Origin of the sequence: Anoxybacillus suryakundensis (assembly GCF_001418025.1) — a bacterium.
GTDB lineage: Bacteria > Bacillota > Bacilli > Bacillales > Anoxybacillaceae > Anoxybacillus > Anoxybacillus tengchongensis.
The window spans coordinates 134,651-182,877 of record NZ_LIOK01000005.1 but is presented as its reverse complement, the minus strand read 5'-3'; the positions used below and the strand labels follow the sequence as shown (position 1 = coordinate 182,877).

Sequence of the window (48,227 nt, the reverse complement as noted above, 5' to 3'; positions counted from 1 at the left end):
CCGCTAACCAAATAGAAGCAAGCTTCTATTTGATCCGCTCGACTTGCATGTATTAGGCACGCCGCCAGCGTTCGTCCTGAGCCAGGATCAAACTCTCCATAGAAAAGTTATCCTTAGCTTTTACGCTGCTGTTTCGTTCAGTTTTCAAAGAACATCAAGCACAAGATATATCATACAAGAGCACTTCATTATTGTCAACACTTTTTTATAAAAAAATGAAATGACATGGACAATCGCCATTGTCATTTCATTTTATAATCTCTTCAATGCACAAATCTTTTTCGTTTTTTAGTGAAATGATTTGGTTTGTATTCATTATCTTAATCATTGGACAGGACGGTGAATCTTGTTCAAAAAAGATAATTTCCCCAACTTGTTCATTCGATAATTTTACTTTTGCTCCTAAAGAAAGGTTCATCAAAAGAGAAGCCAGCGCTTGAACAACAGAAAGATCGAATTTTCCGAAACAATCTTTATGAATTTGTTCAAACACTTTAAAAGGTGATTGCTTATTGCGATAAGGACGCTCAGAAATCATCGCATGATAAACATCTGCGACCGCAACAATTTTACTATAAGGGTGAATTTTTTCTTCTTGAACACTAAGTAAATATCCGCTGCCATCATTTCGCTCATGATGTTGCAAAACAGCGAGCTTTACTCCTTCTTGTAATGCAGTAATTTTTTGAACCATTTTATAACCGTAAACGGTATGTTGGCGCATATCTTTATATTCCATTGGAGTAAGAGCCGTACTTTTGTTAAGTATTTTCGGGTCAACTTTTGACATACCACAATCGCTTAATAGCCCAGCGATGGCGACTTGCATGTAATCCCCTTTTGCATATTGTAATTTTTTCGCTAATACACCTGAAAGAAGGCCGACTGTTACTGCATGATGAAATAAGTACTCTGATTTGGTAGAGTAATGATGAAAGAAGAGTAGCTCCTTTTCCGATTCCAATACTTTTTCAAACAAAGGCATAAACATTTTACGCACTTTGCCAATATCCACAGGTAACCCAGCCTGCCATCCTTGAAACATTTGTTTATATTGTTGGACAACTTCTAAATATAAGGTCAATATATCTTTGTTTTCCGTTATTTTTGGCTTCGGTACATCTTCTTGAATGACTTCACTCGGTCGAAATGTACTACCGTCAACAAGAACTGACTGTACACGTACTTGATCAACAAGAAACTTTTGCAATACAGTTAATAGTTTCGCATTTAATACCGTATTTTTTGGAACAATAACGCGATGCGATTTTCCGATAATATCTTCAGCTAAAATGCAACCTTCTTGTAATTGAGCTGTTTTTACTAACAACATGTCTTCTCCCCCCTTTGTAAAGCATAGAGGGGAAAAACTCCCCTCTATGCTTCTTGCAGTTGTTCTTTTTCTTCTTCTTTTGGTACCTTCGCTACTGTCGCGACATACTCCTGTTCGTTTTCTTCATCTAGACGAATGAGCTTAACACCTTGTGTGTTTCGTCCCATAACGGAAATATCGTTCACTGCCATACGAATCATTACACCGCTTGCGGTCATTAACATTAAGTCTTCTTCACCTGTAACTGTTTTAACAGCAACAACATCGCCGTTTTTTTCAGTAATATTACATGTCTTAATTCCTTTTCCACCACGGCTTTGAATACGATACTCTGAAGCTGGTGTTCGTTTTCCATAACCATTTCGCGTTACAATTAAAATTTCCTCATCACCATCCAAGCTTTCCATACCGACCACTTCGTCGCCTGGACATAATGTAATTGCTTTTACACCTGCAGCTGTGCGTCCCATTGAGCGAACATCTGTCTCAGGAAAACGAATTAACATTCCTTTTTTCGTCCCCACAATCATATGTTTATGACCATCTGTCAGTTTTACGGATATTAATTCATCGCCTTCATGTAAATGAATAGCAATTAAACCATGGTTACGAATGTTAGCAAACGATGATAAAGGGGATCTTTTAGCAATTCCTTGCTTTGTTGTAAAAAATAAAAATGCGTCTTCATGGAATTGTTCAATTGCAATAACAGTGTTAATTACTTCATCTTTTTCAATGTTTAATAAGTTAACTATTGGAATACCTTTTGCTGTGCGACTAAACTCTGGAATTTCGTATCCTTTTGCTTTGTATACTTTTCCTTTGTTTGTAAAAAACAAAACAATATCATGTGTCGATGTAATGACTAAATGCTCAACAAAATCGTCCTCATGCGTATTCATCCCTTGAATACCACGACCTCCACGTCGTTGGCTTCGGTACGTTGAAACAGGAAGACGTTTTATATATCCTCTATGTGTTAATGTAACAACGATATTTTCACGAGTAATTAAATCTTCATCATCGATTGTTTCTAAACCACCATTTACAATTTCTGTACGACGATAGTCATTGAACTTCTCTTTAATCTCAAGCAATTCGTCACGAATGATTTGTAAAACTTTTTGCTCATCAGCTAAAATGGCCTTTAAATGCGCGATGAGCTTGACTAGCTCCTCATACTCCTGTTCAATCTTTTCACGCTCTAGTCCCGTTAAACGTTGTAGACGCATATCTAAAATGGCTTGCGCTTGCTTTTCACTTAACTGAAACTTTGTCATCAATCCTTCTTTCGCTATGTCTACGGTCGCAGATTCACGAATAAGCTCAATTACCTCGTCTAAATGGTCAAGGGCAATGCGTAAACCTTCTAAAATATGTGCGCGAGCTTCTGCTTTGTTTAGCTCAAATTGAGTGCGACGACGAATAACAATTTTTTGATGGTCTAAATAATGTTGTAAACATTGTTTTAAATTTAATACTTTCGGTTGTCCATCAACAAGCGCAAGCATATTGATCCCAAAACTCGTTTGTAAAGCTGTTTGTTTGTACAAATTGTTGAGCACTACATGTGCACTTACATCTCTTCTTACTTCAATGACAATGCGCATACCGCTCCGATCAGATTCATCACGTAAATCTGTAATGCCATCGATTTTCTTTTCACGGACAAGTTCAGCAATTTTTTCAATTAACTTTGCTTTATTGACTTGGTAAGGTAATTCACGGACGATAATCATTTCTTTTCCGTTCTCTTTTTGCTCAATCTCCGCCTTGGCACGTAATGTGATCGAACCACGTCCTGTTTCATACGCCTTTCTTATGCCGCCTCTTCCAATAATTTGCGCACCTGTCGGAAAATCAGGGCCTGGCAAATATTCCATCAATTCAGCAACGGTCATGTCGGGATCTTTCATCAGTTCCAATAAAGCGTCGATGACTTCTCCAAGTTGATGCGGTGGAATATTCGTTGCCATCCCAACCGCAATCCCTGAAGATCCGTTTACAAGTAAATTAGGAAAACGAGCTGGCAAAACAATGGGCTCACGTTCTGAACCATCATAATTATCTTGGTAGTCGATCGTGTCCTTGTTAATATCTCGCAACAGCTCCATTGAAATTTTCGACATTCTTGCTTCTGTATAACGCATTGCTGCTGCGGCATCACCATCAATTGATCCAAAGTTTCCATGTCCATCCACAAGCATATATCGATAGTTAAAATCTTGTGCCATCCGCACCATTGTATCGTATACCGCTGCATCACCATGCGGATGGTACTTACCGATCACTTCACCGACAATACGTGCCGACTTTTTGTAAGGCTTGTCCGCCGTCATCCCTAAATCGTGCATTGCATATAAAATACGACGATGTACTGGCTTTAGTCCGTCACGCACATCAGGGAGCGCACGGGATACAATGACGCTCATCGCATAGTCGAGAAACGATGCACGCATTTCTTGACTAATACTCACTTCCTTTACTCTTTCAGACATACAGCAACGAACCTCCCTTACTTAACAAAATAATAAAACAAGGGGAGGGTGAACAAACACTCTCCGACATGTTTAAATATCTAGATTTTTTACATATTTCGCGTTTTCCTCGATAAACTGCCTACGCGGTTCGACTTTGTCCCCCATTAAAATTTCGAATGTTTCGTCCGCCTCCATGGCATCTTGCAAACTCACTTTTAACAATGTTCGCGTCTCTGGGTTCATCGTCGTCTCCCAAAGTTGCTCTGGATTCATCTCTCCAAGACCTTTATAACGTTGAATAATTGGTTTTGACTGTTCAGGTAACCTAGCTAATATTTCTTCAAGTTGTCGATCACTATACGCGTATTCAATTCGTTTTCCTTGCTGAATTTTATATAAAGGAGGCTGAGCGATGTAAACATAACCTTGTTCGATTACCTCGCGCATATAGCGATAGAAAAATGTTAATAACAATGTGCGAATGTGAGCACCATCGACATCCGCGTCGGTCATAATAATGATCTTATGATAACGAGCTTTTGTAATATCAAAATCTTCTCCGATTCCCGTACCAAGAGCTGTAATAATTGCACGTACTTCATTGTTGGATAAAATTTTATCTAATCTTGATTTCTCAACGTTAATAATTTTTCCACGCAACGGTAAAATCGCTTGGAAATGACGATCGCGTCCTTGTTTTGCAGAACCGCCTGCTGAATCCCCCTCAACGACATATAGTTCACATATCGCTGGATCTTTCGATGAACAATCAGCTAATTTCCCAGGCAAACTCGATACTTCGAGGGCATTTTTTCTTCTCGTTAATTCCCGCGCTCGCTTCGCTGCTAGACGTGCCCTAGAAGCTAAAATTCCTTTTTCAACAATTTTTTTGGCAACTGCTGGGTTTTCGAGTAAAAACTTTTCAAATTGTTCAGCAAAAATAGACTCTGTCGCCGTACGAGCATCACTATTGCCAAGTTTCGTTTTCGTCTGTCCTTCAAACTGCGGTGCCGGGTGTTTTACTGATATGATGGCCGTTAATCCTTCCCGTACATCTTCACCCGTTAAATTGGCATCTTGTTCTTTAAACATATTGTTTTTACGACCATAATCATTAATAATTCGCGTCAGAGCTGTTTTAAACCCTAGCTCATGCGTACCACCTTCATGCGTATGAATGTTATTAGCGAATGAGTATATATTACTTGTATAACCATCGTTATATTGTAAGGCGATTTCGACTTGAATTCCTTCTTTTTCCCCTTCAATGTAAATGGGTTCCTCGTGAAGCGTTTCTTTTGTCCGATTTAAATGTTTAACGTATGAAGAAATTCCACCTTCATAGTAGTATTCGTTACGTCGCTTTTCATCACGTCGATCTTCTAAGGTAATACGAATGCCTTTGTTTAAAAAAGCAAGCTCTCGCAAGCGATGCGCAAGTGTGTCGTAATCATACTCCGTCGTTTCTGTGAAAATTTCTGGATCTGGTTTAAAATGAATGGTTGTACCTGTCCGATCTGTCTCACCTACAACCTGCAAATCTGTACAAGGTACGCCACGCTTATATTTTTGATAGTGAATTTTCCCATCGCGATGCACATATACTTCTAGCTCTTCGGACAACGCGTTAACAACGGATGCACCGACTCCATGCAATCCCCCAGACACTTTATATCCGCCGCCACCAAATTTTCCGCCGGCGTGCAACACAGTCATAATTACTTCAACAGCTGGTCTCCCCATTTTTTCGTGAATACCAACAGGAATCCCTCGACCGTTATCTATTACTGTAATGCTGTTGTCTTCTTCAACAATGACGTTAATTTCCGTACAAAATCCAGCTAACGCTTCATCAATGCTGTTATCAACAATTTCCCAAACGAGATGATGCAATCCTTTCGGTCCGGTTGATCCGATATACATCCCCGGTCTTTTTCGTACTGCTTCTAACCCTTCGAGAACTTGGATTTGACTTTCATCATAAACAATTTGATCTCTTTGTTCCATCGCCACTATTGATCACCTACGCTTTCCTTTTCGAACAATATGTTCGAGGTTTATGAACAACTATCGTCTCATCATTTGTCCCGAGACAACTTCATACACATCTGCGTCTCGAACGACGCGATGTTCAATCCCATCTATACTTGTTGTTGTTACAAATGTTTGCACTTTGCCTTGTATAGCATTTAACAAATGCGTTTGACGAAAATCATCTAGTTCTGACAGAACATCATCGAGTAAAAGGATAGGATACTCGCCGATTTCTGAAAAAATTAAATCAATTTCAGCTAGTTTCAATGAAAGGGCTGTCGTTCGTTGTTGACCTTGGGAACCGAACGTCTGTACATCTTTTCCGTTAATCGTAAACGATAAATCATCCCGATGTGGACCGATGAGCGTTGTGCCTCGTTCGATTTCTTTTGTTTTTATTTGTGTAAACTTATCGTTATACACTTCTACTATTCTCGACCATTGTTGTTTGTCTAATACATCAACCGAAGGACAATAATGAATGGCCAATTGTTCATGGCCTCGACTAATTTCGGCATGAATCGGTTTCGCCCATGTTTGTAATAATTCGATAAACTCATATCTTTTGAGCGTGATTTTTACTGCGAGCTCCACAAGCTGTTCTGTGAGCACATCAAGAAACGTTTCGTCCGTCTGTTTTTTTGACTGAAGTAGTTTCAAATATTGATTTCTTTGTTGCAACACTTTTTGATATTGACCAAGTTCATGCATATAAACTGGAGATACTTGGCCGATTTCCATATCGATAAAACGTCTTCGAATTTGCGGGCTCCCTTTTACAAGGTTTAAATCTTCTGGGGCAAACATAACGACGTTCATGTGCCCGACATAACTGCTTAATTTTGCCTGCTCGATATAATTTAGTTTTGCTTTTTTCCCTTTTTTCGACACGGTTAACTGTAAAAAAATTGGGCCGTTTTTCTTTCCTACTTTACCTTCTATTTTAGCATAATCTTTGTCCCAACGAATTAAATCTTTATCATTTGTCGTTCGATGGGATTTTGCCATCGACAAGACATAAATCGATTCCATGATGTTCGTCTTGCCTTGGGCGTTTTCCCCTAAAATGACATTTACTTTGTTTTGAAATTGCCAACAACCTTGTTCATAATTGCGGTAATTTTTTAAAGTTAACTGTTCTAAAAACAAAGGTGCCTCCCACCTTTACGAACAAATCGTAAATGTACCGATTGTTTGAATGTCGACAACGTCTCCTGCTCTTAGTTTGCGACCACGACGTTGTTCCCGCTCACCGTTAACAAATACATCGTTTGTTTGTAAAAACCACTTCGCCATTCCTCCCGTTGAAATGACGTTTACTAGTTTTAAAAATTGTCCAAGTGTAATGGTTTCTGTTGAAATTTTTATTTCTTTCATCTCTCATTCGCTCACTTTCTATAAAAAGTGTCCATTTTTTCATTGTACTAAAAAAGAAGAGTGAAGAAAAGGAAAGCTGCTAGGTGATCTAGCAGCTTTTAGTATGTGCGCACAGGTAAAATTAATTGGAGCATGGAATCGTCATGAAGTGGTCGAATTAAAAATGGGCGCATTGCACCAGTAAAACTAATTTTAATTTCTGCTCCTTCTAACGCCTTTAATGCATCCATCATATATTTTGCACTGAAAGAAATTTTTAATTCTTCTCCGTCTACTTGTTCACACTGTACTTCCTCTACAACTTTTCCGATCTCAGGTGAGTTTGAAGAAATCTCAACGACTTTGTCAGACAGCGTGGATAAACGAACAACGTTATTTCTTCCTTCACGTGCTAGTAATGACGCACGGTCGATGGCTTGTAGAAACTCCTTCGTTTTTACGATCATATCTGTTTGGCTATCTGTTGGAATAAGCCGAGATGTATCTGGATAGTTCCCATCTAACAAACGTGAGAAAAACAACAAATGTTTTGTCTTAAATAATACTTGATTTTCTGTTACAACGATGTGAACAGGCTCATTGGATTCTTCGAGAATTTTATTTAGCTCGTTTAAGCTCTTTCCTGGAATGACGATATTGTAGTATGCTTCTGATTCTGTTTCTACTTTTGCTTTTCTCATAGCCAGTCGGTGGCTATCTGTTGCAATGCACGTAAGCTCATTATTTTCAATTCGCCAGTTTACACCTGTCAAGATTGGACGTGTTTCTGAGGTGGACACTGCAAATACTGTTTGGCGAATCACATGTTTTAACAAATCCGCTGGTATTTGAAACATATTTTCCTCTTGAATTTGTGGTAAACGCGGATATTCTTCCGGATCCAATCCGTTTAAGTGAAATTCCGTTTTTCCAGAGCGAATTGTTGTGACAAATTGATCCTTTACTTCGATTTCCACGGTTTCTCTTGGTAACTTACGAACAATTTCACTAAAAAATCGTGCTTGTAGAACCACACTTCCTTGTTTAATGACGTCAACAATAACGCGATCCTTTTCCTCTGCTGGAATAAACGATTCAATCGAGATATCTGAATCACTTCCTGTCAATGTAACACCTTGCTCAGAAGCAACGATTTTAATTCCAGTCAAAATAGGAATTGTGGTGCGAGATGATACAGCCTTCATTACATCTTGTACACTTCTCACTAAGTGATCGCGATCGATAATAACTTTCACAAAGAAAACCTCCCTAATTTATTTATTATATTTTTTAAAAAACTATTAATCATAGTACTAGGCGCTGTGATTATGTGGATAAGTGAATAAAATAAAGGAAGCACAGACTATCCACATGTGGACAGTCTGTGCACAAACACCAAACAGTTATTCACATTATTTCAGCTTCTCCATAATTTCTTTCAATTGTTTCTGTAGTTGAACGTCGGTTTGAATGAGAGCTGAAATTTTTTCGTGAGCATGGATGACTGTTGTATGGTCACGTCCTCCAAATTCCTCCCCAATTTTAGGGAGCGAACAGTCGGTTAACTCTCGTGAAAGATACATAGCAATTTGACGCGGAAAAGCAACGGATTTCGTTCGTTTTTTTGCTTTAAAATCTTCAAGTTTCACGTTAAAATGCTCCCCGACAACACGTTGAATGTCTTGAATCGTAATTACTTTTGGTTTGGAACTTGGAATAATATCTTTTAGTGCCTCTGCTGCCAAATCTGCGTTAATTTCTTTGTTAATTAAAGAAGAGTAAGCAACGACACGAATGAGCGCCCCTTCTAATTCTCGAATATTCGAATCAATTTGATTAGCAATATACAACATCACTTCGTTTGGTATATCGAACCCTTCGGCTTTTGCTTTTTTACGCAAAATGGCAATTCTCGTTTCTAAGTCAGGAGGAGTGATGTCTGTAATTAAGCCCCATTCAAAGCGAGAACGCAGGCGGTCTTCTAACGTCGGGATTTCTTTTGGAGGTCGGTCACTCGATATGACAATTTGCTTACTTTCTTCGTGTAGTGTATTAAACGTATGGAAAAACTCTTCTTGTGTTTGTTCTTTTCCAGCTAAAAATTGAATATCATCTATTAACAGCACGTCCACATTGCGATATTTGTTACGAAAATCATCTGGACGGTTATCGCGAATGGCATTAATAAATTCATTTGTAAACTTTTCCGAAGATAAATAGACGACTTTTGCTGATGGGTTATGTTCAAGAACGTAATGACCGATTGCATGCATGAGGTGCGTCTTGCCTAGGCCTACACCACCGTAAATGAAGAGGGGGTTGTATGCTTTGGCCGGTGCTTCTGCCACCGCTAAAGATGCAGCATGAGCGAAGCGATTTCCAGATCCGATGACAAAAGTGTCAAACGTGTATTTTGGATTCAGCATATTTTGTGGAAATTCTGCTTGTTCGTCATCATGCTTCCGCGGTTTACTTGTTGGTTTTAGATCGAATTCTTCCAATGTTTGATGATTAGGAATTGTGCATTTAATTTTTAACTCTTCTCCGGTAATGTCGTAAAGTGTCTGTTCAATCAGCCGGGTGTAGCGTGATTCGAGCCAGTCTTTTGTAAATTCATTTGGGACGGTAATAATGAGTATGTCGCCTTTTAATGAATGCGCAGTCGTTGATTTTAACCATGTTTCAAAGCTCGGTTTGCTGATTTTTTTCTCAATTTCGGCTAATGCTTTATTCCATAAGTCCGAAATATTTTCCACGCCGCTCTCCCTCCTTCTCCGCGCGGGTGTTTAACTTTTGTATAACCTTGTTTGTCTATAAAAAAATTTTTTTCGACCGTTTTCAACGATTGTGGACAAATATTTACACACTATGTGGACGAAACTGTCCACACGTTATCCACATTTTGTGGATAATACAAAAAACTTATATAATTATCCAGAGTAAAAACAACAATATAATAGCAGATAAATACTTATGTTGCAATGGTTTTAAAATATTATCCACAAAACGAAAAAGCTGTGAAAAAATTTTATCCACAAGGTTATAAGATGTGAAAAACTTGTCGATAAATGTTGTGGATACAGAAAAAGCGACAAAAAATTTATCCACATTCATAATCACAATATATTCAAAAAAAGATACTCCCGGAGTAGTTGACATTTCTCTAAATTTCTCACTATAATTAGAAAGACTGTCTTTTAACAGTTATTCCTCAGGGAGGTGTCATATATGAAAAGAACGTATCAACCAAACAAACGGAAGCGCAGCAAAGTACACGGTTTCCGTGCGCGCATGAGCACAAAAAACGGAAGAAAAGTTCTTGCTCGTCGCCGTCGTAAAGGAAGAAAAGTATTATCTGCATAGGCCACTGAACGATCAGTGGTCTTTTTTCTAACGGGAGTTACGATCGAGGTGTGATGAGAGCACATGAAAAAAAAATATCGCATAAAAAAAAATGATGAATTTCAAGAAGTATTCAAGCGAGGAACATCGGTGGCGAATCGGCAGTTTGTCTTATATGTTCTCGATAAACCAGAGCAACCGTATTTTCGGATCGGGTTATCCGTTAGCAAGAAAATAGGGAAAGCGGTTGTCCGCAATCGTGTAAAACGATATATTCGCCAAGTGTTTCACGAGGAGCTGGGTCGGATTGACGCAGGGAAAGATTATGTTATTATTGCGCGAGTGCCGGTAGCTACGATGGAATATGAAGAGGCGAAAAAAAGTTTATTGCACGTGTTAAGACGAGCAAACGTTTTTCATTAAATGTTTGATCGACCGATATGTTAAAATATTTCATGGAATGTATAAAGTAAGGGGGAAAAACGAGTGAAAAAAAGGCAGATTGCATGGCTGTTTTTACTTCTTGCTGTTTTGTTAGCAGGATGTTCAGAAATTAACCAACCAATTACTGCAGAAAGTAAAGGTTTTTGGAACGAGTATATTGTCTACCCACTATCTTGGTTAATTACATACACGTCTGAGTTATTTGGTTCCAATTACGGTTTAGGGATTATCATTGTAACCATTTTAATTCGTTTAGCCATTTTGCCGCTCATGGTTCAACAAACAAGAAATTCGAAAGCGATGCAAGCGCTACAACCAGAACTACAAAAACTTCGTGAAAAATATAGTTCAAAAGATGCACAAACGCAACAAAAACTTCAACAAGAAACGATGTTGCTTTTTCAAAAACACGGTGTCAATCCGTTAGCTGGGTGTTTGCCACTACTTATTCAAATGCCAATTTTAATTGGATTTTATCATGCTATTATGCGTACAGAAGAAATTGCGCGCCATAATTTTTTATGGTTTGACTTAGGTGAAAAAGATCCGTTTTTTATCTTGCCACTTGTGGCCGGAGTCACAACATTTATTCAACAAAAGATGATGATGGCCGGCACCGAGCAACAAAATCCACAAATGGCGATGATGCTTTGGTTAATGCCAATTATGGTCGTCGTCTTTGCGATCAACTTCCCAGCAGCGCTTTCGCTTTATTGGGTTGTTGGAAACTTATTTATGATTGTACAAACGTATTTCATTAAAGGGCCAGACTTAAAAGCGACGAAAGAGGCTGGGGGAACAGGAAAGTGAAACGAATCACGATGAGGGGCCAAACGGTAGAAGAGGCAGTGGAAAAAGCGTTAGCGCGATTACATGTGTCGAAAGAAGCGGTCGATATTGTTGTTGTGCAACAAGAAAAAAAGCCGTTTCTTGGCTTGTTCGGTGGACAAGAAGCAATCGTTGAAGTGACGGTAAGGGATCCATTTCATTTTGTCGAATCGTTTTTAAAACATGTTATTGAACAAATGAATGTCCATGTCCAACTCGCGTGCCAAGTGGAAGGAGAGCGTTTAGTCGTTTTCCTTTCAGGTCCAGATGTTGCGCGAGTAATTGGAAAACATGGACAAACATTGAATGCGTTACAATCGTTGGCGCAGGGAGTGTTAAATCGTTATACGGATCGCCCGCTTCGCGTTGTTATTGATGCGGAAGGATATCGAAAACGAAGAGAAGAAACACTTGTTCGCTTGGCGAAAAATATGGCGAAAAAAGCGATACAAATGGGAAAAGATATTTCGTTAGAACCGATGAGTGCATGGGAGCGGAAAGTCATTCATACGGCGTTAAGCGATGACGACAGAATACAAACGTTTTCAGCTGGAACGGAACCGCATCGCCATGTCGTCATTTCACTAAAAAGGTAAACATTCTCTAGGGGAAGTCGTTCCTAGAGAATTTTTTTTGTAAATTCAAACGTAGTGTGTATGTTGTTATTCACATGTGGATAAGTTAAAATTTATTTGATTAGCATTGTGAATAAAACATGCATGATATAGATGTGGATAATTTCGTTTATGAAAGAAGGTGAATCGCGTGGAGTTCGATACAATTGCAGCGATCTCAACTCCGATGGGTGAAGGAGCGATTGCGATCGTCCGTTTAAGCGGGGATGAAGCGATAAAGATTGTCGATCAACTATTTGTTGGTGTCGGAGGGAAACAGCTAAAAGACGTACCTTCTCACACCATTCATTATGGACACATAGTGCATCCGGAGACGAAAGAAACGATTGAAGAAGTGATGGTTACGGTGATGAAGGCCCCAAAGACGTTCACGCGTGAAGATGTTGTTGAAATTAATTGTCATGGAGGGCTCGTTTCCGTCAACCGCGTTCTTCAGCTTGTGCTTGCATCCGGAGCTCGTCTAGCAGAGCCTGGGGAATTTACAAAGAGAGCTTTTTTAAACGGTCGTATTGATTTATCTCAAGCGGAAGCAGTAATGGATCTCATTCGTGCCAAAACAGATCGTGCGATGGCTATCGCGTTAAACCAAATGGAAGGGCGTTTATCAAAGCTTATTCGTCGCTTGCGCCAAACGATTTTAGAAACATTAGCACATGTTGAAGTAAACATTGACTATCCAGAATATGATGACGTCGAAGAAATGACGCATCGCCTTTTGCTTGAGAGGGCAACGGAAGTAAAAAATGAAATTGAACGGTTATTGCAAACCGCACAACAGGGAAAGGTGTTACGGGACGGGTTAGCGACAGTCATTGTCGGTCGTCCGAACGTTGGAAAATCATCGCTATTAAACAGTCTAGCCCATGAAAATCGCGCCATTGTCACCGATATTCCGGGTACAACGCGCGATGTCATTGAGGAATATGTCAATGTTCGCGGTATACCGCTCCGTTTGCTCGATACAGCGGGCATTCGTGAAACAGAAGACATTGTGGAACGTATTGGAGTCGAACGATCACGGAAAGTGTTAAAAGAGGCTGATTTAATTTTACTCGTACTTAATTACAATGAGCCGTTAACATCAGAAGATGAACAGCTATTTGAAGCTGTCAAAGGAATGGATGTCATCGTTATTGTTAATAAAACAGACTTACCTAAGCGAATCGATATGGATCGAGTGAAGCAACTATCGCAAGGCTCACCAGTGATTACGATATCGCTTTTAGAAGAAAGAGGAATCGACCAACTCGAAGAGGCGATCGCCTCATTGTTTTTCAGTGGAGATGTGGAGGCGCGCGATTTAACATATGTATCAAACTCACGCCATATTGCATTGTTAACGCAAGCAAAAAAAGCAATAGAAGAAGCAATTCACGGCATCGAAGCAGGTATGCCGATCGACGTTGTGCAAATTGATTTAACGAGGGCGTGGGAATTGTTAGGTGAAATTGTTGGAGATACGGTACACGAAAGTTTGATTGATCAATTGTTCGCACAATTTTGTTTAGGGAAATAAGGAGGGTATTTATGCATTACGAGGCAGGATCTTATGATGTCATCGTTGTCGGTGCTGGTCATGCGGGATGTGAGGCGGCGCTTGCTGCTGCGCGCATGGGGGCAAGTACGCTAGTCATTACACTGAATCTCGATATGATTGCTTTTATGCCATGTAATCCATCTATTGGCGGACCTGCAAAAGGGATTGTCGTTCGGGAAATTGACGCGTTAGGCGGAGAAATGGGGAAAAACATCGACAAAACGCACATTCAAATGCGCATGTTGAACACAGGAAAAGGACCTGCGGTGCGAGCGTTACGTGCACAAGCAGATAAATTTTTGTATCAGCAAGAAATGAAAAAAACGTTAGAAAACCAAGAGAATTTAACATTATTACAAGGAAAAGTAGAAAAATTGATCGTAGAAGACGGTGTATGTAAAGGTGTCATTACGCATACGGGTGCCCGTTATTATGCGAAAGCGGTCGTTATTACAACAGGAACATTTTTACGCGGTGAAATTATTATTGGAGACATTAAATATTCAAGTGGTCCAAACAATCAACAGCCATCGATTAAGCTTTCAGAGCATCTAGAGGAGCTTGGGTTTGAACTTGTTCGTTTTAAAACAGGAACGCCACCGCGCGTGAATAGTCATACGATTGATTACAGCAAAACAGAAATTCAGCCGGGAGATGACGTGCCACGAGCGTTCTCGTATGAAACGAAGGAATACATTACCGACCAGCTTCCTTGTTGGCTGACTTATACGACAGAGGAAACGCACCGAATCATCGATGAAAACTTACATTTATCGCCGATGTATTCAGGCATGATCAAAGGGACAGGTCCGCGTTATTGTCCATCAATTGAAGATAAAATCGTTCGCTTCCACGATAAACCACGTCATCAAATTTTCCTTGAACCAGAAGGAAGACATACGCAAGAAGTGTATGTACAAGGTTTATCGACAAGCTTGCCGGAGCATATTCAACGTCAAATGTTAGCGACAATACCAGGATTAGAAAAAGCACAGCTCATGCGTGCTGGTTATGCGATTGAGTATGATGCCATTGTTCCAACACAACTATGGCCAACGTTAGAAACAAAAGTCGTTCAACGTTTATACACAGCAGGACAAATTAATGGAACGTCTGGATATGAAGAGGCAGCGGGCCAAGGGCTCATTGCCGGCATTAATGCAGCATGTAAAGCGCTCGGAAAAGAGGAGTTAATTTTAAGTCGTTCTGAAGCATATATTGGCGTTTTAATTGACGACCTTGTGACAAAAGGGACGAATGAGCCATACCGCTTGTTAACATCGCGTGCAGAATATCGTCTTTTATTACGTCACGACAATGCTGATTTACGATTGACGGAAATTGGATATAAAATCGGCTTAATTTCACAAGAGCGATATGAAAAGTTTGTGGCAAAAAAAGAAGCGATCGAAGCGGAAAAGAAACGTTTAAAGTCTTACATCATTAAGCCGACACCACAAGTACAACAACTGATTCGAAATGTTGGAGGAAGTGAATTAAAAGACGGCATTCGAGCAGCTGACTTGTTAAAGCGTCCGGAAATGACATATGAACATATTCAAATGATTGCACCAGCGGAACAACTGGTTGATCCTGAAGTGGCAGAACAAGTAGAAATTCAAATTAAATACGAAGGATACATTGAAAAATCGCTACAACAAGTTGAAAAATTAAAGAAAATGGAAAATAAAAAAATTCCAGAAGACATTGATTACGATGCGATTACAGGATTGGCGACAGAGGCGCGACAAAAGCTAAAGCAAGTTCGTCCGCTTTCAATTGCACAAGCCTCACGCATTTCGGGAGTCAATCCGGCCGATATTTCGATTTTATTAGTTTATTTAGAGCAGGGAAAAATTGCACGTGTGTCAAATGAATAAAGAGGGATGAATGATGGATGTAAACGTATTTCAACAAATGTTAGAGGAGAAAGGAATTTCACTTTCTCCTCAACAACTCACTCAATTCGAAACATATTATCACTTGCTTGTTGAATGGAACGAGAAAATGAATTTAACAGCGATTACTGACAAAGAAGGCGTATACTTGAAGCATTTTTTTGATTCCATTACACCTGCTTTTTATTTCAATTTCTTGCAACCATTATCTATTTGCGATGTTGGGGCAGGAGCTGGGTTTCCGAGCATACCATTAAAAATTTGCTTTCCTCACTTACATGTATCAATTGTTGATTCATTACAAAAACGAATTACGTTTCTGAATCATTTAGCGGCACAACTCGGGCTCGAAGGTGTAGCCTTTTATCATGATCGCGCTGAGACGTTTGGACAAAAAAACGTCCGTGAGACGTTTGATGTCGTCACGGCTCGTGCTGTTGCACGTTTATCTGTGCTAAGTGAGCTTTGTTTGCCACTTGTGAAAGTAGGGGGAACGTTTATTGCGATGAAAGGTGCATCAGCGCAGGAAGAGCTTGAACAAGGAGAAACAGCGATTCGTGTGCTAGGTGGTGAAGTAGTAAAAGTGGAACAATTTTTATTACCGATTGAGGAAAGTGAACGGGCAATCGTTTTTGTTGAGAAAAGAAGAAAAACACCGAAGAAATATCCACGCAAACCAGGGGTACCAAACAAACTTCCGATTGAATGAATGTTTTGAGTTCTCAAAGGTGGTGTTAGGGGGAAATGAAGCATCCTTTTTCGCGTTTTTTTAGCTTTGGTGAGAAAGAGCAAGAAGAAATCGTCGTACCAAATGAAGAAATAAAAAGAATTGCTATTTCACAAATTGTTCCAAACCGTTTTCAGCCCCGGACTATTTTTGTTGAAGATAAAATTGATGAGCTTGCTCAAACGATTCGAACACATGGGATGATTCAACCGATTGTTGTTCGAGAATGTGAAGATGGGAAGTTCGAAATTATTGCCGGGGAACGAAGATGGCGAGCAGCACAAAAACTCGGCTGGACGGATATACCTGCTATTATTAAAAATTTGAATGATACGGAAACAGCTTCTGTTGCTTTAATTGAAAACTTACAGCGGGAAGAGCTAACTCCGATCGAAGAAGCGATCGCTTATGCTCGTTTGTTAGAATTGCATCATTTAACGCAAGAGGCGTTAGCGCAAAGGCTTGGAAAAGGACAATCAACGATTGCCAACAAACTTCGCTTATTAAAACTGCCCCAAGAAGTGCAAGACGCGTTGTTACAACGTCAAATTACAGAACGTCATGCACGCGCTTTAATTGTGCTGAAAGATTACGATAAACAGTTGAAATTGCTTGAAGAAATTATCCAAAAGCAACTAAACGTGAAACAGACAGAAGATCGAGTTGCGAAAATGCTAGAAGAAAACGACGATGGAAAGCGCCCGAGGCCGAAACGAAAATCGCTAAGCAAAGACATGCGCATCGCTGTCAATACGATTCGACAGTCATTGACGATGGTTGCTGATAGTGGTGTCGCCATCGATTCAGAAGAAGAAGAATTTGAAGACTATTACCAAATTACAATCCGCATCCCGAAGAAACAAAAATAACACCTCATCCAAAATGACGATGAGGTTTTCTTTTTGTATATGAAAATATTGAAAAATTCATGATACAATAAAAGTATTATAGGCAAAGGATGGGGAGCGTTGTGGGGAAAATTATTGCGATTGCCAACCAAAAAGGCGGTGTTGGCAAAACGACAACAGCCGTAAACTTATCGGCATGTTTAGCCCATATGGGAAAGAAAACGTTACTTGTCGATATCGATCCACAAGGAAATGCGACGAGTGGCATTGGTGTGGAAAAACATGAAATTGAACAATGTGCATATGACTTATTAGTTGAGGAAGTGGACGTACGTCAAGTGATTCGTCCGACAAATATCGAGCGATTGCATATTATTCCTGCTACTATTCAGTTAGCGGGTGCCGAAATTGAACTTGTTCCGATCGTTTCAAGGGAAGTACGCTTACAAAAAGCGTTAAGCCCAATCAAAGATGTGTACGATTTCATTATTATCGACTGTCCACCTTCACTCGGATTGTTAACGATTAATGCTTTAACTTCAGCAGATACAGTATTAATTCCTGTTCAATGTGAATATTACGCATTGGAAGGGCTTAGTCAATTATTAAATACAATTCGTCTTGTACAAAAACATTTAAATTCCAATTTGCGCATTGAAGGTGTGTTGCTGACGATGTTTGATGCGCGCACAAATCTTGGTATTCAAGTCATTCAAGAAGTGAAAAAGTATTTTCGTGAAAAAGTATATGAAACGATTATACCACGAAATGTTCGACTAAGTGAGGCGCCAAGCCACGGGAAGCCGATTATTTTGTACGATGCGAAATCACGGGGAGCGGAAGTATATGCAGACTTTGCGAAAGAGGTGATCGCGAATGGCTAAAGGGCTCGGGAAAGGCATTCACGCTCTCTTTACGAATTTGGAAGCAGAGAAAGGGGAAACGGTTCAAGAAATTAATATTCAACAACTTCGTCCTAATCCATATCAACCGCGCAAAACGTTTCATGAACAAGCGTTAGAAGAATTAAAGCAATCCATTATAGAACACGGAATCGTTCAACCGCTCATTGTTCGTCAGACGATCAAAGGTTATGAAATTGTCGTAGGTGAACGCCGCTTTCGAGCAGCACAATTAGCAGGATTGAAAACTGTCCCAGCTGTTGTACGTGAACTTTCGGATGAAAAAATGATGGAAATTGCATTGCTTGAAAATTTACAGCGTGAAGATTTAAATCCCATTGAGGAAGCGACAGCATATCAATTGTTGCTTACAAAATGCAAATTAACGCAAGAAGAGCTAGCAAAACGATTAGGAAAGAGCCGTCCGCATATTGCCAACCATCTTCGTCTTCTTTCACTTCCAAGTGATGTACAACAAATGATTGAAGAAGGTATGTTATCAATGGGGCACGGTCGAGCGTTATTAGCATTAAAAAACAAACAAAAGCTTTCGGGTGTCATTCAACGCGTGATTCGTGAATCGCTTAATGTTCGCCAACTTGAGGCGCTCATTCAACAACTGAACGAAAATGTTCCACGTGAAACATCGAAAAAGAAAGAAGAGAAAAATATATTTTTAACACAAAGTGAGGCGTTATTACGTGAACGATTAGGAACGTCGGTCTCCATAAAAAAACATCGAAAAAAAGGAAAAATTGAAATCGAATTTTTCTCAGAAGAAGATTTAACACGTATTTTGCAATTGCTCAATGCATACGATGAATCTATTGAGGGATGAATAGGATGTGACACACGTTGGCTTTACTCGGTACGATTGTTAACGGCATATGTATTATTGTTGGCGCTTTATTAGGTGCTGTGTTTCGACATATTCCAGAGCGCATAAAATCGACGGTGATGAACGGGATTGGGCTTTCCGTTGTTGTTCTCGGTGTAAAGATGGGGTTAGAAAGCGATCAGTTTCTAGTTGTCATTATTAGTTTAGTTGTTGGTGGAACATTAGGGGAGATATGGGATATTGAAGAAAAGCTTGAAAGGTTAGGAAAATGGGTGGAAAGAAGAGTAGGACATGGCACAGAAGGGGCGATTTCTAAAGGATTTGTGAGTGCCACGCTTCTGTTTGTCGTCGGTTCGATGGCCATTGTCGGTGCGCTACATAGCGGGTTAAGAGGCGATCATCTTGTACTATATACAAAATCGATTTTAGACGGTTTTGCAAGCATCATCTTAACCGCTACGTTTGGCATCGGCGTTATTTTTTCAGCTATTCCTGTTGTTGTTTATCAAGGATCCATCGCCTTGATGGCTACGCAAATCGATCGGTTCATTCCACCAAGCGCCCTTGAGGCATTTATTGCTGAATCGACCGCGACAGGGGGAATTTTAATTGTTGCGATTGGTTTGAACATGTTAAGTCTTACATCTATTCGTGTAGCCAACTTACTACCAAGTATTTTAGTAAATGCGTTGATCGTTGCTTTTATGCATATGTTATTCGGATAGTTTATATTTCAGTTCGTTTGTTTGCAACGATGCAAATCGTTGTTGTTTTTTCAACTGTATTCCGGCTTCATAAATACCTGTAGCAATTGTTTCTGCCATATTCATTACTAAATGAAGGCGAGTGTTTTGGAGCACGAAAAATTCCATAAATCCGCTCACATTGACAATACCGGTAATATGGGCATCACCGACAGAAGGAAGATTTTTATTGACAGCGGCACCTGGTTTTAATGGGCCTTTTTCAACTGTAACCATCCCGATGTTTTTTACACGACCAAGGCAAGCATCGATAGCAATGAGAAACGCGTGTTTATGTTGTTGGCGAATGTGTTGTAGTTTATCTTCTAAATTAACGGCATGAATCGGATCTTTTAACGTTCCATACACATAAAAAGGTAATGTTCCTTTTTGTCCCAGCATCGTACCAACAAGTGGACCGAGTGCATCGCCAGTTGAACGATCCGTGCCGATACAAACGATGACGATTGGGATATGGTTGGAAGTTGGAAGTAAATATAAAAGTGATGATGCAAGTTGGGATGTTGCATTTGGTTCATCGTAAAAAAATTTGTTTTGCATATGTCCGTTCCCTCCTCCGATTAAATAGCGTGGTAACAGTATACGGAAAAATGTGAATATATATACATTTAGCTATGCAGAAAGTTCACGTGCTACAAATGTAAACAAAATACTGTTACAATAACTTATGCGTGAAAGGGGAAGCTTGTATAGGTGATTTGCTACAATGGAGGTGGTTGAATGGAGCAAATAAAAAAAATATATGTCCGTATCGTTGAACAAATGGTAGAAGGTGACTGGCTCGTTACAATAGGTGTTAGTTTGTTTAAAATCGTAACGATTATTTTATTGGCATCGATTTTATTAAAAGTTGTCAAGTTGGCGATTACGAAGTTTTTTGCTGTTCGACAAAAAGCACCGATTCGGTTATCAGAAAGAAGAGAAGCAACGTTAATACGATTGCTGAACAATATGGCGACGTATACCATTTACTTTATTACGTTTATGATGATTTTAGACGCCGTAGGCGTTGATATTCGCGCCATTTTGGCAGGAGCTGGGATCGTTGGATTAGCAGTTGGATTTGGGGCGCAAAATCTTGTTCGCGATATTATTACAGGATTTTTTATTATCCTCGAAGATCAGTTTGCCGTTGGAGATTATGTCCGTATCGGGACATTTGAAGGACACGTTGAAGAAATTGGATTGCGCACGACGAAGTTGAAAAGTTTTACGGGTGAAGTGCACATTTTACCGAATGGAACGATTACACAAGTGACGAACTTTTCTTTGAATAATAGTGTGGCGGTCGTTGATGTAAGTATTTCCTATGAAGGTGATTTAGAGAAGGCGGAAGCTGTCATTCGTGAAGTTTTAGAAGAAATGCCAAGTAAATATGAAGACATTGTCAGTCCACCAGAATTGTTAGGAGTGCAAAATTTAGGGCCGTCTGAAGTCGTCATGCGCATTACGTGTGAGACAAAGCCGATGCGTCATTGGCATATTGCACGTGCGTTACGAAAAGAGATTAAGCTTCGTTTGGACGAGCGGGGAATTGAAATCCCGTTTCCTCGTTTAGTTCTTTATAATCGCGAACAACAAGGGGAACGTGCTTAAACAACGGAAAGGAGTGTGCTATATTGAATAAAGAGTATGGCATGCATGATATCGTCGAAATGAAGAAGGAACATCCTTGTGGTACAAATCGATGGAAAATTATTCGAATGGGCATGGATATTCGGATTAAATGTGAAGGATGTGGCCATAGCGTCTTGCTGCCACGAAAAGAATTTGAGAAAAAAATGAAAAAAGTGCTCGTAAAGCACGAGGAATAGACGAAGAGAGGAGTTTCATTATGGGTTTAACAGCAGGAATTGTTGGTCTTCCAAACGTCGGAAAATCAACGTTGTTTAATGCGATTACAAAAGCGGGTGCTGAGTCTGCAAACTATCCGTTTTGTACCATCGAACCAAATGTTGGGATTGTAGAAGTGCCGGATGAGCGACTAAACACGTTGACGAAATTATTTAATCCGAAACGTACGGTTCCTACAGTATTTGAGTTTACAGATATCGCAGGAATTGTGAAAGGTGCAAGTAAAGGTGAAGGGTTAGGAAATAAGTTTTTATCCCACATCCGCCAAGTTGATGCCATTTGTCAAGTTGTGCGTTGTTTTGCTGACGAAAACATTACGCATGTGGCAGGGAAAGTAGATCCGATCGCAGACATCGAAACGATAAACTTGGAGCTTATTTTTGCCGACCTTGAAACGGTAGATAAGCGAATAGATCGCGTTGGAAAAATGGCAAAGCAAAAAGATAAAGAAGCAGTATTTGAATATGACATTTTAAGCCGCTTAAAAGAAACATTCGAAGCAGGAAAACCGGCTAGAACGCTTTCATTTACGGAAGAGGAAATGAAAGTAGTAAAGCAATTACATTTATTAACGATCAAGCCGATGTTATATGTTGCTAACGTTGGTGAAGAAGATTTAGCTGATCCAAACAACAACGAGTACGTTCAAAAAGTAAAAGCATTTGCCAAAGAAGATAATGCAGAAGTCATCGTTGTTTGTGCTAAAGTGGAAGCGGAGATGGCAGAGTTAGACGATGAAGAAAAAGAGCTATTTTTACAAGAACTCGGCATTGAACAATCGGGGTTAGATCAACTCATTCGTGCATCATATAGTTTGCTTGGACTCGCTACGTATTTCACAGCAGGTGAACAAGAAGTGCGGGCATGGACGTTCCGAAAAGGAATGAAAGCACCACAATGTGCAGGCATTATTCATTCTGATTTTGAACGAGGGTTTATTCGTGCAGAAACGGTATCATATGACGATTTAGTTGCGGCAGGATCGATGGCAGCTGCCCGTGAAGCAGGAAAAGTGCGATTAGAAGGAAAAGATTATGAAGTACAAGATGGCGATATTATTCATTTCCGCTTTAACGTCTAATATTGCATATGAACGATGTTCATGATATAATCATCAAATGTGAGTAATGATATATTGCTCCTTGCTCTGTAAAGAGCCGTGTAGACCAAAAGGAGGTGACTGTGATGAGAAAGTACGAAATTATGTACATTATCCGTCCAAACATGGAAGAAGAAGCGAGAAAAGCAGTTGTTGAGCGTTTTAACAACGTGTTAACTGAAAATGGCGCGGAAATTACGAATGTGAAGGAATGGGGTAAGCGTCGTCTCGCTTATGAAATTGAAAAGTTTCGTGACGGTTACTACATGATTTTAAACGTTGTTGCGAAGCCAGCGGCAGTGCAAGAATTTGACCGTTTAGCACGCATCAGCGAAGACATTATTCGTCATATCGTCGTGAAGGAAGAAGAATAATTTCCTCATGAATAGGAGTGGTTCTGATGATTAATCGCGTAATTCTCGTCGGAAGACTGACGAAAGATCCGGAATTACGCTATACTCCAAATGGAGTTGCTGTTGCCACGTTTACGCTAGCGGTGAATCGAACGTATACGAATCCACAAGGTGAACGTGAAGCAGATTTTATTAACTGTATCGTTTGGCGCCGACAAGCTGAAAATGTGGCGAACTATTTGAAAAAAGGTAGTTTAGCTGGAGTGGAAGGTCGAATTCAAACGAGATCGTATGAAAACCAAGAAGGAAAACGAGTGTACGTAACAGAGGTTGTCGCCGATAGTGTGCAGTTTTTAGAGCCGCGAGGTGGCGGTGAGCAACGTGGCATGGCATCAGGTAGCTATGGCGAGCCGTTTCCATTTGGATCAAATCAGAACCCGAACCAAGGACGTAGTAGTGGATTTAGTCGAATTGATGATGATCCATTTGCGAACGATGGACAACCAATCGACATATCGGACGATGATTTGCCGTTTTAATATATATTCATTTGGAGAAAGGAGGAAATACAATGGCAGGACGCAAAGGTGGACGTACAAAACGTCGTAAAGTTTGCTACTTTACAGCAAACGGAATTACACACATTGACTACAAAGATGTGGACACATTAAAGAAGTTTATTTCTGAGCGTGGTAAAATTTTACCTCGCCGCGTAACAGGTACGAGTGCAAAATATCAACGCAAATTAACAATTGCGATTAAACGTGCTCGTCAAATGGCTTTATTACCATACGTTGCGGGCGAATAAAAAGAGAAAGCAGTAAGGGGGACGAAGCCTTACTGCTTTTTGTTTTCAAGGAGGGAAAAAAGTGAAAAACGCGCGTGTATTAACGGAAGGAGCTGTGCAACTTTCTATTTTCACAGTTCTCCTTTTGCTCAGTTTATATATGCCGGTGTTTGGAATGGTTACAACATTTTTTTTGGCAATTCCGTTTCTTTTATTTACGATGCGCCATACGTATAAAAATGGATTATTTTTGCTTGCTACATCATTTATTCCATCCATTTGGTTCGGTTCACTTTTCTCTGTTCCGATGACATTTATGTTTGCAAGTAGCGGAGTTGTGATGGGGCATGTGTGGCGAAAGCAAGGTGGAAAATATACTGTTTTGCTTGTTGGCACTCTTTCTTTTTTAGTGAGCATGATCATCATTTATGCGAGTTCTGTCTTATTTTTCGACATTCATATTGGCAAACAAATTGAAGAAATGATGCAACAATCGTTTCAAAGTGCGCAAAACATATTAGAGAAACTTGGGCAAACAAATGGACAATTTGAACAAGCAATGAAACAAACGATGGACATTGTCATCGATTTGTTACCGACTGCATTCGTCTTTGCAGCTGCATGTTTTGCTTTTATTACTCAACAAGTTGCCGTACCTATTTTGAGGCGGTTAAACATGGAAATTGGGAATTGGCAACCATTTCGTGAACTTGTTTTACCGAAAAGTTTGCTATGGTACTATTTAGCGGTTATGCTTTTGTTATTTTTCCCAATCGAGCACGGTTCATTCCTTTACATTGCGTTGCTTAATTTGTTTCAAATTTTACAGTTACTGATGACTATTCAAGGATTTTCGTTCATTTTTTATTGGATGTACTATAAAAAAATGGGGCGTAAAGGCGCTATTGCCACTGTCGTTCTATCGCTATTTTTCCCTTTTTTACTTCACCTCGTGCGAATATTAGGTATAATTGATTTAGGATTTGATTTGCGAAAGAAGTTGAAAGATTAATGACGCAAGGAGCTGACGTTCATGTCCAGTTTGTATGAAAAGCCGAGGCATCGCTATCCCTTGTATGTTTTAATCGGTATTACGTTTATATTGCTTATGATTGTTACGTACTTCGAATGGATGATTGGGATAGTTGGTGCTGTGCTCCTTGGCCCTACGTTGTTTCACGTCTTTCGATCGTATAAAGTTGCACAAGAAGAAATTGAAGACTACATTTCCACTCTCTCTTACCGAATAAAAAAAGTTGGGGAAGAAGCTTTAATGGGGATGCCAATTGGCATTATGCTCATTAATGAGGAGTTAGAAATTGAGTGGACAAACTCTTTTTTATCTTCTTGTTTTGGAGTGGATACGCTAGTTGGACAATCATTATATGATGTTGCTGAACAACTTGTTCCACTTATGAAAACAGAGGCAACGGAAGAAGTCATCACATTTCACGATCGAACGTTTAAAGTAATCATTCGCCGAGAAGAGCGATTGCTTTACTTTTTTGATATTACGGAACAAGCAGAATTGGAAAAAAAATACGAGCAAGAAAAAATCGTATTAGGCGTCATTTTTCTTGATAATTACGACGATGTGACGCAAGGAATGGATGACCAAACGAAGAGTCAGCTCAACAGTCAAGTGACGTCCATTTTAAATCGATGGGCGAGTGAATACGGTTTATTTTTAAAGCGTACGTCGTCAGATCGATTTGTGGCTGTGTTAAACGAATATATTTTACAGCAACTAGAAAAAAATAAATTTTCTATTCTAGATGAAGTGCGTGAACAAACAGCGAAAAATCATGTGCCACTAACGTTAAGTATCGGAATAGGAACAAACTCTCCGTCTTTACCAGAACTCGGGGTGTTAGCGCAGTCTAGTCTAGATTTAGCGCTTGGACGGGGCGGTGACCAGGTCGCGATTAAACAACCGAACGGTAAAGTAAAATTTTATGGTGGAAAAACGAATCCGATGGAAAAACGGACAAGGGTTAGAGCTCGCGTTATATCGCATGCGTTAAAAGAGCTCATTTTAGAAAGTGAGCAAGTGTTTATTATGGGGCATAAATATCCCGATATGGATGCTATCGGTTCAGCTATCGGTATTTTAAAAGTGGCTCAAATAAATCAAAAAGAAGCGTTTATTGTAATTGATACAAACCGTATTGACTCTGGTGTACAGCGATTGATTGAGGAAGTGAAAAAACAGACGGAATTGTGGTCGCGATTTATTTCTCCTGAGCAAGCATTAGAGTTGGCGACAGAAGATACGTTACTTGTTGTCGTAGATACGCATAAACCTTCGCTCGTTATTGAAGAAAGGTTATTGTTGCGATTAGATCGAGTTGTAGTGATCGATCATCATCGTCGCGGAGAAGAGTTTATTCAAGACCCGATTCTCGTTTATATGGAGCCATATGCATCATCTACGTCAGAACTAGTGACGGAATTGTTAGAATATCAACCAAAGCGTTTGAAGTTGTCTATGCTTGAGGCGACAGCTTTATTAGCTGGTATTGTTGTTGATACGAAAAGTTTCACATTACGCACAGGGTCAAGAACGTTTGATGCCGCTTCATATTTACGTGCCCAAGGAGCAGATACGACGCTTGTCCAAAAACTGTTAAAAGAAAATATTGAGCATTACATCAAACGTGCTAAAATAATTGAGAACGCTATCATTGATGAACATGGTTTCGCAATTGCAAAAGGAAGTGCTAATGAAACATATGATCCTGTATTAATTGCTCAAGCAGCGGATACGCTACTGTCTTTACATGGTGTTGTTGCGTCGTTTGTCATTTCAAAACGAAATGATCAAACGATTGGAATTAGCGCCCGGTCATTAGGAGATGTAAACGTGCAGTTAATTATGGAAAAGCTTGATGGTGGCGGTCATTTAACGAATGCGGCCACTCAGCTTGCTAATGTAACAATTGACGAAGCAGAAAAACGATTGAAGGCAGCAATTCGAGAATATATTGAGGGAGGTACAAAAACATGAAAGTCATTTTCTTAAAAGATGTGAAAGGAAAAGGGAAAAAGGGAGAAGTAAAAAACGTTGCTGATGGTTATGCGCAAAACTTTTTATTTAAACAAGGACTTGCTATTGAAGCAACACCAGCCAACTTGAAAGCATTAGAAGCGCAAAAAAATAAACAAAAGAAAGAAGCTGAAGAAGAACTAGCTCGTGCAAAGCAATTAAAGGAAAAAATTGATACGTTGACAGTTGAATTATTTGCAAAAGCTGGTGAAGGAGGTCGTTTATTCGGCTCGATTACAAGCAAGCAAATTGCAGAGGCACTTCAGCAACAACATGACATTAAGATTGACAAACGTAAAATTGAACTAGATGATGCGATTCGAGCGCTTGGCTATACAAACGTACCGATCAAGCTTCATCCAGAAGTAACTGCGACATTAAAAGTACATGTACAAGAACAAAAGTAATGAAATGTGATTTTATGCCGGATGTTTTCCGTGCATATAATCACATTTTTCTTATGAGAAAGGATGGTGATCGTACATGAACGACGTATTTGCTGATCGACTCCCCCCACAAAATATTGAAGCTGAACAAGCTGTACTCGGGGCGATTTTATTAGAGCCATCCGCGCTCACAACCGCTTCAGAAATATTAATTCCCGAAGATTTTTATCGAGCAGCCCATCAAAAAATTTTCCGAACGATGTTACAACTATCTGATCGTGGTGAGCCCGTTGATCTCGTGACGGTTACATCGGAATTGGCAGATGCAAACGCGCTCGAAGAAATAGGGGGCGTTTCGTATTTAACGGAGCTTGCAAATGCCGTTCCAACAGCGGCCAATGTGCATTATTACGCAAAAATTGTAGAAGAAAAATCTATTTTGCGCCGTTTAATTCGTACGGCTACATCCATTGCTCAAGACGGCTATACGCGTGAAGATGAAGTAGAAGATGTGTTAAATGAAGCTGAGCGAAAAATTTTAGAAGTATCTCAACGGAAAAATACGAGCGGATTCCAAAATATAAAAGATGTGCTTGTTCAAGCATACGACAACATCGAAATGCTCCATAATCGGAAAGGTGAAATTACCGGGATTCCAACAGGGTTTATTGAACTTGATCGGATGACAGCAGGATTTCAACGAAGTGATTTTATTATTGTTGCCGCTCGTCCGTCTGTTGGAAAAACAGCATTTGCATTAAATATTGCTCAAAATGTAGCGACGCGCACGGGTGAGAATGTGGCAATTTTTAGCTTGGAAATGGGAGCGCAACAACTCGTCATGCGTATGCTTTGCGCAGAAGGGAACATTAACGCTCAAAGCTTACGAACCGGTAAACTGACGCCAGAAGATTGGGGAAAGTTAACGATGGCGATGGGAAGTCTGTCAAATGCCGGTATTTTTATTGACGATACACCGAACATTCGTGTTAGTGAAATTCGTGCCAAATGTCGTCGCCTAAAACAAGAACAAGGACTTGGTATGATATTAATCGATTACTTGCAGCTCATTCAAGGAAGTGGACGCAATCGTGAAAATCGTCAACAAGAAGTATCAGAAATTTCCCGCTCGCTAAAAGCGTTAGCTCGTGAATTAGATGTCCCTGTCATTGCTTTATCCCAGCTTTCACGTAGTGTCGAGCAACGTCAAGATAAACGTCCGATGATGTCTGACTTACGCGAATCGGGGAGTATTGAACAAGACGCGGATATTGTTGCTTTTTTATATCGTGATGATTATTACGATAAAGAATCAGAAAACAAAAACATCATTGAAATTATTATTGCAAAACAACGGAACGGCCCTGTTGGTACAGTACAACTTGCTTTCGTAAAAGAGTATAACAAGTTTGTCAACTTAGAGCGCCGCTTCGATGATGCAAACGTTCCGCCGGGAGCGTAATTTATACGAATAAAAATAAAGAGTAAACACATAAATGTTCGGTTTTTTATTGATTTTTCATAGTTGATTTGGTACACTTACTATGTTTGGAATTGATGAAGCGGAGGTGCTCGCTATGTCTTCAGTTGTTGTTGTTGGAACACAATGGGGCGATGAGGGAAAAGGAAAAATTACAGATTTTTTATCACAACATGCAGAAGTCATTGCACGATATCAAGGTGGAAATAACGCCGGACATACGATTGTATTTAACGGCGAAAAGTATAAATTACATTTAATCCCTTCTGGCATTTTTTATAAAGATAAAATTTGTGTCATTGGAAATGGGATGGTTGTCGATCCGAAAGCGCTCGTACAAGAATTAGCATATTTACACGAGCGTGGCGTAAGTACGGAAAATTTACGCATTAGCAATCGCGCACATGTAATTTTGCCTTATCACTTAAAGCTTGATGAAGTAGAAGAAGAAAGAAAAGGGGCGAATAAAATCGGAACGACGAAAAAAGGAATTGGCCCTGCTTATATGGACAAAGCAGCGCGTGTCGGTATCCGAATCGCAGATTTGCTTGATCGTGAAGTATTTGAAGAAAAATTAGCTCGCAATCTAGCAGAGAAAAACATGCTTTTTGAAAAAGTGTACGGTGTAGAAGGATTTAAGTTAGAACACATTCTTGATGAATATTACGAGTATGGACAGCAAATCGCAAAGTACGTTTGTGACACATCTGTTGTATTAAATGATGCGCTTGACGAAGGACGCCGTGTTTTATTTGAAGGTGCCCAAGGCGTCATGTTAGATATCGACCAAGGTACGTATCCGTTTGTTACATCGTCAAATCCTGTTGCTGGCGGGGTTACGATTGGGGCTGGTGTTGGTCCGACAAAAATTAAACATGTTGTTGGGGTAGCTAAAGCATATACAACACGTGTCGGTGATGGTCCATTTCCAACGGAGTTAAACAATGAAATTGGTGATCGTATTCGCGAAGTAGGGCGTGAATACGGAACGACAACGGGACGTCCACGCCGTGTTGGTTGGTTTGATAGCGTTGTTGTTCGTCATGCACGTCGCGTTAGTGGTATTACAGATTTATCATTAAACTCGATTGACGTGTTAACAGGTATTGAAACGTTAAAAATTTGTGTTGCTTACCGTTACAAAGGACAAATCATCGAGGAGTTCCCTGCGAACTTAAAAGTGTTGGCGGAATGTGAGCCGGTGTATGAAGAATTGCCGGGATGGACGGAAGATATTACAGGTGTCAAAAGTTTAGATGAGCTTCCAACGAACGCACGCCGTTACGTCGAGCGCATTTCGCAATTAACAGGTATTCCGCTTTCTATTTTCTCGGTTGGACCAGACCGTTCTCAAACAAATGTTGTCCGCAATGTGTATGCATAAAAAATACGTCGATGAGCAAATCATCGACGTATTTTTAAAAAACTATTGTTTTATTGTTACTTATATAGTAAAATAATAAATGTCTTTTGGATGCGGTTCCGTGGTGTAGGGGTTAACATGCCTGCCTGTCACGCAGGAGATCGCGGGTTCGAATCCCGTCGGAACCGCCATTTTTATTGAAATAGCAATGCGATAAAAATTGGGAAGTTAGTTATACATATGGCTCGGTAGCTACAAGTCAAGGCGTCAGTGTCGAGCTACGAGTTGTCCCGACGCATCACCCTTCTTTGAATAAACAAGTAGAGGAAGGGACACAGTCGGTAGAGCACGAGTGAATAAGTTTCTTTGAGAAGCTACAGCGTACCGCTCGAGTCACATCTTGAGTAAACAAGCTGAGAGCGGGACGAAGGACGTTTATGTTTCGAACAAATGAATGGTAGTAAATTGGTTATTTTATATGGCTCGGTAGCTCAGTCGGTAGAGCAAAGGACTGAAAATCCTTGTGTCGGCGGTTCGATTCCGTCCCGAGCCACTTGTATGTAAGCATAGATACGTATATGTGTCTATGCTTTTTTTGTTTTATAATGGTGACATGGTACACTATATGTAAATATGCCTGTTGGGGGAGTGAATATACATGGAGAAAAAAATTTTAGTTGTTGATGATGAAAAACCGATTGCTGATATTTTACAGTTTAATTTAAGAAAAGAAGGATACGACGTACATTGTGCATATGACGGTGTGGAAGCACTGCAAAAAGTGGAAGACATTCAACCCGATTTAATTTTATTAGATATTATGCTACCTCAAAAAGATGGAATGGAAGTATGTCGAGAAATTCGTAAAAAATATGATATGCCCATAATTATGCTAACAGCAAAAGACTCCGAAATTGATAAAGTTCTCGGGCTAGAACTTGGCGCAGACGATTACGTTACGAAACCATTTAGCACACGTGAACTGCTAGCGCGTGTCAAAGCTAATTTACGGCGTCACCAACAAAGACAAGAACAAGATGTAAAAGAAATGAGTGAAATAAAAATAGGCTCGCTCACCATTCATCCAGATGCTTATACTGTATCGAAACGAGGAGAGCAGATTGAGCTAACACATCGGGAATTTGAACTTCTTCACTATTTAGCAAAGCATATTGGACAAGTGATGACGCGTGAACACTTACTGCAAACGGTATGGGGATACGACTATTTTGGTGATGTGCGCACCGTTGATGTAACTGTGCGACGTTTGCGTGAAAAAATCGAAGATAACCCTTCGCACCCGACATGGATTGTGACAAGACGTGGGGTAGGATATTATTTGCGAAATCCGGAACAGGAGTAACCACATGAGGAAGGTAAGTATATTTCAATCGATTCACGTGAAATTTGCCTTGATTTACATTTTGCTTATTTTAATTGCGATGCAAATTATCGGGGCTTATTTCGTGCGCCAATTGGAAGCGCAACTTGTTGAAACTTTTAAAAACTCATTAAATGAGCGCGTTATTTTACTTGCTTATAATATTGAACAAGAAATGAACAAAGAACGTGATAAAAAAAGCCCTACACTCGAAGAAGAAATTCGGACTATTTTACAAGATTTTGTTTCACAAGATATTTCTGAAGTGCGCGTCATTGATCATAAAAGTAAAGTATTAGGAACATCGAACCCATATAATCAAAATATTGTAGGAAAGCGGACGACAGATTTACTAATTAAACGAACATTAGTTGCGGGCGAAATGACAGAAAAAATGCTTGTTGATCCAAAAACAGGTCATCGTATGTATATTTCTTCTACGCCTATTAAGGTGAAAAATGAAATTAAAGGGGCAATTTATGTCATTGCTTCGATGGAAAATGTTTTTGCGCAAATGAGGCAAATTAATAATATTTTAGCGACAGGAACAGGCATTGCTTTAGCCATTACTGCATTGTTAGGCATTTTGTTGGCACAGACCATCACACGCCCGATTTCAGATATGCGTAAACAAGCATTGGCAATGGCGAAAGGGAATTTTTCCCGAAAAGTAAAAGTATATGGATACGATGAAATTGGACAGCTTGCGCTTAGCTTTAACAACTTAACGAAAAAATTGCAAGAAGCGCAAGCAACGACAGAAGGAGAGCGTCGTAAATTAGAATCGGTATTGACGCACATGACAGATGGTGTGATTGCAACAGATAGAAAAGGACGAATCATTTTAATTAACGATGCTGCGCTAAATATCTTAAATGTTTCACGTGAAACAGTGCTTTCTGCACCGATTGTGACGGTATTAGGGCTAGATGAACAATATACGTTCGAAACGTTAATTGAAGAACGTGAAACATTAATTTTAGATTTTAGTACAGACGAGGAAATGTACATTTTACGTGCCTCTTTATCTGTGATTCAAAAAGAAAAGGGATTTGTGAACGGATTAATTGTTGTGTTGCATGACATTACGGAACACGAAAAAATTGATCGTGATCGTCGAGAGTTTGTAGCGAATGTTTCGCATGAATTGCGAACGCCCCTAACAACGATGCGCAGTTATTTAGAGGCGCTTGCAGATGGAGCATGGAGAGATGAGGAGATTGCGCCGAGGTTTATTGAGGTGACGCAAAATGAGACAGAACGAATGATTCGTCTTGTCAATGACTTGTTGCAGCTTTCTAAGCTCGACAGTAAAGACTATAAATTGAAAAAAACACGCGTCCATTTTATCCCGTATTTCCATAAAGTCATTGATCGATTTGAATTAACAAAAAAAGAGAATGTTTCGTTTGTTCGAGACTTTCCAGATGAGAAAATAGTTGTGTATATGGATGAAGACAAAATTACCCAAGTGCTCGATAACATTATTTCTAACGCGTTAAAATACTCTCCACAAGGAGGGAAAATTACGTTTCGGGTAAGGAAAAAAACAGACTATATTGAAGTGAGTGTAAAAGATGAGGGTGTCGGCATTCCAAAATCGGATTTATCTAAAATTTTTGAGCGTTTTTATCGTGTCGATAAGGCGCGCTCACGTAAACTTGGTGGAACAGGACTAGGTCTTGCCATTGCAAAAGAAGTTGTCGTCGCACATGGCGGACGTATTTGGGCCGAAAGCCAAGAAAGAAAAGGGACAACCATTTACTTTACTTTGCCGATTGAACAACAGAAAAAAGGATGAAAACAATGAAATACGAAACGATCAAGTCCATTGTGTTGACGATTCTTGTATGTACGAGCGTTTTTTTAACGTGGAGTTTATGGACATATCAGCCAAAATATGACTTTATTGAAAACGCAAAATACATTCAAAACGTCCCTGTCAGCAATGTTGCCGTTGATTATAGTACAGTCATTCAGCCGCGCTATATTTTTATTCATAAAAATGAACAACATTATGGAATGACACATCACTCGGACATTTATAAATTTATGAAGGAGATGAAAAATTGGACGTTCGATCATTTCGAAAATATATCGAGTACAATTAAAAAAGAACAATTTCTTTCATTTATACACGGGAAAGGAAAAATTGAAATTATTTATCCCGATGATATACCAATTGAAATGTATCGAACGATGTTTCAATTTGAAGACCAAGACATCGAAAAAGTTCAGTTTGATCGCATCATCATTCCGATGAACGACAACGAAGAAGAAATGAATGTCTATTTCGTATCTGCCAATGAGAAGCGTATATATAAAGCGGTTGTTCAAGATGCGATGGTCGAACATTTGAAACAAACATATTATGCGCGAGCTGAGCGTTATACACCTTTTTTATCTTATGACATTAGCGAAACAAAAGCGTTGTTTTTACCGGCTCGTCCCCTCGTACTAAACCGGTTGCAATATTACATGGACGAGTTAAGTAGCGATCGTTTTAAAGACGCATTATTTACAGATCCAAGCTTTGTAAAAAAAGATGTGCTCAATTTTGGTGAGGAATATACAGACGGGTCGCGTTTAATGGATGTTGATTTATCCAAAAAATTGTTGTTGTATGTCAATCCGGCTGCTCGTGGGGAGATAAAGACGGCAGATCCGACGGTTTTGCAAAAGAGCATTGATTTTGTGAACGATCATGGCGGTTGGACGGATACGTACTATTTTGATCAGTTAGACGAAAATGGGAGAAAGGTAACCTTTCGTTTGTTTGCTAATGGCTACCCTGTATTTAATCGTTATGGAATGGCGGAAATTGTGCAAATATGGGGAGAAAATGAGATTATGAATTACCAACGTCCGTTATTCACATTAGCTATTCCTGACCGGGTAAGTTTGCCAATTACACTTTCTTCCGGATATGAGGTCATTGATCAGTTGAAAAAGCAAAAAAATATTCAACATGAATTCATTGACGATATTGCGATTGGCTATGAGCTCGTTCGTGATTCGGAGCGAGAAAATATCGTCATGTTAGAGCCGAGCTGGTACTGTTTGTATAATGGAACGTGGCGAAAAATTGTGATGACGACAGATGAACGAAGAGGGGATATCATTGGATTGGAGTAAAACGAAAACGATTTTTATTATTACATTCCTCATTCTTGATATATTTTTAGGTTATCAATTTATCCAGAAAAAAAATAGTAGCCAGCTTGATGTGATTTTAGAAGCGACTATCGAGGAACAGCTTGAAGCGGATGGCATTACATATGTCGATTTACCAAAAGAAATAACAAAAGCGACATATGTGAGCGGAAAAAGTAAAACATTTACGGAAGAAGAAGTGAACAAATTGCCAAACCAACAAGTTGAAGCGGCAAACGAAACCGTTTTGCAAGCTCATTTTATTAAGTCTGTGCCGCTACAAGATCCAAAAGACGGTTATCGCTTAACAGAGTTTTTAAGACAAAATATAATTGCAGGTGATCAATATACATTTTGGAAGTATGATGAAGACTTACAAGCGCTCATTTATTTTCAACAATATGAAGGGAAAACCATCTATAAAAATATGAGCAGTATGTTGCTTATTTATGTGAATGATCGAAATGAAATGGTTGGCTATGAACAAACATTGCTCGTTGATTTAGAGAAAAACGAGAAAAAACAAGAAATTTTGCCGGCAATTAAAGCGTTAGAGACGTTATATAAGCGAAATTATTTAAAGCCAGGCGATCGGGTAACAAAAATCGATCTAGGATATTATGCGCTCGTTCAGTTTACGACTTCGCAAGTATTAACACCGACATGGCACGTTGTTGTAAATGGAAAAACAGATTATTATGTGAACGCATTTGAAGGACAAGTCATTAGCGATGAAAATAAAGTGTTGGAGTGAATAACATGAGGTTTAGCGTTTTAGCAAGCGGCAGTACAGGCAACGCTTTTTACGTAGAAACGAAACGGGAGCGATTGCTTGTTGATGCTGGGTTAAGCGGCAAACAATTAGAACAATTATTTGCCCATATTGATCGCCACATTCAAGATGTAACTGGTATTTTAGTGACACATGAACATAGCGACCATATTAAAGGATTAGGTGTCATTGCCCGTAAATATCGCCTTCCGATTTATGCGAATGAAAAGACATGGAAAGCGATGGATGGGTTCATTGGTGACATCCCTCTTGAGCAAAAATTTATTTTTCCAACGGGCTCTGTTCGTACATTTGGAGATTTGGATGTTGAATCGTTCGGTGTGTCCCACGACGCTGTGGAGCCGATGTTTTATGTGTTTCATTATGAGGGAAAAAAGTTAGCTCTCATTACGGATACAGGGTATGTGAGCGAGCGCATGAAAGATGTCATTCGTCATGCGGATGTATTTGTATTTGAAAGTAACCACGACGTAGAAATGTTGCGTATGGGAAAATATCCATGGAACATTAAGCGACGTATTTTAAGTGACGTCGGGCACGTATCCAATGAGGACGCAGGTCTTGCTTTGGCAGACGTCATTGGTGATAAAACAAAGCGCATTTATTTAGCACATTTAAGCCAAGATAACAATATGAAAGAATTAGCACGAATGACAGTGTCCCAGACGCTTGAGCGAAAAGGAATAGTTGTCGGGGAATCTTTTCAACTGTATGACACAGATCCCGCTCGTCCGACAGAGCTAATTTCCGTATAAATTTCACCGTTTTTTCACCAACATATCGTATGTATAATGTTAGATGCTTAGGGGAAAAGAAGGTTATAATGGAAATAGGGTCAATATTTTATAAAGAAAGGACGGGTGAAAGATGGGCTATTATGATGATCATTATGAACATATTCGTCAAAAACAAAAAGGCAATCGTGGGGGAACGTTTTTGGCAGGATTAGTCGGAGCTATTTTAGGTGGAATGCTTGTCATCGTTGCCATTCCTTCACTAGTAAAATGGGATGTTTTGCCTTACCAACTTGAACAAACGGAAGAAAAACAGACGACTGTGACAGAGCCGCCAAAAGTAGACAAAAGTGTAGCAGTCAATGTCGTTACACAAGTGACACAAGCGGTAAATAAAGTGTCTGATGCAGTTGTCGGCATTGTAAATATTCAAGAGGCAAGTTTTTGGTCAGAAGGCGGGGAAGCTGGAACCGGTTCAGGAGTCGTTTATAAAAAAGAAGGAAATAAGGCATATATCGTAACGAACCATCACGTTGTTGAAGGTGCTAGCCGTGTGGAAGTAAGTTTAAGCGACGGAACAAAAGTGCCAGCACGTTTGCTTGGCAGCGATATATGGACGGATTTAGCCGTATTGGAGATTGATGCAAAACACGTAACCAACATAGCTGAATTTGGTAACTCGGATGTCGTGAAAGTAGGAGAACCGGTCATTGCGGTTGGAAACCCACTTGGCTTACAATTCGCAGGCTCTGTAACACAAGGAATCATCTCAGGAGTAAACCGGACAATTCCAATTGATATTGACCAAGACGGTATTCCAGATTGGCATGCGGAAGTATTGCAAACAGACGCTGCCATTAACCCAGGAAACAGCGGTGGCGCGCTTGTAAATATCGAAGGGCAAGTCATTGGAATTAACTCCATGAAAATTGCTCAAGAAGCTGTTGAAGGAATCGGATTATCGATTCCAATTAACTATGCCAAACCAATTATTGCGGATTTAGAAAAGTTTGGACAAGTTCGCCGTCCATATATGGGCGTAGAATTGCGTTCATTAAGCGACATCCCAGCATATCATTGGCAACAGACACTTCATTTACCGGCAAACGTCAAAGAAGGCGTAGCTATTTTACAAGTTGTACCGGGCTCGCCAGCTGCGCAAGCGGGATTGCGTGAGTTTGATGTCATTGTAGCGTTAGATGACGAAAAAATCGCTGATGTGATCGAATTAAGAAAACATTTATATAATCGCAAACAAATTGGCGATACGATGAAAGTAACATTTTACCGCGATGGCAAAAAACAAACGGTGACGTTAAAATTAGCGAAACAATCATTATAATGAAACGGCAGGGAATTCCCTGTCGTTTCATTCATGAATAAGGGGTGGTACGTCTTGTGGAAATGTTGCGAGCAACATGTCGAAATCGCTATCGATATGTATGTGGATGAAAAACAACAAGCGCCAGAAATATCAACAGTTTCTGTGGATAAAGAAGAAGACACGTGTGACTTTTGTGAAGAACGGGCTGCATATATAGTAGGGAACTAATGTTTCTACACAATATGTGGATTCGTGTTGTGGATATGTGGATAAAACTTGTGGATATCATGTTTGTAAAGTGGGGATCATTTGTGAATATATACATTATTGCTGTGGGTAAGTTAAAAGAGAAATATTTAAAACAAGGCATCGAAGAGTATATGAAGCGCTTATCAACATATGCGAAAATGGACATTGTGGAAGTAGCAGATGAAAAAGCGCCAGAACAGTTAAGCGAACAACAAATGGAACTCGTCAAAAAGAAAGAAGGCGAGCGTATTTTAGCAAAAGTTACGGATGACATGCATGTGATCGCCTTAGCGATTGAAGGAAAAATGATGTCTTCTGAAGAGTTTGCTCAAACGCTTGATCGATTAGCGACATATGGAAAAAGCAAAATTGCTTTTGTCATCGGCGGTTCGCTCGGCTTAAGCGATGACGTCATGAAACGAGCAAACGAATCGCTTTCGTTTTCAAAAATGACCTTTCCACATCAACTCATGCGTCTCATTTTAACCGAGCAAATTTATCGCGCATTCCGTATCAATCGGGGAGAACCGTATCATAAGTAAAGCGGCTGAATTCAGCCGCTTATTTTACCCCTTTCATAAAGCTTTCAATTTTTGGTGAGATGATGAGAAGAATGATACTAAAGACGATAGCGATTCCACCGATCGTTCCGAAATAAGCCATTTCTGTTTCTGGTGTATAAAACTTCACGATTTGTGCGTTAATGGCTTGGGCTGCCGCGCTTGATAAAAACCATAAGCTCATTGTTTGAGCTGAAAACGCCGCTGGAGCAAGTTTTGTCGTTGCGGATAAACCGACAGGTGATAAGCATAGCTCACCAAACACAACAATTAAGTAGCTAAGCACGAGCCAAAGCGGATTGACTAAAGAATCGCTTCCACCAAGATAAGCTGGCAATAAAATGACGACGAACGATAAACCAGCAAACAATAGCGCTAAAGAAAATTTCTTTGGAATGGATGGTTGTTTATCCCCTAACTTCACCCATAGCCAAGCAAAAATCGGAGCAAACGTAATAACAAACAATGGGTTTAACGATTGGAACCAAGCTGGTGAAAGATCTATACCAGCAAAATGCAACTGTGTTCGTTTATCTGCATATGTTGCTAAAATAGTTGAACCTTGTTCTTGAATGGACCAAAACATCGCTGCTGCGATGAATAAAGGAATATAGGCGATAATGCGCGAACGTTCCACATCTGTCGTTTTCGGACTACGATACATAACGACAAAGTAAATCGTTGGAATGACAATACCGAAAATACCGACGAGCGATACAAATAAATCGATTGTTAGTGTGTTTGTCTGTAAGCCGATGAAAACGAGTAAGGCAATGATCGCTACACCGATCGTACCCCATGTAAACACTTTTTTCTTCTCAGCTGCTGATAATGGATTCGGTACATGTGTTCCTGCAAGGCCGAGATTTTTCTTTTTTGTTCCGACAAATACGAGAAGTCCGAAAAACATACCGATCGCGGCAATACTAAAGCCGAGATGGAAGTTGTATTTCATGCCAACCGTTCCGACAACGAGTGGAGCTAAAAATGCCCCCAGGTTAATCCCCATATAAAAAATGCTAAATCCTGCATCGCGACGGTGATCGCCTTCTGCATATAAATCACCGACAACGCTTGAAACGTTCGGCTTAAGTAATCCTGTTCCAAGAACAATTAATACCATCGAAACGAAAAACATCGTTACACTTCCTGGAACAGCTAAAGCAATGTGACCGAGCATAATTAAAATACCGCCGTAAAACACAGCTTTTGCGGTCCCGAATAATCGGTCCGCTAACCATCCGCCAATAATGCCCGACATATAAACGAGTGAACCGTAAATGGACATGATCGCTAGAGCAGTCGGTTCATCTAATCCTAAGCCGCCTTTCGATACTTCATAATACATATAAAATACGAGAATAGCACGCATACCATAATAAGAGAAACGTTCCCAAAACTCAGTAAAAAATAATGTAAAAAGTCCTTTTGGATGACCGAAAAAGCCACGTTGGGGAACGCTCTCGACAATGCGTTGTTTGCTTTGTGACATGACAAAACACCTTCCATTTTTGAAAATAATAATTTTTATTTTCTGTAATTTTTTAATGAAACTAATATTATAGTAAATAATTAGGTTTAACAAGTATTCATTTTAAACGAACGAGTAAATGAAGTAAATAAAAAAATTTTCTAAAATAATATAAAAAGATGGCTTTTTCGCCATCCTTTTATTTGCGGTGCATTTTAAATTGTAAAAACAATTCATTGTAGTACGTGAGCATGTTTTTTCCGAGGTTTTCATACACTTCCAGCTTACTAGCAAGCTGTTCGCTTGGATAAAAACGTTCGTCTTCAACAATCTCTTTCGGCAAGTATTCAAGCGCTTTTTTATTTGGTGTCGAGTACCCGACGTATTCGGCATTTTGAGCAGCGTTTTTTGGGTCAAGCATAAAGTTAATAAATTGATGAGCACCTTCAATGTTTTTCGCTGTCTTTGGAATGACCATATTATCAAACCATAAATTTGTTCCTTCTTTTGGGATCACATAATCGAGCCGTTCGTTTTCCCACATGATTTCCGCCGCATCGCCCGACCAAACAATGCCGATCGCGGCTTCTTCGTTTGCAAGAAGCATTTTAATTTCGTCGCCCACGATCGCTTTGACGTTTGGTGTTAGCTGATCAAGTTTTTGTTTTGCTTGTAGTAAATGTGTTTTATTTGTATCGTTAAGTGAATAATGTAGACTATTTAGTGCCATGCCCATAATTTCACGTGCACCATCAACAAGTAAAATTTGATTTTTAAATGATAGATCCCATAAATCGTTCCAGCTTGTAATTTCTTTTCCGCCAAGTAGTGCGCGGTTGTAGACGATGCCGACCGTTCCCCAAAAGTAAGGAATGGAATATTCATTACTAGGATCAAACGATAAGTTTAAAAAACGTTCATCAATATAGCGCAAGTTTGGGATTTTTGAATGGTCGATCGGAAGTAGCAACCCTTCCTCTTTCATTTTGCTGATGGCGTACTCCGAAGGGACAGCAACGTCAAATGTCGTGCCACCTTGCGCAATTTTTGTCATCATCGCTTCATTTGAATCAAACGTTTGGTAAATGACTTTCAAGCCTGTTTCTTTTTCAAATTTTTTAATGAGTGCGGGGTCAATGTAGTCGCCCCAGTTATAAATTGTTACGGTATTATTTCCTCCATACCCTTTAGACGATTCGATTGTTTTTGTAACATAAAGCAAGCTAAAAGCAATGAGCCAAACAAGTAAAAAAAGCGACACTACTTTTTTCATTTTTGTCCCGTTACAGAAAACTTACAAAACTTTATAAATAATCTATTCATTATTTATAAAGTTTACGTTTCCTTCCTTGTTCATCGCGCCCGATTTCGCCGAAGCTACTCTCGTTTGCTTGGCGCTCCGAAGGCTTCACTTCCCCACTAACGTATGGGTACATGGTCATGTCACATCATGGATTCGGCATATTGTTTCAAGTTGATGCTTGCATTCAAATCGCGATCGATTTCTATCCCACACGCCTCACAACGGTACGTCCGTTCCGATAAAGAAAGATGGTCTTTCACATGACCGCAACGGCTGCACTTTTTGCTTGACGGATAAAACCGATCTGCCACGATCAACTCGATACCGTGCCATGCACATTTATACGTCATTTGTCGCTTAAACTCGTGGAATGTTTGTTGTTGGATTGCTTTCGATAGCTTCCGATTTTTTAACATGCCACTTGTGTTCAAGTCTTCCATCACGACATACGCTGGCTTGGCTTTCACCAACGTCGCTGTGATGTGGTGAGTATGGTTAAGCTGCATATTTTTCAGCCTTCGGCGTTTTTTCAAAACAAGGAATTCAATTTTCTTAATGTTTTCCGTTTTTCTGTAACGGAATTCACCTCCTTCTGTTTTCGTTTTATTCATTTCGTACTTTCGTGATATTCGTCTTTGCATGCGCCTAATTGACTTTTCCAGCTTTTTTACTTTCGGTGTTTGGTTAATGTTTGGAAACGTCATGCCATTGCTGACGGTAGCTAACGATTTTACCCCTAAATCAATGCCGATGCCTTCGCTGTACGTTTCATGTTTCACTTCTGCTTCCTCTACACCGACCGTTAAAAACCAATGTAGTCCGTCAAACACGATGCGTGGATTGACGTATGTTACATGTTTTCCGTGCGGAATACGTCCTCGCTCCGCCAAACGAATCCAATTGAGCTTCTGTCTATTTTTCTTTTTGGAAGGCATCAGTTTTTCTAGTTTCACATGCGTGTCGGTGATTTTGATTTTTGCGGTATCTTGATAAAAGCTTGGTCGCGTTCGCTTTTTTGTTTTAAACTTTGGACATTTCGCTCTTCCTGCAAAAAAGTTTTTGTAGGCTTGACACGCATCTTTGATCGCTTGTTTTGTAATGTTGTTGGAATATTGATTGAGCCAACTATACTCTTTCGTTTGTTTGAGCTGCGTTAATCTTTTTCTTAATTCAACATCATTTAAAAATTTGCCGCCTTGTTTATGATTTTCTTGTTGTTGCGCTAAGGCAAAATTATACGCCCATCTGGCAACACCCGCACACTCAAATAATTTTGTTTTTTGTTTGTTATTTGGAAGCAGCATAACTTGATATGTTTTAATCACTTCCGGTCAGCTCCTTCATCATTTTCTTGGCTTTGTTGGCTCTTTTGCCTTGTAATTTTTTATAAATTGTATATAGAGTTTTGTTGATTTTTACAAAAATATTTTAACAGTTACTACCCCCCTTGACGCTAGCGCGTTGTGTGATGACGTAATACACAACAACGAGAACAAGCGTAAATAAGAAAAGAAGGGTAGATAAAGCGTTAACGGATAACGAAATCCCTTGGCGTGCGCGCGAATAAATTTCAACAGACAACGTCGAAAAGCCATTGCCTGTCACGAAAAACGTGACTGCAAAGTCATCAAGCGAGTACGTGAGCGCCATGAAAAAGCCAGCAAAAATGCCTGGTGTAATGTATGGGAGGACAACTTTCGTTAAGACGTTCCATTCGTTCGCCCCTAAATCGCGTGCTGCATCAATCAATGTCGGACTCATTTCTTGTAGCTTCGGTAACACCATCAACACGACAATCGGAATGCTGAAAGCAATATGAGACAATAAGACAGATGTAAATCCAAGCTGGATGCCAGCAATCGTAAATAAGATCAGAAACGATGCCCCGATCATGACGTCAGGGCTGACGATTAAAACGTTATTTAGCGTAAGCAACGTTTGCTTCCAGCGATGTTTTGCGTAATAAATGGCAATCGCGCCTAAAACGCCAATGATTGTCGCAAGCGATGACGATAATAAGGCGATAATCATTGTATGCAAAACGATAATAAGCAAGCGTGTATCAGCAAACACTTCTTTATACCAATCAAGCGTAAACGATTCGAAATGATGCATCGTCCCACCACTATTAAACGAATAATAAATTAAATATAAGATAGGCATGTATAATATGAAAAACACAAACGCTAAATAGAGGCGAGCAACTTTCATTGTCTCACCCCCCATTTTTTATTTCCTGTTAAAGCCATGATGCCGGCCATGGCAATCATTAAAAAGAAAGCGATTGTCGCACCCATCCCCCAGTTTTGCGTCACGAGAAAATGTTGCTCGACAGCGGTACCAAGCGTAATGACGCGGTTTCCGGCGATTAATCGCGTCAACATAAAGAGCGAAAGCGACGGAATGAACACCGCTTGACAACCTGCTTTGACACCATCGAGCGTAAGCGGAAAAATGACGCGACGAAATGTCGTCCATTCGCTCGCTCCTAAGTCGCGCGCAGCATCGATCAAAGAAGGATTCAATTTTTCAAGCGCATTAAAAATCGGCAAAATCATAAACGGAATAAAAATATAAACAGATACAAAAACAAAACTAAAGTCCGTAAACAATAGTTGTTTCGTCCCAATTCCAATCGCTTCAAATAGCGCATTGACTGCCCCATACGTGCCGAACAATCCAAGAAAAGCGTACGCCTTTAACAATAAATTGACCCATGTTGGTAAAATGATAAGCAACAACCATAACTGCTTGTGTTTCGTTTTTGTTAACAAATAAGCGGTTGGGTACGCAATAAGGAGCGAACATGCTGTAATTAAAAATGCATACCAAAACGAATTTACTGTCATTCGTAAATAAACTGGCGTAAAAAAAGTTTGATAGTTGACGAGCGAGAAATGGCCTTCAATATCGAAAAAAGAATAATAAATAATAAGAATAATCGGTGCAACAACGAACAACCCGATCCACAACCAATAGGGGATGGCATAAGCATAGCGGCGCATGTTATTCTCCCCCGTTTCTTTTCATAACATGAATAGCTTCTGGTTCAAAATGTAGGCCGATTTCTTCTCCGATCTCTGCTTTTTTTGTCGAGTGAACGAGCCACTCGTTACCATACGCGTCATAACAACAAAGCTCATAATGTACACCGCGAAATAAAACAGAATCAACACGCACGCGCAATTTGCCGCGTTCAACAGTTGTTAATTCTAAATCTTCAGGGCGAATGACAATATCTACTTGTTCATTGTTCGTAAAGCCGCGATCGATGCACGTAAATCGTTGATTCGCAAATTCCACAACAAAATCGTCAATCATCGTTCCAGTAATGATATTTGATTCTCCGATAAAGTCAGCGACGAAACGGTTCACAGGTTCATCATAAATATCTTTTGGTGTACCACGTTGTTCAATCTTTCCTTTGTTTAGCACAAAGATTTCATCTGACATCGCAAGAGCTTCTTCTTGATCGTGAGTAACAAAAATAAACGTAATGCCAAGTCTTCGTTGCAATTCTCGTAACTCGTATTGCATTTCTGTTCGAAGTTTTAAATCAAGCGCCGATAGCGGTTCATCTAGTAACAGCACATCCGGTTCGTTGACGATCGCACGAGCGATAGCGACACGTTGTCGTTGTCCTCCTGACATTTCATGAATGGCCCGTTGTTCGTATCCTTCTAAGTTGACGAAGCGAAGTGCTTCTTTTACTTTTTGCTCAATGTCTACCTTTGGCACTTTTTTTATGCGTAAGCCAAAAGCAACGTTTTCAAACACGTTTAAGTGAGGAAAAAGCGCATAATCTTGAAATACTGTATTCACTTGTCGTTTATTTGCTGGAACATTGTTCATTCGTTTCCCGTGAAAGTAAATATCCCCTTTTGTCGGTTCGATAAACCCAGCAATTAGGCGAAGAATCGTTGTTTTTCCGCAGCCAGAAGGGCCAAGAAGCGTATAAAATTTGCCGCGCTCCATTTCAAAACTGACGTCATCGAGCACAGGAAGATCATCATCGTATTGTTTTGTAACATGGTCAAAGCGAATAATGACGCGATCGTCCATCTCGTTTTTCTCACCTCATTTAGCTATTTTTTAAATTCATTATGAACGATCGCTTTATGTTCAGCAACTTTTTATTGAAGGACACCGTAGCTAATGATTTCAACCGTTGGACGAATGTTAATTTCTGCTTTCGCAAAAGCTTTTGGCCAGCTTTTTTGTTTTTTAAAATGCTTGTATTCATAGGCGCGAGCATATAAGCCAAAGCCGATCGGATCGACTTCATATGTTTGCATTTTTTTCACGATCGCTTCAAGTTGTTTTTGTATTTCTTTTGCGAGCAATTGTTCGAGTTTTTTCTTTTCTTTTTTCATATCAATATGTGTCGTTGTTTCGGTCAAAATGGCACCTAGATGTATATGAACGTCAAAGCGAAACATCCCATTTTGAAACGACGGTTTATATGAAAAATCACCCTTTTCAATCGAAATGCTTACATATTCTTTTTGTTTTGTTAGACCCTTTATAGCAAGTGTAAGCGATGTCGCAGGTTTAATATTTTTTTGCAATATCGCAAAATATGGACTTTCTTTTTGCGAAAGAAAACCGACATATTTCCTCTGTTTGTTGAATAAAGCAATCCCCCCTGCGACTAAATCACCTTTCTGTACTTTTAAGATCGGTGCAAATGGGGTTTGAGCACGATCAGAAGCGGAACGTCGGAAATCAAGCATATTTACTTTTGTTGTCTGTTTGCTTGTGTGGGCAGTTAAAATGACGTCGCGAATGGCGACGGATAAACGTGGTTTATCACCAAGGCGAATGTACATTAGCTTTTTTAACGGTCCATCGAAAACAATAAAATTTGCTGTTGTCGAATTTTTCGGATCGCGATAAAGTACATCTAAATAAGAAAACATATCGTACTTTTTGGCGAGATTTTTGCTAATGATTATGTTTTGTGTTTTTCCCCCAACCATTTTTCCAGAAGCAAAGGCGTTTGCTTTAAAACGGTTATCACGCAACGTTAATCCGGATGTACGAATGACTTCGTAAATGTTTTTTGCTTCTTTATTAAACACAGGACTCACAGAGTAAACAAGCAAATTTCCATTTTTCCCTTCATCTAAACCGACCGTTAAGACGAGCGTCAGTTCATCGAGCCGTGTTTGCATACTACATCCGACTGTTAAGAGAAAACAAAGAACAAAGTATATATGTCTTCTCATTTCTTTTTTCCTCCCCGAAACCATTGCACAACGGAAACGTAAATGAATAAAATGACAGGACAAATATACGCCCCCCATAAACCGTATCGCTCCCACCACGATCCCATCGTTTGAATATGAGAAAACGATGGATTGTATAAAACAGACGTTAAAATAAATATGCAAACTGCAATAAGCAATACAATTGTATGGTCTTTTTTCCCGATAAGTTGACTAATGCCGAAAATGGTTGTAAAAATGTAAGGAATGCCTGTCGTTGACATGACAAACAAATAAAACGATAAAAAGATGACTTCAAATCGTTCAATAAACGAAAATTCAATCGTTTTCAGTAGCGACAACGTCGGCCAAATAAGCGAAGGAGTTTCATCAGGACTAAAGAAAATAAAACATGTGACCGTAATCAATAAAAAAGTAAAAGCCGAAATGCTGTTGGCGATGACCATCGCTTTGATCGCATGTTTTTTTTCTTTTAAAAACGGGTAAAACACGAACGCTAATTCAAAGCCTAAAAACGATAAAACTGTCGTTTTTACCGCTTGAAAAATCGGTGCCCATCCTTCTTTTAAAATAGGGAGCATATATAAAATCGTCCCTTTCTGTAACGGTATCGCAATAAGAATGGGCATCCAAAGCGTTAAGTAAAAGACGACTTCAGCATAACGTCCAAGCACGCGCACACCATTTCGTGTAATTAACAAAGCAGGCAACATAAATAACATCATGACGAGATAATTCGGTGTGTTTGGTAAAATCCATACTTGTGTAATATGAATGGACGTAAAAATAACAGTAATAGCTGCTAATAAAGCGTAAGCGACAAAAGCAAGATGGATTAATGTCCCAAATATCCTTCCAAAATAGCGACGAGAAAGATCGAAAATGGTATCTTGTGGATGTTTCTCCATCGTTTTTATGATAATCGTACTTGCGGTAATTGAAATGATCCAACCAATAAGAATCGCAATCCATCCATCCGTATTAGCAATATCGGCAAGCTGAGCGGGAAGCGATAAAATACCGATGCCGATTTGTATACCTGAAATAAGAAAAATATATTGCATCGTTGTGATTTCATTAAACTGATAACGTTTCATACGCACCACTTATTTGCGAAATTTTTTTTGTCTTGTTAGCTGTGTCGGCCGGGCAGATAACGGACGCGTGCGCATCATCCAGAGCGGGAAGCGCAATATGGTATCTTTCCAGTCGCGTAACCGTGCAGGAGCAAACGGACTTCCTGCAGGTGTGCCAAGCGACTCCAATGAAATGAGATGCCCGATGATAACCATAAATCCGATCACCATTCCGACTAATCCGAATAAGGAAGCGGCGATCATCATCGGAAAGCGCAATAAGCGAATCGATTCGGACATATCAGGATTTGGAATAATAAACGAGGCAATCGCTGTTAGCGACACGATGACGACCATAATGTTGCTGACGATGCCAGCTTCAACGGCTGCTTGTCCGATCACGACGCCGCCAACGATGCCAACTGTTTGCCCGACTGGCGCAGGTAAACGTAACCCTGCTTCACGCAACATTTCGATCGCAACTTCCATGAAAATCGCTTCAAGAATCGGAGGAAGCGGAACGCGTTCGCGCGATTCGCCGACCGTTAACAATAAATTGAGCGGAATAATCTCGTAATGGAACGAAAGAGCCGCAATGTAGGCTGACGGTAAAAAAATCGC

Annotated in this window: 47 protein-coding genes, 2 tRNA genes and 1 rRNA gene (1 of these 50 cut by a window edge); 32 read left to right on the top strand and 18 right to left on the bottom strand. The window is 39.7% G+C overall.

From position 1 onward, the window contains the following. The 8 genes from ASC42_RS05445 to dnaA form a co-directional block, all read right to left on the bottom strand. Positions 1-103, bottom strand: a 16S ribosomal RNA gene (locus ASC42_RS05445); the annotation flags it as partial. Positions 104-247: 144 nt separating this feature from the next. Further along, positions 248-1,333 (bottom strand): HD-GYP domain-containing protein, encoded by a 1,086-nt coding sequence (locus tag ASC42_RS05440; RefSeq protein WP_055440883.1) that lies wholly within the window; start codon positions 1,331-1,333, stop codon positions 248-250. A 44-nt stretch (positions 1,334-1,377) separates the two neighbouring features. Continuing rightward, a complete protein-coding gene (gyrA, locus tag ASC42_RS05435) occupies positions 1,378-3,831 on the bottom strand; it encodes a DNA gyrase subunit A (protein ID WP_055440882.1) in 2,454 nt (817 codons plus the stop codon). Between the two features lie 72 nt (positions 3,832-3,903). Further along, complete coding sequence (gene gyrB, locus ASC42_RS05430) at positions 3,904-5,820, bottom strand: DNA topoisomerase (ATP-hydrolyzing) subunit B (RefSeq protein WP_055440895.1); 1,917 nt, start codon at positions 5,818-5,820, stop codon at positions 3,904-3,906. Between the two features lie 60 nt (positions 5,821-5,880). Continuing rightward, positions 5,881-6,996, bottom strand: coding sequence for a DNA replication/repair protein RecF (gene recF / locus ASC42_RS05425; RefSeq protein ID WP_055440881.1), 1,116 nt, complete (start codon positions 6,994-6,996; stop codon positions 5,881-5,883). A gap of 15 nt (positions 6,997-7,011) precedes the next feature. Then, positions 7,012-7,224, bottom strand: a complete 213-nt coding sequence (gene yaaA, locus ASC42_RS05420; protein ID WP_055440880.1) for a S4 domain-containing protein YaaA — start codon at positions 7,222-7,224, stop codon at positions 7,012-7,014. 98 nt (positions 7,225-7,322) lie between these two features. After that, positions 7,323-8,459 (bottom strand): DNA polymerase III subunit beta, encoded by a 1,137-nt coding sequence (gene dnaN / locus ASC42_RS05415; protein WP_055440879.1) that lies wholly within the window; start codon positions 8,457-8,459, stop codon positions 7,323-7,325. A 156-nt stretch (positions 8,460-8,615) separates the two neighbouring features. Continuing rightward, complete coding sequence (dnaA, locus tag ASC42_RS05410; protein WP_055440878.1) at positions 8,616-9,959, bottom strand: chromosomal replication initiator protein DnaA; 1,344 nt, start codon at positions 9,957-9,959, stop codon at positions 8,616-8,618. A 472-nt stretch (positions 9,960-10,431) separates the two neighbouring features. Between dnaA and rpmH the strand changes: the two genes are divergently transcribed. The 11 genes from rpmH to ASC42_RS05355 all read left to right on the top strand — a co-directional run bounded on the left by rpmH (position 10,432) and on the right by ASC42_RS05355 (position 19,927). Continuing rightward, positions 10,432-10,566, top strand: coding sequence for a 50S ribosomal protein L34 (rpmH, locus tag ASC42_RS05405; protein ID WP_003397591.1), 135 nt, complete (start codon positions 10,432-10,434; stop codon positions 10,564-10,566). A 63-nt stretch (positions 10,567-10,629) separates the two neighbouring features. Then, positions 10,630-10,968 carry a ribonuclease P protein component gene (rnpA, locus tag ASC42_RS05400; protein WP_055440877.1) on the top strand — a complete coding sequence of 113 codons (339 nt, stop codon included), beginning with the start codon at positions 10,630-10,632 and terminating at the stop codon, positions 10,966-10,968. A gap of 63 nt (positions 10,969-11,031) precedes the next feature. After that, positions 11,032-11,799: a YidC family membrane integrase SpoIIIJ gene (spoIIIJ, locus tag ASC42_RS05395; protein ID WP_055440876.1), complete on the top strand. Its 768-nt coding sequence runs from the start codon at positions 11,032-11,034 to the stop codon at positions 11,797-11,799. Next, positions 11,796-12,413, top strand: a complete 618-nt coding sequence (gene jag, locus ASC42_RS05390) for an RNA-binding cell elongation regulator Jag/EloR (protein ID WP_055440875.1) — start codon at positions 11,796-11,798, stop codon at positions 12,411-12,413. The genes spoIIIJ and jag overlap by 4 nt, the downstream gene beginning before the upstream one ends. Before the next feature lie 169 nt (positions 12,414-12,582). Continuing rightward, positions 12,583-13,968 (top strand): tRNA uridine-5-carboxymethylaminomethyl(34) synthesis GTPase MnmE, encoded by a 1,386-nt coding sequence (gene mnmE / locus ASC42_RS05385; RefSeq protein WP_055440874.1) that lies wholly within the window; start codon positions 12,583-12,585, stop codon positions 13,966-13,968. 11 nt (positions 13,969-13,979) lie between these two features. Further along, positions 13,980-15,869, top strand: coding sequence for a tRNA uridine-5-carboxymethylaminomethyl(34) synthesis enzyme MnmG (gene mnmG, locus ASC42_RS05380; protein ID WP_055440873.1), 1,890 nt, complete (start codon positions 13,980-13,982; stop codon positions 15,867-15,869). Between the two features lie 13 nt (positions 15,870-15,882). Next, entirely contained in the window at positions 15,883-16,596 is a 714-nt protein-coding gene (gene rsmG / locus ASC42_RS05375; RefSeq protein WP_055440872.1) for a 16S rRNA (guanine(527)-N(7))-methyltransferase RsmG, read from the top strand. Positions 16,597-16,631: 35 nt separating this feature from the next. Continuing rightward, positions 16,632-17,483, top strand: coding sequence for a nucleoid occlusion protein (gene noc / locus ASC42_RS05370; RefSeq protein ID WP_055440871.1), 852 nt, complete (start codon positions 16,632-16,634; stop codon positions 17,481-17,483). Positions 17,484-17,584: 101 nt separating this feature from the next. Next, positions 17,585-18,346, top strand: a complete 762-nt coding sequence (locus ASC42_RS05365; protein WP_055440870.1) for a ParA family protein — start codon at positions 17,585-17,587, stop codon at positions 18,344-18,346. Further along, positions 18,339-19,202, top strand: coding sequence for a ParB/RepB/Spo0J family partition protein (locus ASC42_RS05360; protein ID WP_055440869.1), 864 nt, complete (start codon positions 18,339-18,341; stop codon positions 19,200-19,202). Before ASC42_RS05365 ends, ASC42_RS05360 begins: the two co-directional genes overlap by 8 nt. Positions 19,203-19,219: 17 nt before the next feature. Then, positions 19,220-19,927, top strand: a complete 708-nt coding sequence (locus tag ASC42_RS05355; protein WP_055440868.1) for a DUF554 domain-containing protein — start codon at positions 19,220-19,222, stop codon at positions 19,925-19,927. On the opposite strand, the gene yyaC is transcribed toward ASC42_RS05355, so the two are convergent. Next, positions 19,916-20,506 carry a spore protease YyaC gene (gene yyaC / locus ASC42_RS05350; protein ID WP_055440867.1) on the bottom strand — a complete coding sequence of 197 codons (591 nt, stop codon included), beginning with the start codon at positions 20,504-20,506 and terminating at the stop codon, positions 19,916-19,918. The genes ASC42_RS05355 and yyaC overlap by 12 nt on opposite strands. A gap of 180 nt (positions 20,507-20,686) precedes the next feature. On the opposite strand from yyaC, the gene ASC42_RS05345 reads away from it, so the two are divergent. The 21 genes from ASC42_RS05345 to rlmH all read left to right on the top strand — a co-directional run bounded on the left by ASC42_RS05345 (position 20,687) and on the right by rlmH (position 38,510). Continuing rightward, positions 20,687-21,562, top strand: coding sequence for a mechanosensitive ion channel family protein (locus tag ASC42_RS05345; RefSeq protein WP_055440866.1), 876 nt, complete (start codon positions 20,687-20,689; stop codon positions 21,560-21,562). Between the two features lie 41 nt (positions 21,563-21,603). Then, the gene (locus ASC42_RS05340) at positions 21,604-21,780 is read left to right on the top strand and encodes a DUF951 domain-containing protein (protein WP_006321132.1); all 177 of its coding nucleotides are present in this window, start codon (positions 21,604-21,606) and stop codon (positions 21,778-21,780) included. Positions 21,781-21,800: 20 nt separating this feature from the next. Next, a complete protein-coding gene (gene ychF / locus ASC42_RS05335; protein WP_055440865.1) occupies positions 21,801-22,901 on the top strand; it encodes a redox-regulated ATPase YchF in 1,101 nt (366 codons plus the stop codon). A 104-nt stretch (positions 22,902-23,005) separates the two neighbouring features. Next, entirely contained in the window at positions 23,006-23,293 is a 288-nt protein-coding gene (gene rpsF / locus ASC42_RS05330; RefSeq protein WP_009361077.1) for a 30S ribosomal protein S6, read from the top strand. Positions 23,294-23,319: 26 nt separating this feature from the next. Next, positions 23,320-23,811 (top strand): single-stranded DNA-binding protein, encoded by a 492-nt coding sequence (ssb, locus tag ASC42_RS05325; protein WP_032101641.1) that lies wholly within the window; start codon positions 23,320-23,322, stop codon positions 23,809-23,811. Between the two features lie 32 nt (positions 23,812-23,843). Continuing rightward, complete coding sequence (rpsR, locus tag ASC42_RS05320) at positions 23,844-24,080, top strand: 30S ribosomal protein S18 (protein WP_003397568.1); 237 nt, start codon at positions 23,844-23,846, stop codon at positions 24,078-24,080. Positions 24,081-24,141: 61 nt separating this feature from the next. After that, positions 24,142-25,071, top strand: a complete 930-nt coding sequence (locus ASC42_RS05315) for a YybS family protein (RefSeq protein ID WP_055440864.1) — start codon at positions 24,142-24,144, stop codon at positions 25,069-25,071. A gap of 21 nt (positions 25,072-25,092) precedes the next feature. Continuing rightward, complete coding sequence (locus ASC42_RS05310) at positions 25,093-27,066, top strand: DHH family phosphoesterase (RefSeq protein WP_055440863.1); 1,974 nt, start codon at positions 25,093-25,095, stop codon at positions 27,064-27,066. Beyond that, positions 27,063-27,512, top strand: coding sequence for a 50S ribosomal protein L9 (rplI, locus tag ASC42_RS05305; protein WP_055440862.1), 450 nt, complete (start codon positions 27,063-27,065; stop codon positions 27,510-27,512). Before ASC42_RS05310 ends, rplI begins: the two co-directional genes overlap by 4 nt. Positions 27,513-27,588: 76 nt before the next feature. Continuing rightward, positions 27,589-28,953, top strand: a complete 1,365-nt coding sequence (gene dnaB / locus ASC42_RS05300; RefSeq protein WP_055440861.1) for a replicative DNA helicase — start codon at positions 27,589-27,591, stop codon at positions 28,951-28,953. Positions 28,954-29,068: 115 nt separating this feature from the next. Beyond that, on the top strand, positions 29,069-30,355 hold the full coding sequence (locus tag ASC42_RS05295) for an adenylosuccinate synthase (protein ID WP_055440860.1): 1,287 nt from the start codon (positions 29,069-29,071) through the stop codon (positions 30,353-30,355). A gap of 94 nt (positions 30,356-30,449) precedes the next feature. Continuing rightward, a tRNA-Asp gene (locus ASC42_RS05290) sits at positions 30,450-30,525 on the top strand. Between the two features lie 289 nt (positions 30,526-30,814). Further along, a tRNA-Phe gene (locus ASC42_RS05285) sits at positions 30,815-30,887 on the top strand. Positions 30,888-30,992: 105 nt separating this feature from the next. Then, positions 30,993-31,697, top strand: coding sequence for a response regulator YycF (yycF, locus tag ASC42_RS05280; RefSeq protein WP_032101636.1), 705 nt, complete (start codon positions 30,993-30,995; stop codon positions 31,695-31,697). A gap of 4 nt (positions 31,698-31,701) precedes the next feature. Next, complete coding sequence (walK, locus tag ASC42_RS05275; protein WP_055440859.1) at positions 31,702-33,516, top strand: cell wall metabolism sensor histidine kinase WalK; 1,815 nt, start codon at positions 31,702-31,704, stop codon at positions 33,514-33,516. 5 nt (positions 33,517-33,521) lie between these two features. Then, complete coding sequence (locus tag ASC42_RS05270; protein ID WP_082435694.1) at positions 33,522-34,850, top strand: YycH family regulatory protein; 1,329 nt, start codon at positions 33,522-33,524, stop codon at positions 34,848-34,850. Continuing rightward, positions 34,837-35,622: a two-component system regulatory protein YycI gene (locus ASC42_RS05265; RefSeq protein ID WP_055440857.1), complete on the top strand. Its 786-nt coding sequence runs from the start codon at positions 34,837-34,839 to the stop codon at positions 35,620-35,622. Before ASC42_RS05270 ends, ASC42_RS05265 begins: the two co-directional genes overlap by 14 nt. A gap of 5 nt (positions 35,623-35,627) precedes the next feature. Next, positions 35,628-36,416 carry an MBL fold metallo-hydrolase gene (locus ASC42_RS05260; RefSeq protein ID WP_055440856.1) on the top strand — a complete coding sequence of 263 codons (789 nt, stop codon included), beginning with the start codon at positions 35,628-35,630 and terminating at the stop codon, positions 36,414-36,416. A 112-nt stretch (positions 36,417-36,528) separates the two neighbouring features. Further along, positions 36,529-37,737: a S1C family serine protease gene (locus ASC42_RS05255; protein WP_055440855.1), complete on the top strand. Its 1,209-nt coding sequence runs from the start codon at positions 36,529-36,531 to the stop codon at positions 37,735-37,737. A gap of 54 nt (positions 37,738-37,791) precedes the next feature. Beyond that, complete coding sequence (locus tag ASC42_RS13655; RefSeq protein ID WP_072242668.1) at positions 37,792-37,947, top strand: CxxH/CxxC protein; 156 nt, start codon at positions 37,792-37,794, stop codon at positions 37,945-37,947. Positions 37,948-38,030: 83 nt separating this feature from the next. After that, complete coding sequence (gene rlmH / locus ASC42_RS05250; protein ID WP_169792796.1) at positions 38,031-38,510, top strand: 23S rRNA (pseudouridine(1915)-N(3))-methyltransferase RlmH; 480 nt, start codon at positions 38,031-38,033, stop codon at positions 38,508-38,510. 19 nt (positions 38,511-38,529) lie between these two features. Here rlmH and ASC42_RS05245 read toward each other — a convergent pair whose 3' ends face one another. The 9 genes from ASC42_RS05245 to ASC42_RS05205 form a co-directional block, all read right to left on the bottom strand. Further along, positions 38,530-40,020, bottom strand: a complete 1,491-nt coding sequence (locus tag ASC42_RS05245) for a peptide MFS transporter (protein ID WP_055440854.1) — start codon at positions 40,018-40,020, stop codon at positions 38,530-38,532. A gap of 178 nt (positions 40,021-40,198) precedes the next feature. Further along, positions 40,199-41,272 (bottom strand): ABC transporter substrate-binding protein, encoded by a 1,074-nt coding sequence (locus ASC42_RS05240; RefSeq protein ID WP_055440853.1) that lies wholly within the window; start codon positions 41,270-41,272, stop codon positions 40,199-40,201. A gap of 170 nt (positions 41,273-41,442) precedes the next feature. Beyond that, a complete protein-coding gene (locus tag ASC42_RS05235) occupies positions 41,443-42,627 on the bottom strand; it encodes an RNA-guided endonuclease InsQ/TnpB family protein (RefSeq protein WP_055440852.1) in 1,185 nt (394 codons plus the stop codon). 103 nt (positions 42,628-42,730) lie between these two features. Then, positions 42,731-43,513, bottom strand: a complete 783-nt coding sequence (locus tag ASC42_RS05230; RefSeq protein WP_245191146.1) for an ABC transporter permease — start codon at positions 43,511-43,513, stop codon at positions 42,731-42,733. Then, positions 43,510-44,307 carry an ABC transporter permease gene (locus tag ASC42_RS05225; protein WP_055440850.1) on the bottom strand — a complete coding sequence of 266 codons (798 nt, stop codon included), beginning with the start codon at positions 44,305-44,307 and terminating at the stop codon, positions 43,510-43,512. Before ASC42_RS05225 ends, ASC42_RS05230 begins: the two co-directional genes overlap by 4 nt. Position 44,308: 1 nt before the next feature. Then, the gene (locus ASC42_RS05220) at positions 44,309-45,364 is read right to left on the bottom strand and encodes an ABC transporter ATP-binding protein (RefSeq protein WP_055440849.1); all 1,056 of its coding nucleotides are present in this window, start codon (positions 45,362-45,364) and stop codon (positions 44,309-44,311) included. A 71-nt stretch (positions 45,365-45,435) separates the two neighbouring features. Further along, complete coding sequence (locus ASC42_RS05215) at positions 45,436-46,530, bottom strand: Ger(x)C family spore germination protein (protein WP_055440848.1); 1,095 nt, start codon at positions 46,528-46,530, stop codon at positions 45,436-45,438. Further along, positions 46,527-47,627, bottom strand: a complete 1,101-nt coding sequence (locus ASC42_RS05210; RefSeq protein ID WP_055440847.1) for a GerAB/ArcD/ProY family transporter — start codon at positions 47,625-47,627, stop codon at positions 46,527-46,529. The genes ASC42_RS05215 and ASC42_RS05210 overlap by 4 nt, the downstream gene beginning before the upstream one ends. 9 nt (positions 47,628-47,636) lie before the next feature. Beyond that, positions 47,637-48,227, bottom strand: partial view of a spore germination protein gene (locus tag ASC42_RS05205; RefSeq protein ID WP_055440846.1) — the final stretch only. Its footprint extends 879 nt past the window's final position; only the last 591 of its 1,470 coding nucleotides appear in the window; its start codon lies beyond the right edge, outside the window; it ends in the stop codon at positions 47,637-47,639.

Bases quoted from the DNA above. Each gene is read 5' to 3' on its own strand.
- ASC42_RS05440 (WP_055440883.1), bottom strand. From the start codon at position 1,333: ATGTTGTTAGTAAAAACAGCTCAATTACAAGAAGGTTGCATTTTAGCT.
- gyrA (WP_055440882.1), bottom strand. From the start codon at position 3,831: ATGTCTGAAAGAGTAAAGGAAGTGAGTATTAGTCAAGAAATGCGTGCA.
- gyrB (WP_055440895.1), bottom strand. From the start codon at position 5,820: ATGGAACAAAGAGATCAAATTGTTTATGATGAAAGTCAAATCCAAGTT.
- yaaA (WP_055440880.1), bottom strand. From the start codon at position 7,224: ATGAAAGAAATAAAAATTTCAACAGAAACCATTACACTTGGACAATTT.
- rpmH (WP_003397591.1), top strand. From the start codon at position 10,432: ATGAAAAGAACGTATCAACCAAACAAACGGAAGCGCAGCAAAGTACAC.
- rnpA (WP_055440877.1), top strand. From the start codon at position 10,630: ATGAAAAAAAAATATCGCATAAAAAAAAATGATGAATTTCAAGAAGTA.
- mnmG (WP_055440873.1), top strand. From the start codon at position 13,980: ATGCATTACGAGGCAGGATCTTATGATGTCATCGTTGTCGGTGCTGGT.
- rsmG (WP_055440872.1), top strand. From the start codon at position 15,883: ATGGATGTAAACGTATTTCAACAAATGTTAGAGGAGAAAGGAATTTCA.
- noc (WP_055440871.1), top strand. From the start codon at position 16,632: ATGAAGCATCCTTTTTCGCGTTTTTTTAGCTTTGGTGAGAAAGAGCAA.
- ASC42_RS05360 (WP_055440869.1), top strand. From the start codon at position 18,339: ATGGCTAAAGGGCTCGGGAAAGGCATTCACGCTCTCTTTACGAATTTG.
- yyaC (WP_055440867.1), bottom strand. From the start codon at position 20,506: ATGCAAAACAAATTTTTTTACGATGAACCAAATGCAACATCCCAACTT.
- ASC42_RS05345 (WP_055440866.1), top strand. From the start codon at position 20,687: ATGGAGCAAATAAAAAAAATATATGTCCGTATCGTTGAACAAATGGTA.
- ASC42_RS05340 (WP_006321132.1), top strand. From the start codon at position 21,604: ATGCATGATATCGTCGAAATGAAGAAGGAACATCCTTGTGGTACAAAT.
- ychF (WP_055440865.1), top strand. From the start codon at position 21,801: ATGGGTTTAACAGCAGGAATTGTTGGTCTTCCAAACGTCGGAAAATCA.
- rpsF (WP_009361077.1), top strand. From the start codon at position 23,006: ATGAGAAAGTACGAAATTATGTACATTATCCGTCCAAACATGGAAGAA.
- ssb (WP_032101641.1), top strand. From the start codon at position 23,320: ATGATTAATCGCGTAATTCTCGTCGGAAGACTGACGAAAGATCCGGAA.
- rpsR (WP_003397568.1), top strand. From the start codon at position 23,844: ATGGCAGGACGCAAAGGTGGACGTACAAAACGTCGTAAAGTTTGCTAC.
- ASC42_RS05310 (WP_055440863.1), top strand. From the start codon at position 25,093: ATGTCCAGTTTGTATGAAAAGCCGAGGCATCGCTATCCCTTGTATGTT.
- rplI (WP_055440862.1), top strand. From the start codon at position 27,063: ATGAAAGTCATTTTCTTAAAAGATGTGAAAGGAAAAGGGAAAAAGGGA.
- dnaB (WP_055440861.1), top strand. From the start codon at position 27,589: ATGAACGACGTATTTGCTGATCGACTCCCCCCACAAAATATTGAAGCT.
- ASC42_RS05295 (WP_055440860.1), top strand. From the start codon at position 29,069: ATGTCTTCAGTTGTTGTTGTTGGAACACAATGGGGCGATGAGGGAAAA.
- yycF (WP_032101636.1), top strand. From the start codon at position 30,993: ATGGAGAAAAAAATTTTAGTTGTTGATGATGAAAAACCGATTGCTGAT.
- walK (WP_055440859.1), top strand. From the start codon at position 31,702: ATGAGGAAGGTAAGTATATTTCAATCGATTCACGTGAAATTTGCCTTG.
- ASC42_RS05270 (WP_082435694.1), top strand. From the start codon at position 33,522: ATGAAATACGAAACGATCAAGTCCATTGTGTTGACGATTCTTGTATGT.
- ASC42_RS05260 (WP_055440856.1), top strand. From the start codon at position 35,628: ATGAGGTTTAGCGTTTTAGCAAGCGGCAGTACAGGCAACGCTTTTTAC.
- ASC42_RS05255 (WP_055440855.1), top strand. From the start codon at position 36,529: ATGGGCTATTATGATGATCATTATGAACATATTCGTCAAAAACAAAAA.
- ASC42_RS05245 (WP_055440854.1), bottom strand. From the start codon at position 40,020: ATGTCACAAAGCAAACAACGCATTGTCGAGAGCGTTCCCCAACGTGGC.
- ASC42_RS05240 (WP_055440853.1), bottom strand. From the start codon at position 41,272: ATGAAAAAAGTAGTGTCGCTTTTTTTACTTGTTTGGCTCATTGCTTTT.
- ASC42_RS05230 (WP_245191146.1), bottom strand. From the start codon at position 43,513: ATGAAAGTTGCTCGCCTCTATTTAGCGTTTGTGTTTTTCATATTATAC.
- ASC42_RS05225 (WP_055440850.1), bottom strand. From the start codon at position 44,307: ATGCGCCGCTATGCTTATGCCATCCCCTATTGGTTGTGGATCGGGTTG.
- ASC42_RS05220 (WP_055440849.1), bottom strand. From the start codon at position 45,364: ATGGACGATCGCGTCATTATTCGCTTTGACCATGTTACAAAACAATAC.
- ASC42_RS05215 (WP_055440848.1), bottom strand. From the start codon at position 46,530: ATGAGAAGACATATATACTTTGTTCTTTGTTTTCTCTTAACAGTCGGA.
- ASC42_RS05210 (WP_055440847.1), bottom strand. From the start codon at position 47,627: ATGAAACGTTATCAGTTTAATGAAATCACAACGATGCAATATATTTTT.